The 57671-nt window shown below is 56.1% G+C and carries 46 protein-coding genes (2 of these 46 running past the window's edge); 43 read left to right on the forward strand and 3 right to left on the reverse strand.

The genetic code is table 11. The features are described from left to right. From NTX17_08270 to NTX17_08405, 28 genes are all read left to right on the forward strand, one after another. On the forward strand, positions 1-1050 hold the 3' portion of the coding sequence (locus NTX17_08270; GenBank protein MCX5801365.1) for a peptidylprolyl isomerase. The gene continues 660 nt to the left of window position 1, outside the view; the window shows 1050 of its 1710 coding nt (coding positions 661-1710); its start codon lies off the left edge, out of view; it ends in the stop codon at positions 1048-1050. A gap of 59 nt (positions 1051-1109) precedes the next feature. Continuing rightward, positions 1110-2426, forward strand: a complete 1317-nt coding sequence (locus tag NTX17_08275; protein MCX5801366.1) for a peptidylprolyl isomerase — start codon at positions 1110-1112, stop codon at positions 2424-2426. Between the two features lie 9 nt (positions 2427-2435). Further along, positions 2436-2708: a S4 domain-containing protein gene (locus NTX17_08280; protein MCX5801367.1), complete on the forward strand. Its 273-nt coding sequence runs from the start codon at positions 2436-2438 to the stop codon at positions 2706-2708. A 40-nt stretch (positions 2709-2748) separates the two neighbouring features. Beyond that, positions 2749-3813, forward strand: coding sequence for a 4-hydroxythreonine-4-phosphate dehydrogenase PdxA (gene pdxA / locus NTX17_08285; protein MCX5801368.1), 1065 nt, complete (start codon positions 2749-2751; stop codon positions 3811-3813). An 87-nt stretch (positions 3814-3900) separates the two neighbouring features. Further along, positions 3901-4635: an ATP-binding cassette domain-containing protein gene (locus tag NTX17_08290; GenBank protein ID MCX5801369.1), complete on the forward strand. Its 735-nt coding sequence runs from the start codon at positions 3901-3903 to the stop codon at positions 4633-4635. A 4-nt stretch (positions 4636-4639) separates the two neighbouring features. Further along, positions 4640-5521 carry a permease-like cell division protein FtsX gene (locus tag NTX17_08295; GenBank protein MCX5801370.1) on the forward strand — a complete coding sequence of 294 codons (882 nt, stop codon included), beginning with the start codon at positions 4640-4642 and terminating at the stop codon, positions 5519-5521. Next, positions 5505-6797, forward strand: coding sequence for a peptidoglycan DD-metalloendopeptidase family protein (locus tag NTX17_08300; protein ID MCX5801371.1), 1293 nt, complete (start codon positions 5505-5507; stop codon positions 6795-6797). The genes NTX17_08295 and NTX17_08300 overlap by 17 nt, the downstream gene beginning before the upstream one ends. Before the next feature lie 12 nt (positions 6798-6809). Next, entirely contained in the window at positions 6810-7925 is a 1116-nt protein-coding gene (locus NTX17_08305) for a hypothetical protein (protein ID MCX5801372.1), read from the forward strand. Continuing rightward, a complete protein-coding gene (gene ricT, locus NTX17_08310; GenBank protein MCX5801373.1) occupies positions 7918-8796 on the forward strand; it encodes a regulatory iron-sulfur-containing complex subunit RicT in 879 nt (292 codons plus the stop codon). Before NTX17_08305 ends, ricT begins: the two co-directional genes overlap by 8 nt. 15 nt (positions 8797-8811) lie before the next feature. Beyond that, the gene (gene metG / locus NTX17_08315) at positions 8812-10350 is read left to right on the forward strand and encodes a methionine--tRNA ligase (GenBank protein MCX5801374.1); all 1539 of its coding nucleotides are present in this window, start codon (positions 8812-8814) and stop codon (positions 10348-10350) included. A gap of 33 nt (positions 10351-10383) precedes the next feature. Further along, the gene (locus tag NTX17_08320) at positions 10384-11196 is read left to right on the forward strand and encodes a TatD family hydrolase (GenBank protein ID MCX5801375.1); all 813 of its coding nucleotides are present in this window, start codon (positions 10384-10386) and stop codon (positions 11194-11196) included. Further along, positions 11193-12140: a 16S rRNA (adenine(1518)-N(6)/adenine(1519)-N(6))-dimethyltransferase RsmA gene (rsmA, locus tag NTX17_08325; protein MCX5801376.1), complete on the forward strand. Its 948-nt coding sequence runs from the start codon at positions 11193-11195 to the stop codon at positions 12138-12140. The genes NTX17_08320 and rsmA overlap by 4 nt, the downstream gene beginning before the upstream one ends. A gap of 37 nt (positions 12141-12177) precedes the next feature. Next, a complete protein-coding gene (locus tag NTX17_08330) occupies positions 12178-14073 on the forward strand; it encodes a hypothetical protein (protein MCX5801377.1) in 1896 nt (631 codons plus the stop codon). 14 nt (positions 14074-14087) lie between these two features. Beyond that, positions 14088-14684, forward strand: coding sequence for a hypothetical protein (locus NTX17_08335; GenBank protein MCX5801378.1), 597 nt, complete (start codon positions 14088-14090; stop codon positions 14682-14684). A gap of 145 nt (positions 14685-14829) precedes the next feature. Continuing rightward, positions 14830-15450: a hypothetical protein gene (locus NTX17_08340; protein MCX5801379.1), complete on the forward strand. Its 621-nt coding sequence runs from the start codon at positions 14830-14832 to the stop codon at positions 15448-15450. Positions 15451-16066: 616 nt separating this feature from the next. After that, positions 16067-17242, forward strand: coding sequence for a divergent polysaccharide deacetylase family protein (locus NTX17_08345; protein ID MCX5801380.1), 1176 nt, complete (start codon positions 16067-16069; stop codon positions 17240-17242). A 27-nt stretch (positions 17243-17269) separates the two neighbouring features. Further along, on the forward strand, positions 17270-17989 hold the full coding sequence (locus tag NTX17_08350) for a pyridoxine 5'-phosphate synthase (GenBank protein ID MCX5801381.1): 720 nt from the start codon (positions 17270-17272) through the stop codon (positions 17987-17989). Positions 17990-18097: 108 nt separating this feature from the next. Then, on the forward strand, positions 18098-19696 hold the full coding sequence (gene secD / locus NTX17_08355) for a protein translocase subunit SecD (GenBank protein ID MCX5801382.1): 1599 nt from the start codon (positions 18098-18100) through the stop codon (positions 19694-19696). 15 nt (positions 19697-19711) lie between these two features. Beyond that, on the forward strand, positions 19712-20617 hold the full coding sequence (gene secF, locus NTX17_08360; protein MCX5801383.1) for a protein translocase subunit SecF: 906 nt from the start codon (positions 19712-19714) through the stop codon (positions 20615-20617). Between the two features lie 6 nt (positions 20618-20623). Then, positions 20624-21184, forward strand: coding sequence for a hypothetical protein (locus NTX17_08365; protein MCX5801384.1), 561 nt, complete (start codon positions 20624-20626; stop codon positions 21182-21184). Positions 21185-21287: 103 nt separating this feature from the next. Continuing rightward, positions 21288-22019, forward strand: a complete 732-nt coding sequence (locus NTX17_08370; GenBank protein ID MCX5801385.1) for a DUF4159 domain-containing protein — start codon at positions 21288-21290, stop codon at positions 22017-22019. Positions 22020-22134: 115 nt separating this feature from the next. Continuing rightward, entirely contained in the window at positions 22135-25452 is a 3318-nt protein-coding gene (locus NTX17_08375; protein ID MCX5801386.1) for a hypothetical protein, read from the forward strand. After that, positions 25449-26342, forward strand: coding sequence for a tetratricopeptide repeat protein (locus NTX17_08380; GenBank protein MCX5801387.1), 894 nt, complete (start codon positions 25449-25451; stop codon positions 26340-26342). The genes NTX17_08375 and NTX17_08380 overlap by 4 nt, the downstream gene beginning before the upstream one ends. Before the next feature lie 234 nt (positions 26343-26576). Continuing rightward, complete coding sequence (locus NTX17_08385) at positions 26577-27752, forward strand: asparagine synthetase B (GenBank protein ID MCX5801388.1); 1176 nt, start codon at positions 26577-26579, stop codon at positions 27750-27752. Further along, positions 27749-29575, forward strand: coding sequence for a hypothetical protein (locus NTX17_08390; GenBank protein MCX5801389.1), 1827 nt, complete (start codon positions 27749-27751; stop codon positions 29573-29575). Before NTX17_08385 ends, NTX17_08390 begins: the two co-directional genes overlap by 4 nt. Positions 29576-29685: 110 nt before the next feature. Then, a complete protein-coding gene (locus NTX17_08395; GenBank protein ID MCX5801390.1) occupies positions 29686-30006 on the forward strand; it encodes a TusE/DsrC/DsvC family sulfur relay protein in 321 nt (106 codons plus the stop codon). Positions 30007-30042: 36 nt separating this feature from the next. After that, complete coding sequence (locus NTX17_08400; protein MCX5801391.1) at positions 30043-30690, forward strand: hypothetical protein; 648 nt, start codon at positions 30043-30045, stop codon at positions 30688-30690. A gap of 3 nt (positions 30691-30693) precedes the next feature. Continuing rightward, on the forward strand, positions 30694-32025 hold the full coding sequence (locus NTX17_08405) for a (Fe-S)-binding protein (protein ID MCX5801392.1): 1332 nt from the start codon (positions 30694-30696) through the stop codon (positions 32023-32025). Here NTX17_08405 and NTX17_08410 read toward each other — a convergent pair. Further along, positions 31958-33178 carry an aminotransferase class V-fold PLP-dependent enzyme gene (locus NTX17_08410; protein MCX5801393.1) on the reverse strand — a complete coding sequence of 407 codons (1221 nt, stop codon included), beginning with the start codon at positions 33176-33178 and terminating at the stop codon, positions 31958-31960. The two genes, NTX17_08405 and NTX17_08410, sit on opposite strands and share 68 nt — an antisense overlap. A gap of 357 nt (positions 33179-33535) precedes the next feature. On the opposite strand from NTX17_08410, the gene NTX17_08415 reads away from it, so the two are divergent. The 4 genes from NTX17_08415 to NTX17_08430 all read left to right on the forward strand — a co-directional run bounded on the left by NTX17_08415 (position 33536) and on the right by NTX17_08430 (position 39398). Further along, a complete protein-coding gene (locus NTX17_08415; protein ID MCX5801394.1) occupies positions 33536-33967 on the forward strand; it encodes a hypothetical protein in 432 nt (143 codons plus the stop codon). A 25-nt stretch (positions 33968-33992) separates the two neighbouring features. Beyond that, on the forward strand, positions 33993-35321 hold the full coding sequence (locus NTX17_08420; GenBank protein ID MCX5801395.1) for an MFS transporter: 1329 nt from the start codon (positions 33993-33995) through the stop codon (positions 35319-35321). A gap of 457 nt (positions 35322-35778) precedes the next feature. After that, positions 35779-37098, forward strand: a complete 1320-nt coding sequence (locus tag NTX17_08425) for an NADP-dependent malic enzyme (protein ID MCX5801396.1) — start codon at positions 35779-35781, stop codon at positions 37096-37098. 158 nt (positions 37099-37256) lie between these two features. Next, positions 37257-39398: an acetate--CoA ligase family protein gene (locus tag NTX17_08430; protein MCX5801397.1), complete on the forward strand. Its 2142-nt coding sequence runs from the start codon at positions 37257-37259 to the stop codon at positions 39396-39398. Between the two features lie 9 nt (positions 39399-39407). Here the strand turns inward: NTX17_08430 and NTX17_08435 are convergent, their stop codons facing one another. Next, a complete protein-coding gene (locus NTX17_08435; protein MCX5801398.1) occupies positions 39408-41279 on the reverse strand; it encodes a M6 family metalloprotease domain-containing protein in 1872 nt (623 codons plus the stop codon). 183 nt (positions 41280-41462) lie between these two features. Between NTX17_08435 and NTX17_08440 the strand changes: the two genes are divergently transcribed. The 4 genes from NTX17_08440 to NTX17_08455 all read left to right on the forward strand — a co-directional run bounded on the left by NTX17_08440 (position 41463) and on the right by NTX17_08455 (position 46849). After that, on the forward strand, positions 41463-42092 hold the full coding sequence (locus NTX17_08440; GenBank protein MCX5801399.1) for a hypothetical protein: 630 nt from the start codon (positions 41463-41465) through the stop codon (positions 42090-42092). Between the two features lie 9 nt (positions 42093-42101). Then, on the forward strand, positions 42102-42695 hold the full coding sequence (locus NTX17_08445; GenBank protein MCX5801400.1) for a hypothetical protein: 594 nt from the start codon (positions 42102-42104) through the stop codon (positions 42693-42695). Positions 42696-43190: 495 nt separating this feature from the next. Further along, on the forward strand, positions 43191-44999 hold the full coding sequence (locus tag NTX17_08450; GenBank protein ID MCX5801401.1) for an ABC transporter ATP-binding protein: 1809 nt from the start codon (positions 43191-43193) through the stop codon (positions 44997-44999). 2 nt (positions 45000-45001) lie between these two features. After that, on the forward strand, positions 45002-46849 hold the full coding sequence (locus NTX17_08455; GenBank protein ID MCX5801402.1) for an ABC transporter ATP-binding protein: 1848 nt from the start codon (positions 45002-45004) through the stop codon (positions 46847-46849). Positions 46850-46882: 33 nt separating this feature from the next. Here the strand turns inward: NTX17_08455 and NTX17_08460 are convergent, their stop codons facing one another. Then, positions 46883-47644: a ubiquinone/menaquinone biosynthesis methyltransferase gene (locus NTX17_08460; GenBank protein MCX5801403.1), complete on the reverse strand. Its 762-nt coding sequence runs from the start codon at positions 47642-47644 to the stop codon at positions 46883-46885. Positions 47645-48115: 471 nt separating this feature from the next. On the opposite strand from NTX17_08460, the gene NTX17_08465 reads away from it, so the two are divergent. The 7 genes from NTX17_08465 to NTX17_08495 all read left to right on the forward strand — a co-directional run. Beyond that, positions 48116-48457 (forward strand): hypothetical protein, encoded by a 342-nt coding sequence (locus tag NTX17_08465; protein ID MCX5801404.1) that lies wholly within the window; start codon positions 48116-48118, stop codon positions 48455-48457. Between the two features lie 278 nt (positions 48458-48735). Continuing rightward, complete coding sequence (locus NTX17_08470; GenBank protein MCX5801405.1) at positions 48736-52263, forward strand: T9SS type A sorting domain-containing protein; 3528 nt, start codon at positions 48736-48738, stop codon at positions 52261-52263. A 25-nt stretch (positions 52264-52288) separates the two neighbouring features. Then, positions 52289-52816: a DNRLRE domain-containing protein gene (locus tag NTX17_08475; GenBank protein ID MCX5801406.1), complete on the forward strand. Its 528-nt coding sequence runs from the start codon at positions 52289-52291 to the stop codon at positions 52814-52816. A gap of 503 nt (positions 52817-53319) precedes the next feature. Continuing rightward, positions 53320-53799, forward strand: coding sequence for an NAD(P)H-dependent oxidoreductase subunit E (locus NTX17_08480; GenBank protein MCX5801407.1), 480 nt, complete (start codon positions 53320-53322; stop codon positions 53797-53799). A 591-nt stretch (positions 53800-54390) separates the two neighbouring features. After that, positions 54391-55827, forward strand: a complete 1437-nt coding sequence (gene nuoF, locus NTX17_08485) for an NADH-quinone oxidoreductase subunit NuoF (GenBank protein ID MCX5801408.1) — start codon at positions 54391-54393, stop codon at positions 55825-55827. Further along, positions 55805-56527 (forward strand): 2Fe-2S iron-sulfur cluster-binding protein, encoded by a 723-nt coding sequence (locus NTX17_08490; protein ID MCX5801409.1) that lies wholly within the window; start codon positions 55805-55807, stop codon positions 56525-56527. The genes nuoF and NTX17_08490 overlap by 23 nt, the downstream gene beginning before the upstream one ends. Positions 56528-56589: 62 nt before the next feature. Continuing rightward, a protein-coding gene (locus tag NTX17_08495; GenBank protein MCX5801410.1) for a 4Fe-4S binding protein crosses the window boundary here: on the forward strand, positions 56590-57671 show its 5' portion. 586 nt of this gene lie beyond the right edge of the window; the window shows 1082 of its 1668 coding nt (coding positions 1-1082); its start codon is at positions 56590-56592; the stop codon falls past the right edge of the window.

Below are 57671 nucleotides of genomic sequence, written 5' to 3' on the forward strand. Positions count from 1 at the left end.
GACGAGAAAAGGAAGAGAAAACTCGAACCTTTCGAACAGATGAAGGGCACAATCGAGTCGAACGTGGTCCAGGACAAGACGATGGAACTTGCCAAGAACTACGTGGAGAAGGTTAGAAAAGACTACCAATTCAAGATAAACGAGGTGAACATCAAGGCGTTGGTCGACGAGATAGCAGCGGCCGCCGCGCCCAACGGGATCAGCTTGACTGAGTTTTCCGGGCGTCTCGCCCCAGACCAGAAAGCCCGTCCCTTGGCCACAACAACCGTGGGCAACTACACAATCCGAGATTTCCTCACCAGCCTGCAGAACTCCGGTGCGAGCGCGCTTCCTCCGCAAGTCAACGTTGACCAGATCAAGAGGATAGTGGAAGCCGAAGCCATCACGAAGCCCTTGGTGGCAGACGCCAGGAAGATGGGTATAGAAAAGCAGAAGAGCGTTCGGAGCGACCTCGAACTTCTCAAGGAAAAGAAGATGCTTGAGATCCTCTACCAGAAGCAGATTCGGGATAAAGTCACCATTTCTGACGAGGAAATCGCTTCCTATTACGCCGCACACGCCCAAGAATACGGACAGCCCGCAACCGTGACTGTCGTAAAGCTAGTCGCCTATGACAAGAAGGCCGCTGATTCACTCGCCACTCTTGCCCGGCGAGGAGCGGACTTCGGCAAGCTAGTTGCGGAGAACTCCGTCGATCGTGAAAGCGCGACCCGCGGAGGGCGGGTGGAAGTTGGGGTGGGAACCGATCCCGTCATTGACTCGCTTACGCAAAAGATGAAGATCAACGACATCGCCGGTCCGGCTGTCACGGGCGAAGGCTTGGTGGTTATGAAGCTGCTTGAGAGGAAAAAGGAAGTAGTGACTCCTTTTGAGATTGCTCGACCCTACGCCAAGAGCGACCTCCAACGAAAGAAGGAGGAGGAAGGGTTCCAGGTCTTTCTCAAGAAGGCGCGCGACAAGTACAAGCCGTCTATCAACGAGAAGCTCTTAGCGGGGCTCAAGCTCGAAACTGCAACAACAAACGCGCCTAACTCACGGGCGCCTAAGTGAGCCCCACCATGAATGCGTGGGTGTCACTTGGAGTAGGAAACAAGGGGGTAAAGACCAAAATGAAGAAACTCACGTGTATCGTCCCCGCGACACTGATTTTGCTTCCGTTCGCACTTTTCCTGTTGGGTCTTCTCGCTCCTCCCGTGCACGCCGCCGATGTAGTGGAGGGCGTGGCGGTGGTTGTTGGAGATGAGATAATTCTTAAGAGCGAACTGGACGAACAGGTCGCGTTCTACTTGATTCAGGCGCAAGTCGATCCCGCGGATACGGCGAAAGTCAGCCAGGCGAAGAAAGAGATACTTGACAGAATGATCGACGCCAAGGTTATCGTAAATGAAGCCCGAAAGCGTCAACTGACCATCTCCAAGCAGGAGCTCGATCAGGCCGTCGAGGATGCGGTGAAGGAAGTCAAGACAAGGATGGGCTCCGAGGAAAAGTTCAAACTGGAGCTGGAGAAGGAAGGTCTCAACGAGGAGAAACTCAGGGACAAGTACCGGCAAGAGCTGGAATCCCAACTTCTGGCCATGAGGCTGGTGGAGAGAGAAGTCCGCGCTAAGGTCAAGGTGACGGACCAAGATGTTGACAACTTCTACAAGGAAAGAAAACAGGATCTTCCGAAGAAACCGGCCGAGGTCACACTGGCACAGATAGTGATACTCGCAGAGACGGACTCGGTCGTGGATAGAAAGGCGAGGGACAGGGCCGAGCAAGTACTCAGGGCCATCAGGGAAGGTCAGAACTTCGAGAAGCTGGCCGCTCAATACTCCGACGACCCAAGCGCCGAGAATGGTGGAGACGTGGGGGTCGTGCAAAAAGGGGATTTCGAAGAGAGTTTCGAGAAGGCCGCCTTTGTTCTCGAGCCTGACCAGGTTAGCGATCTGGTCCGGAGTCGTTTTGGCTATCACATAATTAAGATGGTCGAGAAGAGCGACCAGGGCTATCACGTGAAACACATTCTCATAAAAGTGGTGCCGACCGACGAAGCCGAGCAGAAGGCGAGAAGTCTCGCCACGGAGCTGAGGAAGAGAATCGAGGCCGGAGAGAGCTTTGAAGGCATTGCGACGAAATACTCCCAGGATAAGGAATCCGCGGCCAAGGGTGGAGTGGTAGGGAGCTACCCGGCGGATGGACTGGCCCCCGCCGTGAAGGCCGCGATAAAGGGTATTCCGGAGGGAGGCGTGAGCGAAGTAATTCCACTGGACGTCGGCTACCACATGCTCAAGGTGGTCGCAAAGACACCGGAGCGAGAATACACGTACGATGAGATAAAAGATCAACTGCGCCAGATGGTCATTCAGGAAAGGATGCAGAACAAGTACGAACAGTGGTTGGCCGAGATAAAGAAAAAGACCTTTATCGACGTGAAAGGCAGCTAGAGAGGCTCCTTGCGGATTGACCTGTTCCTAAAGAGGATTTGCATTGTGAAGAGCAGATCCGCCGCGGCAAGACTATGCGAGGAGGAAAAGGTGGCGGTCAACGGCAAGGCCGCCAAGAGCAGCAAGGCCGTCAAGCCAGAGGACGAAGTCTCCGTTGTCCTGGGCCCCAAGGAGCTTACCTTCTCGATTGTAGCCTTGCCTGAGGGCAATGTGAGCAAGGCCCAGGCGCCTTCCTTTTACAGAATAACAGGTTTGAAGCTAACTCCCGGGGTTTTCGAGTAGCACGGGATTTCTTGTTCCTTCTACTCTCACGCTCATCCCGATGAGAAATCCTTCTTCACCCATACCAATTGCGATCTCAATGGGCGACCCCCTCGGTGTGGGGCCTGAGGTGATACTGAAGGCCCTCCTCTCGAAGGAAGTCGCCGGCAAAGTGATACCTATTGTCGTTGGTGTCCCTTCCATCATGCGCAAAGCCGCACGGTTGGTGGGGGGGCGGGCTTCGATCAGACTTCTGTCGGGGGGCAAGGTTCACGAGGCTTCCGACGCAGGTGTGGTTTATGTGCTTGTCCCAAGAAATTTGTTGGGCACCGGAGAGTTAATGCGGCCAATCGGGCCTTCGCGCGCCGGAGAGTTCGCGTCTCGACTTGCTCAGAGAGGAGCCGTAGCCTCCGCCTGTGTGAAAGAGGCCGCCGGCCTCTGTATCCGGGGCCGCGCATCCGCGCTAGTTACGGCGCCGCTCTCAAAAGCGTCTCTCGGCGCAGCGGGAATCGGTCATTCCGGGCACACGGAGATGCTCAGAGATCTTTGCCGATGCAAAGACACCCTCATGATGTTCGCGCGAGGCAAGCACAGGGTTTCGCTCGTCACTACTCATATTCCCATCGGGAAGGTCAGGGGGGGTCTCACGCGACGACGTGTCGAGCGGGCAATCATGCTTACGAGCCGAGGCCTGGAGCTCCTTTTCAGTATCCCTGCCCCGAGGCTTGCCGTTCTTTCGCTGAATCCGCACAAAGGGGAGGACGGGCTCCTTGGTCGTGAGGAGGAAACCGTGATCGCACCGGCGATGGAGGTCGCCTCGAGGAAAGGTGTAAGTGTGTCCGGCCCGTTTGCCGCAGACAGTTTTTTCTCGCGCGGCGAGTGGAAGAGATTCGATGCCGTCGTCGCAATGTATCACGACCAGGGTCTCATAGCGGCAAAACTGATCGGCGGAGAAAGAGTCACGAACATCACTCTGGGGCTCCCGTTTGTGCGCACTTCCCCCGGTCATGGAGTGGCCGAGAACATCGCATGGAAGGGAATCGCCGAACCTCAGGGCATGATATCTGCAATCCTTCTTGCGGCGGAGCTCGCCCGAACTGTAAGATTGCCGCTGAAGTGGGACTGACGCGCACAACGGGCGCTCGGCCGAAGAGGTCCGGGCCAAGGCGTTGAATCCGGAACCTTGCATGCTACAGACAAGCAGGAGACAGAATTGATACGCTTTTTTCACGTGACGAAGACCTACCCCAACAACCGGATCGCACTCGATGACGTGAGTTTTGAAATGGATCCGGGCGAGCTTCTTTTCGTTGTCGGGCCGAGCGGCGCAGGCAAGAGCACGGTGCTCAAGATGATCTACATGGACCAAACGCCCACTTCGGGCCAGGTAATCGTCGGCCGCTTCCTCAGTACCACGATCTCCCGGCACAAGATTCCGGCGTTGAGAAGACAGGTGGGTACGGTTTTTCAGGATTTCAGGCTTATGCAGGACAGGACAGCCTTTGAAAACGTGGCTCTGTCTTTGAGAATTGCCGGCAGATTTTCCGGAACGGAGCTGAAACAAAAGATCATGAGTGTTCTGGGCAAAGTCGGTCTTTGCCACAGGCGGAATTCTTTTCCCGGGGAGCTGTCCGGCGGAGAGCAGCAGAGGGTTGCAATAGCAAGGGCGATCGTCAACAATCCCATGGTGTTGCTCGCCGATGAACCTACCGGCAATCTGGACGCGAGGGTGGGGGCAGACATCATTCAGCTCATCTGTGATATCAATACGGGTGGAACGGCCGTCATTGTTGCAACGCATGACGAGAACATTCCGAAAAAACTCGGCTGCAGGATTGCGAGAATTAGAGAAGGAAGACTGTCCGAATTGGGCGTAGGGGCGGTGGGAGGCTTCTCCGCCGCCGGGGAAGGGTCTGGGGGCACTGGCATGTTGGGCGGAGGGCGTTGATTTGATGCCGGCATTCACAAGCGAAATTTTCTATTTCCTTCGAGAAACCCTGCAGGGTCTTGGAAGGCACAAGTCTCTTTCCGCGGCCACGCTTGTGTCAAACGTGGCGACTTTTCTGGTGTTGGGCGTGATTCTCCTGGTGACGGCCAACGTCAGATCTGTCGCGAAGCAGCTCGAGGAGAGAAAGGGCATCGTCGCTTTCATTGAAGAAGGGGTTTCACAACAGAGGGCCGACTATCTGAAGTCGGAGATCGAAAAGCTCCCCCAGGTTGAAACGGTGACTTTCGTCAGCAAGGAGGAAGCGCTCGAGGAGTTCCGCAAGTCCCTCGGCAGGGAAGAACTCCTTGACGCTCTTGGTTCTAACCCGCTGCCTGCTTCCTTTGATGTCAGGCTGAGACAAAAGCAAAGAAGCGTCGAGAAGATCGAGGAAGTTGCCGCCTTCATCGGGAATCTTCAGGGGATCGAAGAGGTGAGCTTCGGCGGAGAGTGGACCCTGAGCCTTGACAGGATTTTGAGGACTCTCACTATTCTCAACATAATCATCGGTTCCATCGTCGGGCTTGCGGTCACCTTCATAGTTGCCAACACTGTTCGGCTGACCGTGCTGGCGCGGAAAGACAGCATCGAAATTATGAAAGTGGTAGGCGCGACCCGCAATTTCATAAGGACTCCCTTTCTTCTGGAAGGGATTCTTCACACGTCCTTCTCCGCCCTCCTGGCGCTGGCCATACTGTACTTCGCTCACAACGCCATGAGCCACAGACTCCCCGACGTGGCCTTCCTTTCTCCGTTGCTGATTGTTCTATTCATAGTCGTAGGTCTTGGAGCTGGAATAGTAGGGACTCATTTCTCAATCAACGAAGTTCTCCGTGAGAAGAAAGATTAGGTCCATCATATTTCTTGTCCTTTCGCTGGCGCTTGCCGTTTCCTCGCCTTCTCTCGGCCAGCAGGCTGCCCAGCCCGGTTCTCGACCCGCGAGTCAATCCGCCGCTCAGCCAAGCGCCCGGCCCGCCGGCCTGCCTGCTGCGCAACCAGGCACGCAACCCACCGAGCTCGAAAAACAGATTCGGGGACAGGAGAAAGAGCTTGAGCAGACGAAGAAAGAGCTCGAACAGAAACGCAAGAAAGCGCGACTGCTCATGGGGAAAGAGAAGACGGCCTTCCAGGCGTTGAAACGCACGGAGGAAGAGCTTCGGCTTACCGAGAAGTACGTGCAGAAGTTGACGAAAAGAGAAGAGACGTTTGAGAGAGAGCTGACGGCTACAAGAGACGAGGTGACCGGGGCGCGTGAGGCACTCAGGCTCCAGACGGAGCTTCTGGCGTGGAGGCTCAGAGAGATCTACAAGTATGGCCGGACGAACTCACTCGAGTTCTTGCTTTCATCTGAGTCTTTCGCGCAGTTGCTCAGCCGATTTCGCTATCTTGCACTTGTGGCGGAGAGCGACAGAAATCTCATGCAGGGATTCGACCATGAAAGGCTTCAGTTTGAAGCGAGCGAAGCCAAGTTGAGCCACCAGTTGGCCGGGGTTTCCTCTCTCAGGAACGAGAAAGAAAAGGAGAAGGGAAATCTACTCACGCTGAAGACGAGAAAACGCCAGACGGCCAGTCAGATTCAGAATGAACGAAGGAGCTACGAGGAAGCAGCGAAGGAGCTCGAAGGAGCGGCGGCCAGGATACAGGCCGTCCTTGAGCAACTGGAGAGAAGACGCAGGGAGGAACTCGCCAAGAAGATCCCCGCTCCGGAGTGGATGGCCCAGGCGGAGTTCGAGAAGAATCGTGGCACACTCAATTGGCCGGTTTCCGGGTCGATCACGGGCAAGTTTGGCAACAACACGCATCCGCGCTTTGGAACCACCACGTTCAATCCGGGCGTAGACATCTCCGCACCTTTAGGAACCGAGATAAGGGCCGTGGCGAAAGCACGCGTGGATTACTCAAGCTGGCTTGCCGGTCTTGGCAATTGCATCATACTTGACCACGGAGGAGGCTACTATACGATTTATGCACACGCCTCCGAGGTTTTCGTGAGAGTAGGGCAAGAAGTCGCTATCGGGCAGGCCATAGGAAAAGTAGGCGACAGCGGGTCTCTGAAGGGTAGCTGCCTCCATTTCGAGATAAGAAAAGGAAAGCAGGCGCTCGACCCGACGGCGTGGCTCAGGTAGGGAGGAAGTTGAATGGGTTTCAGGGACGTCATAAATCAGGAGCGGGCGAAGAAGTTCTTGAGCAACTGCATCGCCTCGGGTCGAATCGCGAACGGATACCTTTTCCATGGTCCCCGCGGCGTTGGAAAGTCCACCTTGGCCCTGGCGTTCGCCCAGGCTCTCAATTGCGACAACTGCGACCCCGAAGGATGTGGCGTCTGCCGTACCTGCGGCAGGATTGCCAGGTTCCATCATCCTGACGTCACGTTCATTTTTCCCACGTCCTCAAAGAACGAACAGGAAGAAATTGCGGGCACGTTCAAGAGCCGAAGCGAGAATCCTCTGTTTATTCACACATTTTCGGAAGCAGCCTACATAAAGATTAAGACGATTCAAAGCCTTCGAACGGATCTTGCGATGGGCGTGCGGGAAGGCAGGAGGCGGGTCGTCATCCTCGCGTACACCGAACGCATGATGCCGGAGGCTTCCAACTGTCTCCTCAAGATACTCGAGGAACCGATTGGCGGTGTCACCTTTGTGTTGACGGTGACAAGCCAGCACGTCCTTCTTCCAACGATTGTCTCGAGATGCCAGGCCGTCAAGTGCGACCCCCTCCCGGCAAGGGAAATCGAACGAGTTCTTGTTGAAAGAAAAGTGGCATCTCCCCAGGCGAGCGCGACTCTCGCCCGTCTTGCGGGAGGGAGCCTGTCAGTCGCTGTGGAATTAGCCGAGCAAGATATAGTAGAATATAGGAAACAGAGCTTGCACTACCTCAAGGAGATACAAAACGGGGAACCCGGGAAAATTCTCAAGATCGCCGAAGCGCTCGCGGCTCGAGGCGACAGGAACCAGGTCAGGATGTTCGCACACCTGGCACTCCTCTGGATGAGGGATCTGCTCTTGGTCAAATGCGGAGCAAGGGCGGCAGACATAGCGAATCCGGACATGACGGATTCCCTGAGGGGGGAGGCTTCCGGAGTAGAGTTCGCCGAGCTGAGAAGGCGAATAGAGATCCTCGAAGAAATAGTCTCTTCCATGGAGCGGCACGTAGAGCTTTCTTTACTTCTTTCTTCTTCCTTTCTTAGACTGGCTGGCGTTGTGAAGGAGCCTTCACGACCGCTGGACATATGGAGGCAGGTTGGTGGCTGAGAATGCGGCAAACGAGGTAGTAGAGATTCTCTTCAAGGGTGAGAGAAAGGACGTTTTCCTCAACCCTTCATCCGTACCCCTCACTATCGGAGAGCACGTGATTGTTCAGGTAGAAAGAGGGGAAGACATGGGAAAAGTGATTCAGAAGGGTGGGCTGGCGGAAGGAAAGGGTCGTTCCCGTCATCTCAGGCAGATAGTTCGCAAGGCGACCCAAGAGGACATGACGAAGCTGCAGGATAATGACAAGCTCGAAGAGGATGCTTTCCGGATATGTCAGGAAAGAATAGCCGCCCGCGAGCTCAGGATGAGACTCGTGGACGTGGAATGTCAATTCGACCGCAACAGGATAACTTTCTACTTCACGGCCGAGAAACGAGTGGATTTCCGAGAACTTGTCAAAGACCTGGCGGCCACTTTCAAGACAAGAATCGAGCTCCGTCAGATAGGCGTGCGCGACGAAGCGAGGAGGATGGGGGGGTACGGCGTCTGCGGAAAGAAGTACTGCTGTTCGACATTCCTGAGGGAATTCGAACCGGTGACTCTGAGGATGGCCAAGGAGCAGCAGCTTTCGTTGAGCCCCACGAAAATCTCCGGCGCGTGCGGACGCTTGATGTGCTGTCTCATGTATGAGGTTGATTTCTACAGGAACGAAGTCAAGAAATTTCCGAAGGTGGGAACGAAATTTCAGTTGGGCGAGACGGAGCTAACCGTAACAAGGCTGGATTTCTTTGACGAGGCAGTTTTTGCGCAGGATGCCGCCGGAGTCGAGAAGAGGCTTTCTCTCGATCAGGTACCCGTCCAGAGGCAGGAGAGGCCGCCGATGAGAAGGCGGAAAGGCCCGAGACGGGACGGCGACGGTCCAAGAAGGTAGGCGTAGAGAAGAAAGATGGGGCAAGACAAGTTTTTTCTTACAACGGCGATTGACTACGTGAACAACGTTCCACATCTAGGGACGGCCTACGAGAAGATTGCCGCCGATGCGATTGCAAGATTCAGGAGGCTTCTCGGCGAGGACACGTACTTCCTGATGGGAAACGATGAACACAGTGCCAACGTTGAGAAAGAGGCGGTGGCGAGGGGAATGGCACCGCAAGCCTACTGCGACAAGATGGCAGAGACCTTCGAGGGCATATGGAAAAAGCTCAACATCTCTTACGACGGATTCATAAGGACGACCGATCCAAGACACGCTAAGGCCGTCCAGAAGCTATTCACGAAAATTCACGAACAGGGAGACATATACACCGGAGCGTACGAAGGCTGGTATTGCTTGTCCTGTGAGGCTTTCTACACCGAGAAGGACCTGGTGGAAGGAAGGTGTCCCGTCCACAAGGCGGAACCCAAGTGGATTTCGGAGAAGAACCATTTCTTCAGACTCTCAAGATACCAGGACAGGCTGCTAGGGCACATCGAGGCGCATCCCGACTTCATTGTGCCGGAGATAAGGCGCAACGAGATCCTGAACGTCATCAAGTCGGGGCTCGAGGACGTCAGCGTTTCGCGGTCCAGCTTTCGATGGGGGATACCGCTGCCCATCGATGCATCGCAGACTATTTACGTCTGGTTCGACGCTCTCATCAACTACATTTCTGCAATCGGCTACGGCGACGACACGCCATTCTTCTCCAAACACTGGCCCGCCGACCTTCACATAATCGGCAAGGACATTACGCGCTTCCATTGCATTCTGTGGCCGGCGATGCTGATGAGCGCCGGCCTGGCCCTTCCCAGGACCATTCTCGGCCACGGATTCGTTTCGTTCAAGGGCGAACGAATGAGCAAGTCACTCGGGAACATCGTCAATCCTCTGGACGTGGTCGACAAGTTTGGGGCAGATCCATTGAGATACTACCTGCTCCGCGAAGTTCCTCTCGACAGAGACGGGGATTTTTCGTGGGAGCTCTTCGTAGAGAGATACAACGCCGATCTGGCCAACGACCTCGGTAATCTCTTGAGCAGAACGCTTGCCATGCTGGTGCGCTACAACGGAGGTCGCGTCGAGGACGCGCCGATCGATGGCGGGAAGCCAGGCGAACTCAAGGCGGTTGCAGAAAGTTGCATAGGCGAGTACGTCGGGTTCATGAAAAGTTACGAGGTGGACATGGCCGTTCAATCCACCTGGAGACTCATAAGGCGGGCCAACCAGTTTATCGAGGAAACCGCTCCCTGGCAGTTGGCAAAGGATCCCTCAAAGAGGGGGCTCCTTCTTTCCGTGCTGAACGGGCTGCTTGAGTCCATAAGGATCATTTCGGTTCTGCTTGTTCCGATAATGCCGGCAAAGGCGAGTGAGATGTGGAGGAGCGCACACTTTAGTGGTGCTCCAGACGACGGACAAATGCAGTCGTTGCGCTGGAGCGAGAAAGTCATCGAACCCGGTCGCGTGGTGACTCAGCCGGCGCCTCTCTTCCCCAGGATTACTACATAGTTGATCTTGCCCTTCAACGATTCGGGTGGGGAATTGGTAGACACTCACGTTCATCTCTTGAGCAGACAGTTCGGTCGCGACAGGGAAAGCGTGATCGAACGCGCCTTCCAAGCCGGGAACGAATTTCTCGTCGAGGTGGCCACAGATTTACTCACGAGCGAGCGCGCGGTCAACCTGGCTCTAAAGTTTGATGGAATCTACGCCGCTGTCGGCATACACCCTCACGACGCACAGACATTCGACGATAAGGCACTGGGACTTCTTGAAAAACTCGCCGGCAAACCCGGCGTCGTCGCCATTGGTGAGACGGGCCTGGATTTCTACAGGGACCTTTCCCCCAGGGACGTTCAGGCAAGAGTGTTCGCGGAACAAATATCTCTGGCGAGACGGCGTAATCTTCCGCTGGTCATCCACATCCGGAACGCGTACCACGAGGCCCTGGAAATCCTTGAAAGGGAACAAGCCTTTGAGGTCGGCGGTGTGCTTCACTGTTTTTCCGGTGACGCCGCGTCTGCCGAAAGGGCCCTCGGACTGGGTTTCGCGCTCGGCTTCGGAGGAACAATCACCTACGAAGGGAGTGGGAGCAGTCGGCTCGCGACAACCCTTCCGCTGAAGAACATTGTTCTGGAAACCGACTGTCCTTATCTCTCACCGGTACAACACAGGCAGGAGAGGAACGAGCCCGCCTACGTGGGCCTTGTGCTGGATTGCCTCGCCAAGCTCAGGGGCATTCCCAGAGAGAAGGTAGACGAGCTGACGACTCTAAACGCCCACGAGTTGTTTCGCGTCAAAAGGAGCCTCGTCTCAAGGAAGTCGAACCCGACGGACAAGAAGGACACAAGATGAGTCTTCCCGAGGCAAGTCCTCGCGCAACTCCTCTACTCGATCCCCATTCTGCTCGCCAGATTTTGCGCTCCAATGGGTTGAGGCCCCGCAAGAAGCTGGGCCAGAATTTTCTCGTGGATTCCAACGTATCAAAGAAGCTGGTCGGCATGCTCGCCCCACGCAGCGGAGAGGCATTTCTGGAGATCGGGGCCGGCCTCGGGGCGCTGACCCTGCCGCTGGCAGAGAGCGGGGCGAAAGTGTTCGCCGTGGAAATCGACCCGAGACTTACGCCATTACTGAGAGCGATTGTCGGCAGATTCGAGAACGTTCGGTTGATAGAGAAAGGCATTCTTGAGGTGGAGATCCCGGCCCTACTCGCACAGGCGGGCGTTCGTCGCATACACGTCCTGGGAAATCTGCCTTACAACATAACCACGCAGATACTGCTCTATCTCGTGGAGAATCGAAAACACATCGGGAAGGTTCTCGTCACAGTGCAGAAAGAGTACGCCGAGCGCCTGGTCGCGAAGCCAGGAACGCGCCTCCGTGGCTCTATCAGTGTGCTCGCGCAGTTCCATTCTACAATTGAGAAGATGATGGCGATCTCTCCGACCTGTTTTTTCCCCGAACCTGACGTAACCTCCACCGTTCTGAAGCTTGTGTTTCGCGAGGAACCGGCCATCAGGGTCAAAGACGAAGGCATCTTCAGGGACCTGGTGCGCGCGGCCTTTGCGCACAGAAGAAAGATGCTGCTCAATAGTATCGCCGAGTGGCTACGGCTCGGCAAGTCGAGGATCGCGGTGTTGCTCGAGGCCGCTCGCGTGGATGGCTCAAAGAGAGCGGAGCAGCTTACGTTGGAGGAATTGGCCAGAATTGCCGATGTTTTCTATGACGAGAGGCTTTCCTTTCCGGCGGAACGACGGTCGACAGAACGACACCGGGATGGCAGGTCGGGGATGGAATGAAAATAGAATCACCAGGTGAACGCGGAGCGAATACAGAGTGAGGACAGAGCGGGGACGAAGCGACTGTAGGACGAGGGCGCACAAGGCCGTGCGCCCGCGAGTGTTTTTCGCTGCTTTATGCGTGCTGGTGTCGGCGTTCGCCGCGTCGAGTCTCACTCCGGTCCAAGCTCAAACAAGTGGCGAAGCCGACGGTTCGGGGGAGCCGGAAGCGTCGATTGGGCCGATTACATACAACACCGGCTACACGCTCAACCGGACAACCGCCAACTGGGATCAAGACTTGAGTCTCGACTTCTCCGCGAGAGGCATTTCCGTGTTCACTCGGACAAACGGAACCGTATATTCCGACACGGAATCGAAGAGCAAAAGGCGAAACAGTGCAAGCAACCTGTCCATCAGTTACGCTGCGAGTGAACGGCTTTCCGTGGGACTCGATTTGGACATATCTCGTTACAACGACAATTTTCTCCGCAAGCAATACAACTCTGACCAAGTGTCAGCCAGAGCGGTGTATTCGCTTCCCAAGTCACGTGGGTTCTCAGCCGATCTGACCGCAACGGCGGGCTCTGTCAATGACGTGAAGCCCACATATAAGGGCTCGGGCACTACTTCCAGCCTGAAGCTCAACAGTAAATATTCTTTCGCTCTGCCCTGTACGTTACAGGTCAATGCGTCCGGCGATCTCGCCAACAGACGTTCGCAGGACTTGAGGACCGAATTCTTGACTCGCGATAAGGACGTCAAGGAATCGATTGACGCAACGCTGGGCGTGAAACCTCACAAAAGCACGGACATCCGCCTTGGGTTCAGCAATTCCAATAGCAGGCTTCAATACCCGCTCTCCGGACAGCAAGAAACCTGGACGTCCGCGTCGACGATCGTGAACGGCAACCTGGACTTCAAGGCAAGAGGAGACATTACGTTGACTGCCACAGGGAAATACAGTGACAGCGATGTGACCTACGATCTGGACAGGACGAAGTCCAGCACCTTTCTCTCAAAATCTATGTCCACACGGCTCAGCGTGCCCGCGATATTGGGGACGAGCGTCTCCTCCAACTTCGACATGGAAAATGCGCACAGTGTGATGGGGAGCGGACGAAACGGCGACATCAAGACAAGGACTCTCTCCGGAAGAATCGGGCGCCGCCTTACGTCCGGCATCTCTTCTGAAATAGTGGGAAGCATCAGTCTCGCCCAGTATTTCTTCTACGACGTGGGCAGCATCGGAGATGACAGAGACATTTACAAGGACGGCATCTCCGTCGGCGTGACGATTGGGAAGCCCGGCTCACCCTACAGCGGCTCTGCTACGATAAAGAGAGATCTCGAAGAGATGGTCTACGTTCGTTCGATGAATTCCGGCAACAACAGGAACGCGGAGATCTACTCCGCCACGGGTTCCTTCAGTTACAAGCGGGGTACGCTCACCTTCACGCAGATTGCGTCATCGACACTGAACTACACTCTGTTTCACTTTAGCGAGGACCAGAACGCGCTATCCAGAACGACGAGCATCTCCTCGATGGTGGATTTTCCCTGGACCAAGAAGGCGTCGTTCAAGCTGGCTCACACCTACAGATTACAGGACAGTGGACGCTACACGACTGTGGTGGGGGGAGGCAGTGACGTTTACCAAAGGTCAGGGGGCAGCGTTACGGAGGAGCTGAACCTGACGAGCGACTACAGCCTCACGAGCGATCTTAAGGTTTCAATTGGGCAAAAATTTCACCAATCGAGGAATTTTCGCTTCGTGAGCGGGGGAAAGAAGTATTCTTCTCCCGTGAGGCTTCTCGAGCTTCTGCAGAATCTGAGTTTGAGCTACAGTATGGGAGACAACGGCAGCGTCCAGATAACGGTGTCCAAAACACTTTCGGCTTTCGGTACGAGCTACTGGAATGCCGCGGCGGCACTTTCGCGGACTTTCTTCTAAGGTGGTTGCGTGATATGGTTTGCAGGATGAGATTCTGGGGCGCCTTTTCAATATTCGTTCTGGTTTCGGTTCTCGTTTGCGGCTGCGGGCTTTTCGAGCCTCGCACGCCGGAAGCTCCCGGGACCGGGGGTACGCCGTGGATACCGCCCACTGCACCGGAGACGGTGCTTGTCAACATTGAGAACTCCATGTACGGCAAGGTAATCGGCAACTACGTGCAGAACTTCACGGACGATCTGGCGTTTCATCCCGATCCTTCCGATTCTGTCGAACTGTCGGCAACGCAACCCACCGTCTATGACAACTGGACACTCGACGTGGAACGCACAGTCACGCAGGCGATATTCGATCAGGCGGCTCTCCTCGACCTGGCGTTTACACAGCGCGACGCGCCCGTCTACGTCGATTCAGACCACTGCGTTTTGTACTACACGTACCTGCTCCAAGTTACGCTCAAGACGGGCGGCACCGAGTACTTCCGCGGCCTCGTCGAATTCCACATGCGCAGAGAGGGCGGGTCGAACTGGTACGTCTACGTGTGGATAGACAAGAGAGACCCCGACTTTCTCAGCTCCAGGACGTGGGGTAACCTCAAGGGAACAAAGAGATAACGGGATTCGGCTCCGAGGCGCCCCTCTCCACTGCAATCAGTCGCTTCGAATTGAGTTTGACCGCGGCGCCAGGTGTGTGGTATAATACATGAGGACAGGACTGGAGTTCGGGCATGGACGTGGGGATATTTCTGGAGGACATCAAATGAGACGCAACTGCTTGGTTCCTTTCCTGTCGGCTCTCGTGTTCGTGCTGCTCCTCGCAGGGTGTTGGAATCCCTTCAAGCCGCCCGAAGAGCCAGATCCTGGCAACCCGCCCCCAGTAGAGCTTCTTCCTCGCACTACTCCACAGAACGTTCTATACAATCTCAGAGTGATTTACGGGACGAAGGACAACAGTGTGAACACTCCCGACGACGCTCATTCCCTTGCCCTCACGTACAGAGAGATCCTTTATCCCGGTTTCAAGTTCCACTTCCTGGCGGCCGACAAGCCACCCGAACTTCCTGAAGACTGGTGGGGTAGGAATGATGAAGTGGCCTCTTTCGACAGTCTCGTCACGAAGAGAGCACTCGGCATCGTCAACGAGATCCAACTCAGTTGGAGCCCCGGAGTAGCCCAAGAGGACAATAGGCTGGACGAGTATGGCGCGCTTCTTCACCCCGGTTGGATGCGTATTGATGTGACATCCATTCTTCTTGATGTCGTCCAGGGTGAAACCACGTATAGAGTCTCGAACGGCACGGCCAACCTCTGGTTCGCACCCGACCCGGCGGATACTACCTTGTGGGTCATTTCCGAATGGCAGGACTGGCAGCCCCTATGAGGAGTTGGGACTGACGCTCGGCAGGGGTAGAATAGAACTAGACGGCAGAGCGACTCTTTTCGCCGGCGCACACGCACTGCTTCTCGCGCCGCTTCTGATTCTTGTTCTTGCGGTGGGACGTCTGCCTTTCTGAAGACTTCTTTGTTCGCTCACCACCACTTTTCGTGCTTTTCCACGCTGCGACTCCAGAATGTCCCTCACACGGTTGTCATGAGATTCCAGGGCCCGTCTCACTCGATTGTCCCGGCGCGCCCGGCGCCCCTTCCCCTTTCGCTAAAGCCAAGCCTTTACTTTGTCGAAGAATAAGATGGGCTTGATGCATTGTAGGCCGGGGCGCCGACCTGGAAGAGTTGTGGTCACCGCCTCTCTCTTTCTTGTTTGGTGCCCCTGGCCGGCCTGTTTTGTTTGCCGCCCCTTCCGCCGCCTCGTCGTCCGCCGTGCCCGTTGGGGCGAGCCCCCGTTCCTGAGAGTCGCCTGCGCGCGCCCCACTCCATCGGTAGCCCACTCCTTGACACTCGGGCTTCCCGCGTTTAGTATGACTGGCCTAACGTTTACGCAGCATCGTCACGCGTCTGTGACGTAGCTTTGAAGGGTGTGCTCCGGAGGGAAGACCACGTTGGCGGCAAGAAACGCAAAGAGGGGCAGGTTGGCCAAGAAGACGCTCCTCCCAGTCGTTCTTCTGGTTGCGCTCATTCTTTCTCTCATGACGTTTTCGTTCCTCCGCACCGAGCGGGGAGAACGGATAGCACACAGAGCTGCACAGTCGGTACGCTGGGGAGCCAAGCGGACCGGCCCCGCCGAGTTTGGAGAGAGGCTACGGCAGATCGCGAAAGCGTATGCAGCCCGGCCTCAAGACATAAAGGTGCGCGCCGCAGGAAAGTTGTCACCGGAGAAATGGACGATTCACATTCCTGCAAACCAGTCTCTGCTCAAGTGTAATCTCGCAGTCACCGATGAAGTCGCTGCATCGAGGGGCAAAGTCGAAGATGCCGTCGAGCGCGTGTCAAGGGAGGGCAGCCAGTATCTGGAAATGAAGCTCTCCTTCGGCGGCAAGGTAACTCACATTGTCGTCTTTGACAGGTCGAAAGAGATCGCTCCGGTTCAACGCGCTTCTATCGCAATTGTGATAGACGATCTCGGTTACGGCGAGGAGCGTCTCGCGGATGAATTCCTCGCGCTGGACTATCCACTGACGTTCTCGGTCCTACCGGGATATCGGAAATCAAAGAGTGCGGCGGAGGCCGTTCTGGCCAAAGGGAAGGAATTGATTCTGCATCTTCCGATGGAACCCCACGGCTATCCTGGCATCAATCCCGGGAAAGCCCCCATTCTGGTCGACCTGTCCGGGGGTGAAATAAGGGCGAGAATCGCAAAGCATTTGAGCGGCCTTCCCAAAGTGTCTGGAATCTCAAGCCACATGGGTTCGCTCGCCACTCAAGACCCCGAGGTCATGAAGGCCGTCCTTGAAGACACAAAGGCGAGGGGCATGTTCTTCTTGGACAGCATGACCTCGCCGGGTTCCGTTGCCAAGAAAGTGGCGGCGCAGGTGGGAGCCCGATGTCTGCGCAGCGATCTTTTCCTGGACATGCAGTCAAGAGACGAAAAGAAGATAGCGAAAGTGTTCGAGAGAGCCGAGGGAATAGCTCTGTCAAAGGGCAAGGCGATTGTCATAGGTCATCTCTACGGCGGCACCCTGAAAGTGCTGAAGAACAAGCTCCCGGAACTGGAGAAGAAGGGAATAAAGTTGGTTCCCCTCTCCTCCTTTGCGAACGAGCCGGATCCTGTGCTATGATTCCGCCGAACCATCAAGGGGGAAGCAATGGTCGAGCTTAGCGTAAATGTTGACCACGTTGCCACCATCAGGGAGGCTCGCAAGGAACAGGAGCCGGATCCCGTTGCGGCAGCCATAGAAGCCGAGGTCGCGGGCGCCAGCGGGATCACCGTCCACTTGAGGGAAGATCGACGCCACATACAGGATCGGGATCTCAGGGTTTTGAGAGAGGTCGTCAAGACCACGCTCAATCTTGAAATGGCTGCTACCGAAGAAATGCTCTCAATTGCCATGGCTATTCGCCCCGACCAGGTGACATTCGTTCCCGAGAAACGGCAGGAACTCACCACCGAGGGTGGTTTGGATGTGGCCGGTCTTGAGGGGGGTGTTCAGAGGGCAATCTCGATGATACAAGAAGTCGGCATCAAGGTCAGCCTTTTCATCGATCCCGAACTCTCTCAGGTTCAGGCCGCGGCCAAGGTCAGGGCAAACTGCGTGGAAATTCACACCGGTCGTTACGCTGAAGCTTTCAAGACGTTGCAGGAAGACCTCGAGCTTGATAGGGTCATCAATGCAGCCTCGCTCGCTGCACGACTCGGGATGCGTGTACATGCCGGCCACGGCCTTGATTATCGCAACACCCGCAAGCTCGTCGAGACAGGCAAGGAAATCCGGGAAGTCAGCATCGGGCACGCGATTGTTGCGCGTGCGGTCTTCGTCGGGATGGCTCAAGCGGTGACGGAAATGCTTCGCCTTCTTTCGCATTGACATTGGGGGTCGAGCTCAGTATCGTAATAAGGTTATCGTTCGTTCTCTCGGTGTTTTCTGATTTTTCCTGACCTTGTAACAACTTGTTGTGTAACTAGGGGATGGGAGATGTATAAGAACCTAAAATGGAAAGCCCTTCTCGTAGCTTTAGTTGCCGTAGCCTCTATCTACTTCCTCATTCCATCCATAAGGTTGTACAGAATGAGCCCGCAGCAGAAGGCTGCCTTGACCCCCGAAGAAAGTGAATCTCTGAGAGATAAGTCCCTCAAACTGGGGCTGGACCTTCAGGGGGGTATGGATGTTGTCCTCGAGGTTGACAAGACTGGACTCAAGGAAGAAGAGGCCGCTGACGCAGTCGATCGTGCGATGGAAATCCTGAGGAACAGGATTGACCAGTTGGGCGTGACCGAGCCCCTCATTCAAAAGCAGGGCCAGAACAGAATACGCGTGCAGCTCCCCGGGCTTCTCGACCCCGAAAGGGCCAAGACCCTCATAGGACAGACCGCCATGCTTGAGTTTGTCCTCGTTGCAACGGCCGACGAAACCAAGGAACTCATTGACAGGCTGGACACCATTGTCGCTAAGAGAGTCCCGGCGGTCAGGGACACGGCGAAGTACCCTTATTTCGATCCTGCAAAGCCGATCTCCTCAAGAATGCTCACTATTGAATTCGGCGGCGTTTTCTTCAGCGAGGAGGACGCCCCGGATGTTCAGAAGTTCTTGGAAGAAGCAGGGACCGATTCGTCCTTGTCTCTCGATGCCAGGCTGGCCTGGAGTGCGGAACCCGAGAATTTCCAGGGAAGACCGGGAAGAGTGCTTTACTTCCTTAAGAAGAAACCGGAGCTGACCGGCTCCGAAGTTGCCGAGGCGAGGGTGGGGATTGGCCTTGATGCGGAAAGACCCAATGCTCCTGGCGTGACGTTGACCCTCACCCGAGCAGGTTCCGCGGTCTTCTCAAGGGTCACGGGTGCCAACATCGGCAGGCAACTGGCGATTGTCCTCGACGGAAAAGTCCGTTCCGCTCCAGTCATTAAGACCAAGATACCTCGTGGCGAGGCCTCGATCACCGGCAGCTTTACGGACGAAGAGGCCAAGGATCTCAGAATCGTCCTGCGGTCAGGAGCCCTGCCCGCCGCTCTTACGATGATAGAGGAAAGAACGGTGGGGCCGTCGCTAGGCCAGGATTCGATCGCAAAGGGAATAACCGCGGGCCTCGTAGGCACGCTGCTCGTTGTTGTTTTCATGTGCACTTACTACAGGCTGTCAGGCATCCTGGCGATTTTCGCCATGCTACTCAACGTCTGGTTTCTTCTTGCCGGGCTGGTCGCTATTCCCATGGCATTCAGGAGCGGCCCCGGCACTCTCACGTTGCCTGGTATCGCGGGCATTATTCTCACAATAGGAATGTCCGTGGATGCCAACGTTCTCATATTTGAGCGCATCCGCGAGGAGCTTCGTACTGGGAAAACCATCGCAAGGTCCATAGAATTCGGGTACGAACGGGCCTTTCGCACCATTCTTGATTCAAACGTGACCACACTAATCAGTTCCGCGGTTCTGTGGAAGTTCGGTACGGGGCCGATAAAAGGATTTGCCGTGACGTTGAGCATCGGCCTCATTGCCAACATGTTCACCGCGGTTTTTGTTACCAAGTTGATCTACGACGTGATTGTTTCCAGGCGGCGACTAGAGAGCCTCAGCATATAGAAGAGGGGTATCAGAATGTTCCAATTGTTCAAAGAAACGCACATCGGATTCATGGGGGCGAGGAAATACGCGTACGCGTTCTCCGCAATCCTCTTTGTTGCTACGATTGTTACTCTCGTCGCCCGGGGTGGGCCCAGAATGGGAGTGGACTTCACGGGCGGCACGGTGATCGAGGCCGTCCTGACGCCGAACGAGCCTGCGGATCGGGTTAGAAGCGCGCTCGACAAGGCCGGCATTCGCCAGGCCGAAATCCAGAGGGTGGGGACTGCGGGCGATTATCTGTTCAGATTCCAGCAGACAGGTGCGACGAAAGACCCGTTCGTTTCGATAAAGACGGCCATTCAAAACGAGATGCCGGGCACGGAGGTTGTGCTCAAGCGGGCGGATACCGTCGGGCCGAAGATCGGCAAAGAGCTGAGAAGCAAGGCCATCTGGGCCGTTCTGTTCGCCCTGGGCGGAATACTGATTTACGTTGGTCTGCGATACGAGTTCATCTTCGCCGTCGGTGCCGTCATATCACTTTTCCACGACGTCATAATAACACTCGGTGTCATGACTTTCTTGGGCAGAGAATTCACTCTCACCGTCCTCGCGGCCCTGTTGACGATAGCCGGATACTCCATCAACGATACCATCGTTGTCTTTGATCGCATTCGCGAGCAATCTCGTCTCATGAGGCGCGAGTCGCTGAAGGACGTGATCGACCTGAGCGTCAATCAGACCCTGAGCCGCACAATCCTCACCTCATTCACCGTGATCTTGACCGTGATTGCGCTGCTGGTTCTGGGTGGAGAGGTAATACGTGATTTCGCCCTCTGCATGTTGATAGGCGTTGGTTTTGGCACTTATTCCTCTACCTACGTGGCGAGCGCACTCGCGCTTGACATTCACGGCCCCGCAGCCAAGGGGATGCGGAGGTAACGGCTCGTGGGACGCTACCCCTTGACCTTGCCCTCGATCTTGCGGTGTCTTCGTGCGGTTCTCTCCGTCACGCTCGCGACCTGTTGTCTCACCTTGATCGCAGGCGGCGTGCCCGAAGCAGCGAGCTCCCCAGCCGACCCCGACACGAGTGGAGCGAGTCCTCGGGTAGAGGCAGAGGGGCGACAACTGCAGCGAGAGAGCAGTCCCCTCGTCACCCTAGCCGCGATAGAGCAAGCGTGGAACATGGGATGGGTGGACTCCATCGTTACCTTCTTCCCCGAGGGAAAGATCGCCCTGCGTCTTGACAAGAATGTGCCGGAGTCTGCGTCCTTTACTCAGAAGCAAGCGAGCTACATGCTCAGAGATTCCTTTCGGTACAGAATCACCGAGTCCTTCGAATTCCTTGAATTCAAATACAAGGCGAGCGGAAAGAAACCTCCCTTTGGCAAGGCTCAATGGTCATTTCGAAGAGAGCCGGCAGGCAAGACAATCGTTGCGAAAGTCCACGTTACACTCAGAAAAGAGGGAGAACGCTGGCTCATTTCGGGTATAAGAATCCAGGACTAGTCTTTGGAGTGGGCCGTGGTTACCCGCCGGAAGGCACGTTCTAGCGTTTGAGCGTCCTGCTTCCAGCTACCCCCTTTCTTACGAGAGAGAGCATCCGAGTCCTATGCGTGGTAGAAAGGTTCTTTCGGTTGGTCGATGCATTCCTGTGCTCGCCCTGCTCTCGGCCGCCATCATCGTCTCCTTGCTCGTAACGAGCAAGGCTAGTCAGGCGAGAACAGTAATCAAGAGGCCCGTTTACGATGGGTTCATTATCGCGAGAGTCAAGTACGGCGGAGGCGGTGACTGGTACGGTAACAAGACGTCGCTGAGAAACTTGCTCCGCGCCCTGAAGGAAAGGACGAGCGTCAAGGTGGCCTCCGACGACGAGGCGACCACCGGCATAATGGACGAGGATTTCTTCAATTACCCCTTTCTGTGGATATCGGGTCACGGGAACGTGCGGTTCACCAAGAAGGAAGTTGAGAGGCTGAGGAAACATCTCACGACGGGCGGGTTCTTGTTTGCCGACGATGACTACGGAATGGACAAGTCTTTCAGGGAACAGATGAAACTCGTGTTTCCGGACAAGGAACTTGTGGAGTTACCGTTTTCTCACCAGATCTATCACTGTTTCTACGATCTCCGCAATGGTCTGCCCAAGATTCACGAGCACGACGGCCTCCCTCCCCAGGGTGACGCGATTGTTCACGATGGAAGGGTTGTGGTATTCTATACGCATGAGGCGGATATTGGTGACGGGCTGGAAGACCCAGAAGTCCATAACGACCCTCCCGAGAAGAGGGAGGAAGCCTTGAAAATGGCGATAAATGTAGTCGTCTACTCGCTCACTCAGTAGCCGAGATTGGCGCAAACGATTCCGTGGCCGGCTCAAGAGTCGCGGTCGGTGCAAGGTCGCTGGCTCCGCGCCATTACACTCCTGCCGGGTTCTTGTGATCGCCGAGGATTCCCAGATGCCCCCTGATGCATACGATGGTTTGTGGAGAAATCTCGTCAGTGCCCGGCGAATGCTGGCCAGGGGCTCTCTCGGCCTCTCGCTGCTCAGGGTCATCACCCTCGTTGCAGCGCTCCTCTTTGCATCAACGGGTCTTGTCCTTCTAGCCGGGACTGAATCTCCGGCCACAACAGTCCTCGGAGTGCTCGTGGTTTTCGGCGTGCCAGCTCTCATTCTCTCTGCCGTTATCGTCCCCCTGCTCAGAGTTCCAGCTGTGGAAAGAATAGCGGTGATGGCCGACAGACTGGAAGGAAAGAGAAATATCCTCATCTCGTCCCTCCAGCTCGGCCGGAGTATGGATGAGCTCTCATTCTCCTACTCCAAGGCGATCATCGAAGCCATCGTTAGCGAGGGCGAAACCTTGAGCGGGGCAGTGGATTTCAGGAGACTTCTTCCCTCACGAAAGCTTCGTTCGTGGAGCATCGCCTGTCTGTTGACGACGTTGTCTCTGGTTGCCTTTCTCGCACTCGTGCCGGGCGCGTACGAGCCCTCTTTTTCGTCCATCGTGTCCGGTCCGTTTGAAGAACGCGTGTCTGTATCGATCGAGCCCGGCGACGTCGAGATCGAACCGGGAGAAATCGTGCACGTCAGCGTGATTGTGAAGGGGAGCCTCTCGGAGCCGAAATTGCGCGTGAAGTCGGGCCCGGGCCCATGGGGCTACGTCGCCCTCGGTCGCGCCTCCAGAACGCCGGGAGCCGGTGAGAACGCGTCGGTTTTCGAAACGACCCTCACAAATATTGACACGAGCACTCAATATGCCGCGGAGCTCGGGAAGACGCAGACGCCGATCTACACGATATCCGTGACGACGCCTCCCGAGGTTTCCGAGTTCCTCATTTCGTACGAATTTCCCGAATACGCCGGCGTTGAACGGCGAATCGTGCGCTCCGTGGTGGGAGACATCTCTGCGCTTCGCGGGACGACCGTGTGGATCGAGACGGCCTTGTCCAGGGGGGTCACGTCTGCCGGCCTCGTTTTCGGCGACGGGAAGAGTATTCCGATGGAAGCGCGGTCGGAAAAGAGTTACGTCGGCAGCTTCTCGCTCATGCAGAGCGGGACCTACCAGGTTTGCACGACGGACGCGCGCGGCAGGAGGTATTTCTCTCCCTCGTACGAGATTCACTGCCAGGAGGACATGAGTCCGTTCATCAAACTTGTGTCTCCCTCGTCGGAAGTTGACGTCGACGAAAGCATGGGATTCCCCCTGGAGCTCGTGTGCGCCGACGACTACGGCCTCTCCACGCTTCGACTTCATTACTACAAGGATCCTCGGGACGTCCGCTCGGAAGAGATAAAGAGCTTCAGGGCGAGAACGAAGGAGGCCGCGGTAAGCCATTTCTGGAATCTCGGCCCCGCACAACTGCTGCCGGGAGAGACCGTCAGTTATTTTCTCGAGGTTTACGACAACGACGTCGTATCGGGGCCGAAGTCTGCAAGGACACCGTTGATGACCGTGCGCTTTCCCACGCTGGCTGAGCTGTACAGCGGAACGGAGGAGCAACAAGGCGCGAACATCGCCGACCTCCGGCAGATTCTTGACGAGGCCCAGACCATGAGAGAGGAGCTCGAAAAGGCCGGCAGAGAGATCAAACAGGAAAGCGGTCTCTCCTGGGAACGCAAGAAAGAAATCGAGAATCTTGAGAAAACGTACGCACGTATGGCTGAAAACATAGATCGCGTCAGCCAAGAACTTGAGGCGAGTGCGGAGAAACTGCAAAGCTACGACCCTACGAGCCTGGAACTTGCGCAGAAGATTCTCGAGGTTAAGAAGTTATTGGATGCAATAAGCAGTCCGGAACTGAAGAGCGCGATCGAGAGACTTCAGGAAGCCATGTCAAAGTTCGATCTCAATCAAATCGAAAGGGCGCTCGCAGATTATGCCATTCCTCAGGAAGAGCTCCTGAAGGGCTTGGACAGAGCGATTGAGCTCCTCAAACAGATACAACTTGAAGAGAAACTGCAGGCGGCCGTAGAGCGGGCCAACGAGCTGGCTCAGAAACAGAGTGAGGTTGGACAGAAGCTGGACGAAAAAGCGCCGGACTTCTCTGCGGCCTCGGAGCAGCAATCCGATGTCGGCGAGTCGCTCGAGAAACTCAAGGGAGAGATCGAGGAGATCGCCAGGGAGGCTCAGGACGAGGAACTTTCGCGCACGCTCGAGGATATTGCCAGTTCGATCAGCAGCGGCGGGCTTCTCGACAAGATTTCCCAGTCCGGAGAAATGATCCGTTCGAAACAGGCGGCCGGACTGAAAAAACTGGTTCACACAATAGAAGACGGCCTGCGTGCCGTCGTTGATCAACTTACGAGCGCACAGCAGAGCCATTCGTCCAACAAACTGTCGGACGTGACCGAAAGAGTGAGGCGGGCGATGCACGAGCTGGTTCGCCTTTCGAGGGCGGAAGAAGAACTCTCGACGTCCAGTGGCGGAGAGTCGGCCCAAGATCTTGCGTTGCGACAGCAGAGCATTCTTGAAGGTACCACGATTGTCGCGGACCGACTGTTCGAGCTCAGCAAGGAGACGCTCTTCATGCAGCACGTCACCACTGTCACCCTCGGGACCGCGTTGAGACAGATGGAAAGGGCTATGAGGAGTTTTGATTTGCACGTAAAGGGTGACGGGTTCAGGGCAAGTCTGCAAGCCTACCAGGCGCTCAATAGCGTGCTCACCACGCTTCTCGTGGCCGAGCAGTCCATGTGCTCGGGTAAGGGCGAAGGTATGGGGATCGGTCAGGGCTTTCAGAAAATGAGGGCTCTATCGGGGCTCCAGCAGGGAATCAACAGATCCACCGATGAGCTTTACTCCGCGATGGGCAAACAGGGAAGGTTGAGCCATTCCGAGGAAGAGACGCTGGGCCGCCTTGCGGCTCAACAAGAAATGGTGAGAAAAGGCATGGAAGAGGTCTCAAGGGCCTTCGGCCAGAGAAGGGACATTCTCGGAAGGCTGGAAGAGATTGTCGACGACATGAAGAACGTAGAGGAACAAATGGGCACAAGGCAGTTGGATCAGGACGTGATCCACAGACAGAACAAGATCCTGAGCAGGCTTCTTGACGCCCAGAAATCAGTCCAGCAGCAAGACTACACGGGGAAACGATATTCGAGGCCGGGAAAGGATTTCTCGGACAGGCAGTCTCCGCCCGAACTTCCGCGAGAACTCCTGGACCAGCGTGAGAAGATACGCCTCGATATGCTGAGGGGGAGAACTGACCGTTACCCGGATAGCTACCGAGAATTGGTCGAACAGTACATGAGGGCGCTTTCGAGGACCACCAAATGAACAAGTTAGGGCTTTCAGCGAGCGCTCTCGGACGGTCCGGGGTGGGCGTGATCTGTTCGATCTTCCTGTGTTTGACAAGCGTCGCCACTGCTTTTGCGATTTCTCCTGCGACACTCCTACAAAGCGCAGCGAGCGATTTTCGAGCGGGGGAGTTTGCTTCGGCGTCCATCAAGTATCATGACCTGTTGGAGCGTAATCTCACCTATCCTCAGCTCAGGGACGTCCTTCTCTCCTACTGTGAGAGCGCACTGCGCGAAGGCAAGCTCGCCACGGCAGAATCCCTAACCGTCGTGGCCAGAGAGAAGCTCTCTGATCCTCCGGCGATTGGGCGCGTCACGTTTCTTAGGGCAGAGATTCTCTATTTCAAGGGTGACATGAAGCAGGCACTCGATGAGTACATGGACTTTTTGAGCGGGAATACGGGAAGTCCGCTCGTCAACGACGTGATAGATCGCCTGCTTCTCATCGACGAGAACGGTGGCGACAACGGGGAGCCGCTCGTTGCCTATTCTCGCGCCGAGTTCCTCGAGTTCGCAGGAATGCCGGACAGTGCCGTCGCGGCCCTGCGCGAGCTGCTGAAGAGTTTCCCGAGCTCACAGATCGCGGACGACGTCCGGATGAAGATCGGCGACATTCTAAGCTCCCAGGCAAAGTTCTCCGAGGCCGTGGAGGAATACCGCGTTCTTGAATCGAGCCTTCCTAAGAGTCAGCTAGTGCCGCTCGCAAAGCTAAAGATAGCGCAGCTCTACCTGGATAGACTCCGCGAACCGGACAAGGCCACGGCTGAATATGAGAGCATTGTGACGAGTTTTCCGGAAACGTCGTTCGCCGCCGAGGCAAGGAGCGAGCTACACAAACTGAAAGCGGGGCCGAGAGGTCGAAGCCGCTGATGATATACGGGCGCCGGAGACACGATCTGCGGGTCGCGGTCGGCCCTGGCCGCGCGTAACGGGTGTCGGCGCCGCGGGTAGCACGTGCTGGCGCCATGCGCCCCGGGTGCGAACCGGCAACCAACGGAGATAAACGGTATGTACATCAATCGGTCGCGGTTCTTCTTAGCGCTCGCCGTTCTCCTGGTCGTAACCGTGACCACGTGCTTTTCTTCTGCTGATATTCTTGTGAACATGGATCTTAAGCAACGAGATCATCTCCGGGCCTACGGTCTTGCATACAAGTGTCTCGAGAAAAGGACGAGCATAGAGTGGCTTCTCAACTACAGGGGTGGTTCCTTTCTCATCAGGGGAGGCGAAGAGAGCGCGAACCTGGCCAACTTGATGGGAGTGTCCTTCGAGCGCGTGTCCGGCACCGACATTGCCCGAATTGAGAGCGAAATCGAAGAAAACAACATGGAGGTCCTGGTGCTCGAGAAGGCTCCCAAGATAGCGGTCTATATTCCGCCTACCGCTTTGCCCTGGGACGACGCCGTGACCCTGGCGCTCGAGTACGCGCAGATACCTTACACCAGAGTGTGGGACGACGAGATACTACTCGGAAAACTCAGTCAATTCGATTGGCTGCATCTCCATCACGAGGATTTCACCGGCCAGTACGGAAAATTCTACGCCGCCTATCGAAACGCCGACTGGTACAAAGCGCAGCAGCAGGACTACGAGGAGGCGGCCGGAAGGGCAGGTTTTGCCAAGGTTTCCCAGCACAAGGCCGCTGTCGCTCAGAAAATCAAAGACTACGTGGCACAGGGTGGGTTCTTGTTTGCAATGTGTTCAGCTACGGACACGTATGATATCGCTCTGGCTGCGCAGGGCGTCGACTTCATCTGGGATCAATACGACGGCGATCCTCCCGCGCCCGACGCCGAGCACCGCCTGGATTTCTCGAAGACGTTTGCCTTCGAGGGTTTCAAGCTCCAGATGAACCCATTAGTGTACGAATTCTCCGACATAGACGTGAACGACGAGGCATTGAGACGAGGCCCGAACATTTATTTCACGCTTTTCGAGTTTTCCGCAAAGCAGGACCCCGTTCCCACGATGCTGACGCAGGACCATCTTGCTGCGATTCCGGAATTCCTTGGTCAGACAACGGGTTTCAACAGGAAGACCCTAAAGAGTTCGGTCACCGTCCTCGCCGAGGTACAGGGTACCGAAGAAGTCAAATACATTCACGGGAACTACGGACGAGGGACTTTCACTTTCTACGGCGGCCACGACCCGGAGGATTTCAGACACAACGTCGGCGATCCACCCACGGATCTTTCCTTGCACAAGAACTCGCCCGGCTACAGACTGATTCTCAACAACGTTCTCTTTCCCGCAGCAGAGAGGAAGAAGCAAAAAACATGAGAAGACTCGGACTCGTCGTTTCCTTGGGGCTTGTCGCGGCACTGGTCTTGCCGGTTGCGTTTGAAGGTGCGGCCCTCGGAGCACCCGGCGTCATCTTGGACGACTACAAGATCAAAATAAGTCCGTCACGAGAAAACGAAGAAATCACCGCTATTGCGGAGTTCGACGTGATCACGAACTCAGAATCAGGGACCGATTCGCTCTGCCTGTTCTTGCACAGCGAGCTCGAGGTCGACAGCGTCTCCGACGCAAGACGCGAAAGACTTGAGTTTACGCAAACCAAAGTATCTTGCCCGCTCAGCTACTCTCTTGCAGCAAACAGAATCTGCCTGAGACTCGCCGAACGGTTGTCCAAGGGCGACACTCTCGGGCTGGTCGTGTCCTATCACGGAAAGTTCACGGCGTCGCCCCTGAGGAGAGCTTCGGACTTCATGAGACTCGATAGCGACGGGCTTTTCCTGAGGGGCCCCGGGTGGTCTCTCTGGTTCCCCACGGCAACTGCAACGGCCGAAGCGATCAGCGCGCATGCGAGTATGACCGTGGAAGTAGTGGCGCCGCCGGGTTGGAAGGCCCTCTGTGAGGGGGAGCCTTCTGTAAATCGTGATGCCGGCTTGTGGTCGTTCAAGTGGGAAGCGAGGGACAAAATTCCCGCCGCTTCCGCCGTATTGATTGCCTCAAACTACGACACGCTTTCCGCTCGCGTTGGAGGGCAGAAACTCTCGTGTTGGTATTTCTCTTCCGCAGAAGACAGCAGTGCGTCCGTCAAGCTCTTTGAGGCATCGAAAGAGCTCCTGGGCTTCTTTGTTCAGAACTATGGAGATCCGCTGGGGCCCGCGTCTCCACCGCGTTTCACGATGGTCGAGATGCCCATATACGGCGACTTCTTCTCGGGAACCATAATGGGCATAAGCAAGGGTCGCATGCGAGAGACAATCTCATCTCAGAAACGTGCAGAGCTGACCTCTCTCATTGCCAGCGAGATGGTTCGCAAGTTCACGGTGCCGGCGGTGGATTCTTCTGCGCCCGGCGCTCCGTTCCTGCTCGAAAGCGTGCCGTCCTATGCATACGTGCCGGCGATCGAACGGATTTTCGGCAGACCGTTCGTTTGGGAAAGCTCCGAGTTGGTCATGCGGCGTTACGTTGCCGGAAGGAAGAAGGCGGAGTCGCGCGAGGCAGGCTTTCTCGCAGAGAAGCCGCTCGCAGAGCTATCCATGTCTGACGTAGGGCGATACAAGGACGCTTTCCTTCTGGAGGGAAGGGGAGCTTACGTCCTCCACATGTTGAGGAAGCTCATCGGGGACGAGAGCTTCTACTTGGCAATAAGAAGCTACATGGCGGCCTTCGCAGAGCGGCCCGCGGGTGCGAGAGCGGTGAGCGGCACGGTGGTTGGTGACAATGCGCCCCCCGGTAAAGTCGGCAGGCCCGCCCCCAAGCGTGCGCGCCTGGAAGACTTCGTTCAAATCGCGGAAGCAGCAAGCGGGAAACGGCTCGACTGGTTTTTCAGTCAGTGGCTCTACGGGGACGCTCTGCCCGACTACAGGATTGCGGACGTGAGGGTGAGCGTCTCGCGCGACACGACTTTCGTGGACTTGAAAGTGGAGAACATTGGGACGGGACTCATGCCAGTTCCTGTCGCGCTGTTCACAGACAAGGGGCAACGAACCAGCGAGGTCTGGCTCGCGGCCCACGAATCGGCCCAGATGAGATTTGTCAGCAGGTCCAGGCCCAAGAGGGTTGAGATAGATCCCGAAAAGTGGATACTCCAGGCGGACATTAGTAATGATGGAGTGGACATAAGCCCTCCTAAGCCGTCTGGGAGCTGAGCGTACTTGCTGGCAGGTTCCCGCAAGTTCAGAACATTTCCCAGGATATGGTATACTTTGACTTTTGAGTCGAGAATGACTAGACCACGCAGAATACCGAGGAGTGCGCGATGCCTTCTATCCAAGTTGGAGACAGGAAGATAGAGCTTAACGAAGAAGGGTTTCTGGCGCGCCCACAAGAATGGGGCAAGGACGTTGCCGAGGTCCTTGCAAAGCAGGAAGAAGGAATAGAAGTCTTGACCGAAAATCATTGGTCAGTCATCAACTACATTCGGGGGTATTACCTCGAAAAGAACCTGGCCCCCATGGTTCGTAAGATTTGTCAGAACACCGGCGTTCAGCTCAAGCTGATCTACGAGCTGTTCCCCTCGGGTCCCGCCAAGGGGGCCTGCAAGGTTGCGGGGCTTCCCAAGCCGGATGGTTGCGTGTAGGGAAGAGGCCCTCGCGCGCGAGGAGAGAAATCCCGCATGCCACTGCTCTTGAGATACGGAGTAGCCCTCTCGTTCCTTATCTGCGTTGTCCTCCTTTCGTTCGAGATTGTGAGTACTTTCGCGTTCGACCAAAGGTCACATTGTGCAAAGCCCAAGGCCGGCGGCTTACGAGGAGTGCTCTACGCCTTCGGTCGAGGCATGATGCCGTGGGAAAAAGAAAGCGCGGCGAAGCATCCGATCACTTACTTCGCCGGGGTTGCCTACCACGCCGGTATATTCGCGGCCCTGTTCTACATTTTCTGCCTCGCCCTTTCTGTAGAACTGGGTGTCCTGACGCTCTCTCTTCTTCGCTTACTCCTCATCCCGGGGTTCCTGTGCGGGTTGGGTCTTTTTCTGAGAAGGGCCTTCAGTTCAAACATGAGAACACTCAGCAGCCCCGATGATTACGCCTCAAATCTTATCGTGGACGCGGTCCTTCTTCTGGCCGCCATCGACACCCGTCTTGGCGGTGTCACCCATCCGGCAAACACGACCTGGTTGCTCTTGTCGGTCTCAATCATCATGTTTCTGTACGTTCCGCTCGGGAAAATCCGGCACTGCTTTTTCTTTTTCTACGTCAGAGTTCTTCTCGGTCGGTTCTACGGTCGGCGAGGCGTTTTGCCTCCGAGACCGCACGAGGCATGAAGGATGAACGAAGAGAGGATAGCCCGGCTGACGCCGGAAGACTTGAAGAAAGCCCTTCGAGTCTTCCGAGAGAAGATACATTCTGAATACGCCGCCTACCTCAATTCCTGCGTCCACTGCGGTCTTTGTGCGGAATCCTGCCACTACTACGTGGCCGACGGCGAGATCGAGTCGATTCCGGCTCACAAATTGAATCTCATCACGGGAGTTTTCAAGAGATATTTCACGTCCGCCGGCAAGAGCATTCCCTGGTGGGTGGGTGCGAAGGAATTGGACGGCGAAACAATGAGGGAATGGGTGGACTCACTCTTTGGAAGATGCAGTTTGTGCGGCAGGTGTTCGCTGAACTGCTCCGTCGGCTTGAACATTCCCTACCTCATCCGCGCGGCAAGAAGCGCGATGGCTTCTATTGACTTGGTTCCGCTCGGCCTGCAATCCACCGTGAACACCGCCATCGAAAAAGGCAATAACATGGGCATACCCGAAGAAGAATGGATTGAGACGGTGCGGTGGATTGAGGGAGAGCTCCAGAGCGAAGTCGGCGACAAGAACGCCAGGCTCCCCATGGATGAAAGGGGAGCGCGACTTCTCTACACGGTGAATCCCCGCGAGCCCATGTTCTTCCCTCTATCCATTGCGGCCGCCGGCAAAATCTTCTACGCCGCGAGAGAGAGTTGGACTTTTTCCAGCAAGCACTACGACGTGACCAATTACGGCCTCTACAACGGTGACGACGAAGCGGCCGCGGTCATGTCGGGTAGACTTGTCACGTCCATGGAAGAACTCGATTGCGAGACCCTTGTTCTAGCAGAATGCGGGCACGGCTTCAATTCGAACAGGTGGGAAGCTCCAGAATGGCTGGGCAGAAAATACGACTTTGAGGTGAAGAGCGTTCTGGAGATCGTGGCCGACTACATCCGCCAGGGTCGCATCACACTCGATCCTTCGCGCAACCCGGCTTCCGTCACGCTTCACGATCCCTGTAATCTAGTTCGTCTCGGTGGAATAGTGGAAGAGCAGCGATACATTCTCAGACGCTCGGCTGCCAATTTCGTTGAGATGACTCCCAACAGGGAGAAAAATTTCTGCTGCGGAGGCGGAGGTGGGCAGCTCTCGATGACTCAATTTGCCGAGAGGCGGCTGAAGGCCGGGAAGGTGAAGGCCGATCAGATCAGGAGAACCGGCGCGAAGGTGGTTGTGGCTCCTTGTCACAATTGCATTGATCAGCTCACGGAGCTCAACAAGCATTACAAGCTTGGCGTCGAGGTCAAGACTGTTTGCGAGATTGCGGCGAATGCGCTCGTATTAGGGAGGGGCGAGGAGGACGCTTCCTGACCGATTCTGCTATTTCTCCGACCGCTTGAATCGCAGCTCTTATGTGCTCCTCCGTGTTGAACGGGCCCACGCCGAACCTCACGCCTCCGTGAATCTTGTCTATCCCCAGTTGCTCGTGAACAAGCGGGGCGCAGTGGAGGCCGGTTCTACAGGCGATGTTGTGGTCCACGTCGAGCATCGTTCCGGTGTCGAGGGCCTCGAGACCGTCGATATTGAATAGCAGCACACTAATGTGATCTGTCAGATCGTCCTGACAATACAGAGTTACACCGTCGATTCTCTTCAGTCCGTCCCGCAGCAGCGCGGCGAGCTTCATTTCGTGCTCGTGGATGTTTTGCAGACCTTTCTGTTTGAGCCAGCTCATGCCCGCATGAAGCCCCGCGACGCCGAGCGTGTTCAGAGTTCCATATTCAAGCCTGTACGGGTATTCGAAAAGGTGAGTGCGAACTGCGGAGCGAACACCGGTGCCCCCCGCTCGAGAGTGCCGTATCTCTATGCCCTTCCCGACGTAGAGGCCGCCGATTCCGGTAGGGCCGAGGAGAGACTTGTGACCGGTGAAGGCGACCACGTCCACGTTCATGTCCTCGACGTCGATGGGCACTTTTCCGGCCGATTGAGAAGCATCGATCGCGAAAGGTATTCCCTTCTCTCTACAGCGCTTTCCTATTTCCTTCACGGGTTGAACCGTGCCTATCACGTTGGAGGCGTGGTTGACGATCACAAGCCTGGTGTTCTTCTTGAATTTCCTGGAGAAGTCGTCGGGATCAACGAAGCCCCTTTCGTCGAAGGGGACGTGATCGACTTCGACGCCCGCGCTCATCTGCTGGTGGTATAGGGGCCTGAGCACGGAATTGTGCTCGATGGTCGTCGTTATCGCGTGATCGCCCTTCTGCAGCATGCCGCTGACAATAAGATTCAAGGCGTCTGTGGAGTTGTAGGAAAAACAGAGTCTGTCGGGGTCGTCTCCGTTGAAGAATTCCGTCAGCATTTTCCTCGTCGTCTCTACTATTTCGCCGGCTTCCATGCAGAGGTCATATCCGGAACGGCCTGGGTTAACACCGTATTTCCGGTAGAAGCCGTCCATGAACGTGTAGACTTCCTCGGGCTTGGGAAAGGACGTTGCTGCGTTGTCGAGATAGATGAGCTGTTCCATGCACGGCCTCCGTGGCCCCTTGAGCCTCCAGGAATTCCACTTCGTCTCGCGCTGCGCCCTCTCCGTTCGGGTCTTGCCGGTACGAGGTCGTTCGGGCGCCCCCGGTGACGGAATGGGACAACCGACCACTTTACCTCATTTGGGCGGTCGGACGCAATTGGTTCGTGTTGCAGACAAAGAGGCCTCCGTGCCGCGCGCTCGTAACCAGAGAAAGGGTCCCCTTGGTTGCCGATACTCCGCCACGTGCGGCCGCCGCCCGCTTCAGCTTGAAATCGCCGGAGTATCGCTCTATACTGCTCGGAAGCCCGAATACTTCTCAGAAACCCGAGTAACCTTGCTCGACATATCGAGCAGTTCATGGACAAAATGGTTTGGATTGAGTCTCGCCCCTTGCTCAAGAAGTTCCTCGTCATCCTCGGTCTCGTCGTCTTCTTCGCCGCCGACGAGGTCCTCCTGGTCATTCTTTTCTTCAAGATCGGTTTCCCGCACTTGCCGGTCGCAATTTGGGCGGCGATTATGGTCTTCGTGATTCTTCTCAACGTTTCCCTGGCCGCCGTCGTCTACAGGGTCATGTTGAGACGTCCCACCACCGGCGCCGAGGGGCTCGTCGGCGCCACCGGTGTTGTTCTTGTGTCTCAAGGTAGAAGAGGAAAGGTGGAGGTGAGAGGAGAGCACTGGAACGCGGAGTTCGAGGAAGATCTTAATCCTGGAGACGAGGTGCGCGTGCGCACCCTCAAGGGCTTGACTCTCGTGGTGGAGAGTAGTGATAACCAGGCTCGCCGCGATTAGGGCAAGCCTGACGGTGTTTTCATAAATGTCTACCGTCTCACCTTTGCGTTCTTTCCTACAGAGTTTCTTCTTGGGACGCACGATACGGACCCAGGACAGGCGCGTCCTCGTCCTCGTCTTCTGTAGAGGCATCACCGCGCTGGGTTTCTCCGTCGTTTTTCCCTTCCTGAGCATTTACCTGCACAACGTGATGCACATCTCCATGACTGCAATCGGGACGGTCTTTCTCGCTTCCAGTCTCGCAGGCGCTCTTTCCGCCGTGGTAGGGGGTGAGCTTTCCGACAAGTTTGGAAGAAAGAGAATAATGGTCTTCGCTCTGATATTCAGAGCGATTACGTTTTTCGTGATAAGCCTCGCGGTTCTGAAAAGTGCCGGGTTCCTTGCGATTGCGGTCCTCGTGGTGTTGAGTTCTTTTGCGGGTCGGCTCTTCGAGCCTGCGGCGGGCGCGATGATCTCGGACGTGACCACGCCGGCCAAGAGGCAGGAGGCCTTCGCCCTCCTGCGAATCGGCATAAACCTGGGATGGGCCATTGGGCCGGCCATCGGAGGCTTTCTCGCTTCTTTCTCGTACGCCTTCCTCTTTCTTGTGGCCGGCATCGTGATAGCCGTGGGACTGGTGATTCTGCTCGTGGCGCTCAAAGGCTACAAGACGGCCGCTCATGGAGAACGGATCGATTTTCGTGACCTCGCCTCAGTCGGCCGCGACAAAATGTTCGTCTCTTACAACATGGTTTCTCTTCTGCTCTTTCTGGTGACCGCGCAATTGATGATGACGCTTTCTGTCTACGCGGTCGACTGGGTCGGCATTTCCCAGATCCAATTGGGCTACCTGTACACCGTGAACGGCCTCATGGTCGTGCTTCTCCAGTTTCCGTGCGTGAATCTTGTGCGCGGGCTTCGGATGACGCGCGTGATGGCGCTTGGGAGCTTTCTGTATGCCGCAGGATACTTCTCGGCCGCCTTTGCGGGAGGATTCGTCGCTCTTCTCTTGAGCGTCATTGTTGTGACTTTTGGCGAGATGTTTACCAGTCCCTCCTCTTTTGCTCTTGTGGCGAACATGGCTCCCCGAGAGCGATACGGTCGTTACATGGGGGTGTTCGAGCTTTTTGGGTCCGTGGGGCATTCCTTGGGTCCCTTTGTGGGTGGCATCATCATGGACGCAAGCGCCGGCAACCGATTTGTCGTGTGGGGATTCGTGGGTATCGTTGGGCTTGTCGCTACTCAGGGGTTTTTCATGATAGGAAATAGACTCGCTCCCGGCGTGGACCGCCCGGTTCGAGAAGTCCCTCCGTCCGTGGTCACCGTTTCTGTGGCAGGTAGCAGCGACGCTATCTCCATGCCGCGCAAACAGTAAGAGTGCCCCGGGGGGCGTCGGGCTTCTTGTGTCAAATCGTCTTTCCTCGGGCTTTACCCCTTGCATCCAACCGCCACCTGTGGGAACATTGTTTTCCCGCAGAAAAGACGCCTTTTTTGCGGGTTAAGTTCACGTTGGGTACCGGTAGGCGACCGGCGGTTCGGTGCGCCTTTCTAGTTCGGCAGCATCTGCCGCACTGTTCGCTCTCAATAACTCGGTATAGTTGGTCTGAACGCTGTCACATTTCCACGGACACCACACCTTGGGTTTTTCCAGAACCGTTGCGCCGCACACGCGCAGCACAAGGGTCCTTCGTGCCGGCGGCCGTGGGCGTCCCACGCGACCATTCAAGACTGACGACCCGCCGAGCTACTGAGATGCGAGAGCCATCCGCGGCTGAACTGCCCAGGACAGGAGGAGGTTTATGATAAACGAGAAGGAACTCTTGAAGAAGGCTATGAAGCCGGCGAAGGACGCCATGAGACTTCACCCCTTCTACCGGGGAAAGATCGAGATCTTCCCCAAGTGTACTGTTCGAGACTTCAGCGATTTTGCCATCTGGTACACTCCGGGCGTCGCCGAGCCGTGCAAGGACATCGTGAAGAATCCGGAGAGAGTCTACGAATATACAAACAAGTGGAATCTTGTCGGTGTAGTCACGGACGGGAGCAGGGTGCTTGGTCTTGGCGACATCGGCCCCGAGGCGGGATACCCCGTCATGGAAGGCAAGGCGCTCCTGTTCAAGTACCTTGGTGGAGTTGACGTTTACCCGATCTGTCTCGGCACAAAAGACCCGGACGAATTCATTCTCGCGGTGAAGTGGCTTCAACCCTCCTTCGGCGGAATCAATCTTGAAGACATCGCGATGCCCAAGTGCTTCCGCATCCTCGAAACGCTCAGGCGCGAGTGTCACATTCCCGTTTGGCATGACGACCAGCAGGGAACCGCTGCCGTCACCGTGGCGGGTTTCATCAATGCGCTAAAGATTGTGAACAAGAAGATTGACCAGGTAAGGGTGGGGATGGTTGGTGCAGGGGCCTCCAATATATGCATAGCCAGGCTCCTGATGGAAGCGGGCGTAGATCCACAGAAAATCTACATGACGGACAGCAAGGGCATCTTGCACAAAGGGCGCACCGAGCTAAAAGAGAAGTACGCTGAGAAGTGGCACATGTGCGAGATCTCAAACGCCGAGCAGCGCAAGGGCGGAATCGCAGAGGCCCTGGCAGGCAGCGACGCCTGTGTCGCCCTCTCGACGCCTGGGCCTGGCGTGATAAAGAAGGAATGGGTGAAGAAAATGGCAAAAGACTCGATTGTCTTTGCCTGCGCAAACCCGATTCCCGAAATCTGGCCGTGGGAGGCCACGGAAGCCGGCGCCAAAGTCGTGGCCACCGGTCGTTCGGATTTCCCGAACCAGGTCAACAACTCTCTTGGATTCCCCGGCATATTCAGGGGGGCTCTCGACGTGAGAGCGAGCACCATTACTGACAAGATGTGTCTTGCCGCCTCGTACGAGCTTGCTCGCCTTGCCCAGGACAAGGGCTTGAAACCCGATTACCTGATTCCGACAATGGATGAGTGGGAGGTTTACCCGAGGGAGGCGGTGGCGGTGGGCATGCAGGCCATAAGAGAGGGCGTGGCACGCATCAAGATGGACAAGGACAAACTCTACGAGACTGCTTCAAGCATCATCAGACGCGCGAGGGACACCACGAAGCTTCTCATGAGGGAGAACGTGATAGCTCCTCCTCCGCCGGAAAGCACAGAGAACGAATAGCACTGCGATAAGCCAGGGGAGGAGGACTTCTCCTTCCCTGGCAGCATATGGGGAAGCCGCGTACGGGAGCCTGCGGCCACTGCTCTCCAGTCGTGGGAGCCACAAGTTCCTCAGCGAAAATCGCTGTGGAACCGCTCGGCAAGGAGGGGAATGGGCAGATGAAAGAACTGGACTGCATTTTCAAACCTCGCTCTGTCGCCGTGATAGGTGCATCGACCAAGAAGGGCACGATCGGCAGAGAGCTCCTCAGGAACATGATTGACTACGAGTTCAACGGGATGATCTTTCCCGTCAATCCGAAGGCGGAGTTCATCCAAGGCATGAAGGCATTTCCTTCGGTGCTGGCCATTCCCGACCAGGTGGACATGGCCGTCGTGGTAGTTCCAAAGGAGCAAGTCCCCAAGGTTGTGGACGAATGCGGCCAGAAGGGCGTGAAGGGGCTTGTTGTCATCAGTGCGGGATTCAGAGAGGTGGGTGGTGAGGGTGTTGAGAGGGAGAAGAAACTCGTGGATCTCATCCAGAAGTACCACATGCGCCTCGTGGGTCCCAACTGCATGGGAACGCTCACGGGCATACCCGAAGTGCGTTTGAACGCCACTTTTGCACCCGGCCAGCCATTTTCTGGAACCACGGCTTTTATGACCCAGAGCGGAGCGCTCGGGATAGCGATCTTCAATCTGACCAGGCAGTTGAACATTGGATTCTCATATTTCGCCAGCGTGGGCAATAAGGCCGACGTTTCCGGAAACGACCTGCTCGAGTACTGGGAAAACGATGCCCACACCCAGGTGATCGCGCTCTATCTTGAATCTTTTGGCGCGCCGCGTGTGTTCACTCATCTTGCAAAGAGGATTTCCAAGAAAAAAGCGTTGATAGTCGTCAAGTCTGGAAAGACCGAGGCGGGATCGAGAGCGGCCTCGTCACACACAGGTGCTCTGGCGGCCCCCGACGTCGCCATCGCGGCGCTGCTGAGACAGACGGGCGTCATCAGGGCGGCCACGATTGAGGAGATGCTGGACATTATCCTGGCCTTCACCAAATGTCCTGTGCCGAAGGGAAATCGCGTGGCGATTCTGACGAACGGGGGCGGGCCTGCGATCATGGCGACGGACGCCTGCGTCAATTACGGGCTCAAGGTGGTGCCGCTTTCCGAAGTGACTCGGAAACAACTCGCCAGTTTCCTACCTGCAGAAGCGTCCCTCGGCAATCCCATAGACATGATCGCAAGCGCGACTGCGGACACATACAGCAAGGCCATGACGGTCTTGCTTGCCGACGACGATATCGACATGGTGATCGTCGGGTTTACTCCTCCGGTAATGGTCAAGCCGATGGACATTGCGTATGCAATCACGGAAGTAAAGCGCCGCTTCACCAAGCCGGTAGTGAGCTTTTTCATGGCCGAAGAGTCGTTCTTTGGCGAATTCCCCCAATCGGTTCCCGACTGTCCTCCTTTCTATCGTTTCCCCGAGGCGGCGGCAGGCGTTTGCGCGCAGCTTTACAGGTATCACCTGTGGCTAGAGAGACCGGAAGGGGAAGTCCGCACGTTTGAAGTCGACAAAGAGAAGGTCGGTCGAATCATAGACGCCCGCATCAAGCAGGGCGGCGGATACCTCGATCAGCTCGACTCGTTCGAGGTGCTGCGAGCCTACGGATTCCCCGTGTGCAAGCTGCGCGAGGCGAGAAAACTGGAAGATCTACGCGATGCGGGCCAGCAGGTCGGGTATCCGGTTGTTCTCAAGGTGGCGGGAAGGGACCTGATTCACAAATCAGATATCGGGGGCGTCATCCTGGACATAAAGGACGAGAAAGAGCTCGTCTGGGCATTCCTCGAGATGAAGAGGAATCTCGCTAAGCACGGCCTGGAAGAGAAGGCCGACAAGTTTCTCATCCAGGAGATGTCGCGTCCGGGAAAAGAAATCATCCTCGGCATGACACTCGATGCAAAGTTCGGCCCTCTCCTGGTCGCAGGAACCGGCGGCAAGTATGTGGAGATTCTCAGGGATGTCGAATTCGGTGTAACGCCCCTCACGGATCTCGACGCGAAAGAGATGATCGAATCAATCAGGGGTTACCCTTTGCTCACGGGAGTCAGGGGGGAGCCGCCCGTCTGTATCGACACGGCAATTGAATGTCTCCAGCGACTGGCTCAGCTCGTTACGGACTTCCAAACAATTCAAGAAATAGACATCAATCCGATTATACTTGTGCCGGAGAAGGAGCGCTGTCGCGTTGTTGACGTAAGAATCAGGGTTGAGCCCGAGCCCGCGACCAAGAGCGAATACGCCAGCGAGAGATAGCGGGCGACCTTAGCTTTTCTTTGTCGGTCGTCTTCTCAACAGCGCAATCGCGACCACGGCAACGAGCACGAGCAGGGCCACGATACCTAATGGCGAAAGCGCCGGCACGCGTACGCCTCCTTGGGGGGCGCCGGGAGTCAGGTCCATGGTGATGTTCTGACCGACCTCACTTATGTTCGTGGCGGCGGCAAACCCAGTGCATGCGTAGTTGTCGTAGTAAGAGCTGGAGTTGGGTGTCGAAGCCCCGTCGAAAGTCGTGACTCCGGTTGCACTCGAGTAGAAATCCTGCCAGCCCCCTCCGCTCGTACCGAGTTCAAGTTGGTAAAGACCGTCCGCCTGTTCCAACGAAATGCCGTACCACTTTTCGCCATTGTTGGAGTTGGCAGGAAGAGTGGCACAGTCGCAGTTTGTCTGGCCCTGGTAGACGCCTCCACTCACGCATTCAGCCTCGTTTGGACGCCAGAAGGTTCTGTCGAGAACGTTTTCGTCAATATGATAGATGCACAAACCGTGAGCGTTGGACGCCATCTGTATGAGCCCTTGATCGAATCCAATCTGCTGGCGGTTCTCGAAGAGCCAGTACTCCTTCCCACTCGAGCCCGGATATACCACCTTGTACATGGCTCCAGTGGGTGTGTTCTCGATCGGAGGGATGGTGATGCCCGTCGTAGGCGTGGTCACGGTCGTCGGGGTCACAAAGCCCAGGTAGGCCGTTCCCCACGCGCTCGGGTGTGCGGGAGAGTTGCCGGCACAGTATGGATACACGTTGGGCACCCTATTCCAGCTTCCGCCGGCCATGAGACTCACTCTTCCGGTTCCCCGGGACTCGTACCCGTAGTCGTATTCGTCGGGAAGACCAAGAATATGTCCAAATTCGTGTGCGTACACGCCCACCGTCGGGAGCATAGGAGTCATGGGATCCCCGGCTTCTCCGACCGTGTCGCCTCCCGCCTCAGGTTCCATTGAATAGTCCACGATTTGAACGCCGTCCACGTACATGGTCACAGTATCGGGGAGGCTCCAGGCGTGCGACCAGATCAGCGTGGGGCCACCGCTCCACTCCGCGCCGGAACCGGCATGCACTATGAATAGATTTCGAACCACGCCGCCAACGGCATACTGGGAGAAATCGACATAAGGGTCGGCGGCCGTGACCGCATCCATGGCAAGGCGCTGGGCGTTTCTGGGATAAGGGCCGAAGCCGTTGTCGTGAACTCCGTCAGGCGCGCAGTAGTAAGTGTAGTTGTTCGGAGCCGTAACCCAGCCCACAGTGCTCGGCAAGTCGACTGTCACGATGTCAACGGTTCCATAAGAGACCGTGCTGTAAAACCTCTTGAGCGTACGGACGGTGGTCGTATCGGTCCCACCCCGAAGGTAGGCATCGCCGAAGAGCATGCTGTCCCAGACCGTCGGCCTGAATCTTGTTGCGGGTCCGCCTGGAGGGGTGTCTGGGAATTGGACCAGGATAACTATCGCCTTTACAGTCTGGGTAGTTGGAGAAAGCGGCTCGCGCGAGATCCTGTTAATCCTCACACCAGGCTTTTCTGTGAATCGTGCCTCCGTCATGGAGAACGGCACTTTCTTGCCGGCGTTCTTGTACTGCTGAACCACCTCTGGGTTGAGGGGCATCAGCGTAGGAACGAGCTGTATGTTTACAGCTGCGAGAGAGGCGCGCGTGGCCTGCGCAGGCTCTGTCGCCGCGAGTTGGGGCTGCGTGGTCTGCGGGCGCTCCGCCCGGGCGACGTCTGATAGGGCCGCTTGCCACACCTCGGTGCCTCGGGACGATAGCCCGTCGCCGGAGAAGCCAGTGAGCGGCGCACACAACATCGCAAGGCCTAGTATCAGTAAACAAGATAGGCCTACCGAAAGGCGGGATAACATCACCGACCTCCTTCGTTTCAGGTTGAGGGGACGAAACCATGTCCGGTTGCACGGATGGTCCGAGATGTGCAACAAGAGCAGTAAGGTACGACAATATCATATAGATTATCTCACAAAAAACTGCGTAACTCAAGGGAAATCGGCCCAGGCATGTAGTTCTGTGCGTATCCAGGTCGTTCTGTGATGTTGACATCCATTCTGCAGAGAGTTATCCTGGTTCTAGTGGAAGCTGGCTTCGGCTCACGAGGTACGGATCAACTGCTGATAGCTGACAACGCCCAAGTTAGCCTATTCATCGCGGAGTGCGCGGTACGCGGCACGTTGCCTCGAGATTGCCGAGATCGCTCGAATGCGTTCGCTTTTCTTGGTGAGTGGGCGTGCAGATTGCTGGGAGATATCACGGCCGTGGCAAGAATCGTGGTGTTCGTAAGTCTGATTATCGCGGTCGTACTCTGCCTGGGACCTTGCTCTTGCGTGTTCGTTGTGGCAGAGCCGAGGCAGGTTGACGGCCCCGCCAAGCGTATCTGGACGGCCAATACAGTCAAAGCGCATCTGTACGACGGTTCCGTGGTTGTGTTTCCGCACGGTGCGCAAACCAGAGGAAACACCCTCAGGGGGGACGGTATCCGGTACGACCTGTTGAGACAGAACTCGTGGCAGGTGAGGGGGGTAGAGCGAGACAGCGTTGCCCTCGTGGAGTCTTACGTGGGGAGAACGCTTCCGATTCCAACCATCTTGAGTCTGATGGGTCTGGCTGGCTCTTGTTTGATTGCGTTTGCGCTCATGATGGCCTCCGTGGATACCAAGAGGTGAAAGCAACATATGAACGCGTTCCCTACCCGCAACCCCAACAATGACAGGCGAGTTGGAACTGTTTTCATGGCGGCGTTTATCTGCCTCCTGTCCTGTTCGTGCGCCAGCGAAGTCGACGTCCTGAAGCCGACCGGCGAGCAAACGACGATCACGCTTTCTGACTCAACCCAGCATGACGTCGAGCTCTTGGCAGTTTCAGACTCGGCGCTCTACGTTGTTGAGGGAGAAACAATCGGCCTCGCGCGCCTCTCCGACATCCGTAGAGTCTACGTGCAGGGCTACCTTATTCCCAGGAGCGATAGGGCGCTGGGGGCGATTCCCATAGTGTTGTTCCAGGGGGTGGTGGCGTGCCTTGCCTTTGCTGAGGAGATCGAAGGGTTGGGGATCGGTATAATGGCGACAGTACCCATTATCCTCACCTTGACCGCCTTTGCCACGGGAGCAGGCGAGCCGGACGTGAGTTTCTCATCTCCGTTCGATGAAAGCCGATTGCGGAAACTGAGGCTCTACTCGAGATATCCACAGGGACTGACTGACGGCCAGTGGGCCGGCTTACTGGCATTCCATCACCAGACGACGTTCGCCCCGTTGGTGCCGAGATAGAGATTTCACGCTTGGCCGCCGGGCTTCCCGCCTGTTTCTTTGGGTGGACGCCAGACGGGCTCGCTCCGCTTCGGTCCGCCGGCCTTCCACCATGAGTCTTTCGCTGCGAAAGCTCACAATAGAAGTGCTTGACAGAAATTTCCGCTTCGGTTATCGTTGTCATGTTCTAATCTAAAAGGAGTACACGATGGCCATTGTCAACATAGGGAGTTGCCTGTAGGCCAGACCTAAGGAAGTCTGGCTTGCGGCCGACTTAGGCGCGGTATTCAGCGTCCGAATGGCTCGTGGTGTACTTCTTCAAGAATGTTCTTTCTTCTTAAGAAAACCGATCGAAAGTCCACCAGAGCCATTCGGGTGGGCTTTTTTGTTGCCGTCGGGCCGATTCCGGGATTGATTGCGGAATCAAGCGGCCGGGCAACAAAAGCCTCGCGAGCGCGTAATGATTGGCAGCCGGTAGTCTAGCTTCTGCGCCTAGCGCGTCTGGTTTGGGTTGATATGGATCCGGTTTACTACGAAGAAGAAACAACTGTACGCACGCCGACGAGGATTCTCGCACGGCGAATGCTCGGGCTCCTCAAGGGGCACGGGGTCGAGCTCGCAGTGTGCCTCGTTCTTCTTTTCGCGGCGTCGAGCGTCTCGCTTGTCGGGCCGATTCTGGTGAAGCGAGCCATCGACGTTGACATAGCCGAGAGGAACTTCAGGGGACTTGTGCTCACCGTCTTACTCTTTGTTGCCGCGCAGCTTGCGTTTCTCTTGCTGAGCTATGTGCAGCGCGTGAGACTGGAAACGGTCGGGCAGGCCATCATTTCCTCCCTGAGAGAGCGACTCTTTGCGCGCGTCACGGGTATGTCACTGTCGTTCTTCGACAAGAATCCGGTGGGAAGGCTCATTTCGCGGGTCGAGAGCGACACCGAAGCCATGAGAATGCTCTTCACGTCTGCGGTTGTGACATTTCTCGGCGACATAATCATGTTCCTCGGAATGCTTGCGGTCATGGCCTATGTGAATCTCAAGCTCACGCTTGTAACTTCGCTGGTTCTTCCGCCGATACTGACGGCGGCCTGGATTTTCTCGAAGAAGACCACGCCGCTTTTTCTCACCGTAAGAAAGAGAATGGCCGACATTACCGCTTTTCTCACCGAGCATCTTCAGGGTTCGGCGATAGTGCAGATCTTCGGTCGGGAAAAGCAGACGACCGAGGCGATGAGAGACGCGAACCAGCGCAAATACGAGACCGCGCTGAAGGTTGAGCTGATCGTCGTGGCCTTCTTCAACACACTCTTCCTTACCGAGACCATCGGGGTCACGCTCATTCTCTGGCAGGGAGGGAAGTGGGCTCTCAGTGGTGCCGTGACGATCGGTACGCTCATGATGTTCATGGGATACGTGCGAAGATTCTTTGAGCCGCTACACAGGCTTTCCGAAGAGCTCAGCACGTTTCAGCGAGCATTCTCAGGAGCGCAACGCGTGTTCGAGCTTCTCGACACGCAGCCGGAGATCACCGATAAGCCGGTCACTCGGGAATGGAAGCGGTTCGAGAAAGGCATAGATTTCGAGAACGTATGGTTCAGCTACGACAACCACGACTGGGTCTTGCGTGACATTACCTTCAGTCTGTCGAAGGGGCAGAGATGGGCCCTCGTCGGTGCGACGGGCGGCGGGAAAACGTCAATCATAAGCCTGCTACTGAGGTTCTATCAGCCGCAGCGAGGAAGGATCCTCGTTGACGGAATTGATATCAAGGAGCTCTCGCAGGAAGAGCTTCGTGCCAAGATCGGGCTTGTGCTTCAGGACATTTTCCTCTTCCCGGGCAACGTGTTGGAGAATCTCCGAATGGGCGAGAAAACGTTGAGTCCGGACCGGGTCATGGAGGCAGCGAGGCGCATCCGCGTCGATGACGTAGTGAACAGACTCCCGCGGGGACTCGAGACCGAGCTTGCCGAGCGAGGGGACAATCTCTCTACCGGGGAGCGACAGTTGCTTTCTTTCCTGAGAGCGCTTCTCGTGGACCCGGACATTCTCGTGCTCGATGAAGCCACGTCGAGCGTCGATCCCCACACCGAGCGACTGTTGCGGCGCGCGATGAAGGAGTTGATGGCCGGTCGGACGTCTTTAGTAATCGCCCACAGGCTCTCGACGGTGATGGACTCGGACCACATCCTGGTGATCCATGACGGGGAAGTCGTTGAGAGAGGGAATCACAGTGCGTTGATGGCTCAGAAGGGTTACTACAGAAAGCTCTTCAGGCTTCAATGCCTCGCGACGCGGGAGAGGGAAACTCCGGCCGCGGGGGGAGACGAGTAATCATGAGAAGTGTGAGATGGCTCTTTGAAGTCTGGCGGACAAGAAAGCGCCTTGCCACGTTTCTCGTGGTGTTTTCGATTCTCAATGCACTTTTGGCTGTGGCCTACCCTCTGTTCGTGCGCGCAGTGATCGACGCGATAAAGAACAAGGCCGGCGTTGAGGTCATCTCCAGAAACGTGCTCATTCTTCTCGCGCTGGGGATTGGGCAATTCCTTGTCTACGCCTCCATGCAGGGCACGCGGGCGTGGACCAACCTTGTGCTTGAAAGAGACTTCAGGCAGAGGATGTTCGGGCATCTCATTCGTCTAGGCCGAAGTTTCTTCCAGAGATTCAGAATGGGTGACATCGTGACGCGCCTCACGGACGACTTGAGCACGGAGATGAAACTGTCCTGGTTCGCCTGCTCAGGCATTTTCAGGACGATCGAGGCGCTCTGTATGATCGTGTTCGGCCTCGCGGCGATGATCCGACTGAACCCGACGCTCACGCTCTTTGCGGTGGGGCCGCTGCCGATACTCATAATCATCTTCATGTTGACTTCTGCCGCGGTCGAGGCTCGGTACGAACGGCTCCAGAAGAGAATCTCGGACGTGAATGCTCACATGGAGTCCTGTTTTTCCGGCATAAGAGTCGTCAAGGCTTACAGGCGCGAGCGGGCCCAGGAAGAGGGGTTCGGCGAAGTGATAGGTCGTCGAAGGCGGGCGGAAATAGACGCCGTCAGGGTGGGTACGATTGTCCAGGCCATGTACGGTCACATCTGGCAGTTTGGAGTGGTCATCGTGTTGCTGGTCGGCGGAAAGATGGTAATGGAAGGCAAGCTCACGATCGGAACGCTCGCGGCTTTCGACGCCTACGTGATGCTCTTGGTGTTCCCGATGTATGACATCGGCACGTTCTTCGTGCGTGGGAAGAGCGCCGCCGTGTCCATCCGCAGGCTCGCAGACATGGAAGACGTACAGCCGGAGATCACGGAGATCGATCATCCGAAGGTGTTGCCGTGGGCCGAGACGACTCACGGTTGGCAGGAGAGTGGGGGCGGCGCGCACAGAACGCAAGGTCGGGCCGGAGGCGGAAGCCCCCGCGCTACTCTGCCGGGCACACTCAGATTCGACAACGTCTCCCTTTCCTTCACGCCGGGAGGAGCGAAGGTCCTCGACGGAGTCAGCTTCGAAGTCAAACCCGGCGAAATTGTTGCTCTTGTCGGGCGAGTTGCCTCCGGGAAGTCGAGCGTGGTGAATCTGATCCCGCGACTTGTTGACCCGACGGAGGGACGGATCCTTCTGGACGGTGTGCCGATAAGAGATCTGGGCCTTGAAGATCTCAGAGGGATAATCGGCTACGTCCCGCAGGAGCCGTTACTGTTCTCGGACACCGTCGAAAACAACATTAGATTTCACAGAGACTGGATTGGTCGGGAAGACGTCGCGCGGGCCGCAGAGGTGTCCAGGCTCGTGGAGGAGGTCGGGGCGTTTTCCGACGGCTTCCAAACAAAGATAGGCCAGCGCGGGGTCACCATCTCCGGCGGGCAAAAACAGAGGGTCGCACTCGCGCGAGCACTCGCGGGAAGACCCAAGATATTGATACTCGACGACTGCACGGCAAGCCTTGACGCCCAGACCGAGACGGCGCTCTGGGAAGGACTTCAGAAGGTGTTCCCGCAGTGCGCCACAATAGTGATCTCACACAGGGCGGCGACGCTGGAGCGAGCCGATCTCATACTGGTCTTTGAGAGAGGTAAGATAGTAGAGAGAGGGGCGCACCACGAGCTCGTGTCGAAAAAGGGCGTCTATCACACGCTCTACGAACTCGGAAAACTTCGGGACGAAGTGGGAACAGGTTGGGAGGAGTGAGAGGAGCAGTGGGCGAAGAATATGCGTTCTTCGTTACTCGCGAAGCGCCTTGCTCGACGTCGCCTTTTCAGCCTTGTGGATCGCTGCCGTCCCCGCGAAGAGCCTCACGACGGAAACGGTCCCGAATCCCGCCTGCCTCATGATCTCTGCGAGCTCATCTGCGTCGTAGAAGCTGCGTATCGTACTTGAAAGGTAGGAGTAGGCGCTTTTCGACCCGGAGATAGCGGCGGCTACCGGTTTCAGGAAACCATCGACGTACCCGTGGAAAAGGCGCCTCACGATTGGCGAATCCGGCTGACTCGTCTCGAGGTTGACGAGCCAGCCGCCCGGCTTGAGCACGCGATGAAACTCCGCGAGGCAGGAAATGAGATTCTCTTTCGACGTTGTTATGTTCCGCGTAGCGAAGGAAATGGTCACAAGGTCAAATGACCCGGGTCTGAATGGAAGGCACCCCGTGTCTGCCGCCGCGAAGAGAATGCCCGGGTTCTTTCTGGCTTTGGGCGCTGCCTCCGTTGCGGACGCTGCTTCCTTCTTGCGCCGCGCTTGTAGCAACATCGGCAGGGAAAAGTCCGTGGCCACGACGGTCGTGCCGGTTCCTGCGAGTCGTCTCAACTGAGCCGCCATCTCTCCGGTCCCAGTGGAGACGTCGAGCCACATTGCCCCGCCCTTGGCTGAGGCCAGAGACGCCGCCTTTCTTCTCCAGAGGACATCTAGCCCGAGGCTTATGATGTGGTTGATGCGTTCGTAGACTCCGGGAAGCCGGTTGAATATTTCCTGAATGGCGTTGCCGTGCATTGCGCTCCGCTTAATTGTGCTGCCCTGAGTTGCTTCACCTCGAATCGTCTTACTCATACGCGAGCCGGATAGCATTTGGTCTTGTGCCACAGGCGTTAAGGGGCGTGGGCCATGCTAGCCCAATGCCAGCGCATGGCCTGGCCGGGGGGATGAGCCTTCCATCGATGCGCATAGTTGGCCTTGCGGCCACGTTCGGTCTCTCTCGTCCAACGTGCTTTCCCGGCGATCAACGTACGTCAGCACGACAATGACGTCAAGAATTCATTCCGGGTGATGCAATCGGGCCAGACAGTCATTGTCCGTGCGGAGGAGGGGTCGCCACGACTTGACGAAGGGACTTTCGATTCTTGACACTCGATCCATGCGACGAAGAAATGCTCTTTCAGAAATGTGTTGACAGAAAAGCGTGAGAGTACTAGCTTTGTGCTGCTACAGAATCTTGATGTGTTATGTGGTGCACATACGTGTAACATGAGGTCGACCAGATGTGATTCGATCGCGACGGGGGCAGGTGTTTACGGAGAAAACGTCTTTGTCCAGAACAAGACTGACCTTGTCCTGAAAGCAGAAGGAGGTATAGGTGGAACGATAACTCGGTGGGTCGGGATACCCTTGACCGGTTCGCCGAACATGCTCATTGACCACAATATAATTGCAGGTTGCGTTGGAGAAGGAATCTACGGCGATGATTATGCCTCTGTGAGTTCCTGCAGCGATGTGTGGGGTAATTCTCCCGCGAAGTGCGGTGGCACGATTCCCGACCGGACGGGAGGGAGAGCAAGATATGCACAAAGCTGCTTTTCTGTGATCTAGGTGCCGAGAACTTTCTACTAAAGTGCAAGTCACGTTGTGCCAGTCCGCCTGGCTGTGGGAGCATGGGAGCTTTTCCAGTGGGTTGCGGACCCACATCCAGCGAACACACCACGTGGGGTAGAATCAGAGCTGTTTTCCTTTGACGTGACCGAATGGGCGGTGCAACACTAGCCTGTGTCGATCTTTCTCCTGCGCACCGCCGAGAGACCGCCGCCATAACCACAATTACAGACCAGAGCAGCCAGACGTCCAAACGGATCTGTAACAGGAGGTTCACAATGCAGAAGCCCAGGCTCTTACGGACCACACCCCTCATCCTTATTATCTTGATTTGTTGCACATTACACCCCGGGCTCTCGTCCGCCAGTGATCCCGACACTTTGTGGTGCGGAGAGCAGGATGCTGTCGCTCCGCGAATAGTCTTGAGAGGAATGAGTTTAGAGGAAGGCGAAACCGGTATCAGCCCGGTTGATAGCGTGAGGGTCTTGGTCATATACGTCACCTTTCCGGGCCAAGACAGTACCAAAGTCCCATATTATTTCCAAACCTTCCAGAACAGGTTTGCAGATTTTTATGATAGCTTATCTCTCGGTAAGCACATCCTGATCGTTTCTACCTACATTGCACCTGGCGATACAACAGCCGTCATGGCGGACAGCTCATCCTTGTGGTATCAAAGCAATGGTGGTTCCGGAAGGCTCAACTATGAGATTCTGGAGAAGGTTCACGCCCAGAGTCCGCAGGCTATTGATACAACCGATTGCATCATGGTTGTATGCTGGGAATGTGTCTTTGGTTCCGAAATACATCCGTATCATTGCCCGAATATACTAGGAAAGGCTAGCCTCGGGCAATTTCCCGACACCTTATCATTTGAATGGTCAGGCCCGGGGATCACTATGTGGCTTGTTCCTCCGTTCGACTCACAAAAACTCCAGAGTTGGAGTGCGGCACACGAATACGGACACCTTCTAGGATTGAACCACTCACCAAACTGCCCCTTGGGGCCCATCTCTGGATACTACAAAACAGAAGGTTACTCTGATTACTACTATGACAACTATTCCTTAATGCAACCCGTCATGTTCTGGCATATCTTCGAGACGCCCGAGGGTTTCGTTCCTCTTCACATCATGGATCTGCTGAAACTGGGCTGGGCCACCGAAACCGAAATTACGCGCGACACCACGGATCTCAAGATCCGCGACTTGCGCGTCCCCGGAGGCCAAGTATATCGACTCTCTATAGCTGCGAATGAATACTTTCTTATCTCGAACCATCAGCAGACCGGAGTCGATAGGGCCTACCCGGGAAGGGGGCTACTTATCTGGCACATTAAAGGCTTTGACCAAGTGGCGTTCTGGGACCTGGAATCGGCATACGGGATGTTCACGGATGGTGTACCAGACCCGGTGAGTGGAAAAGATAGTCTCGACATTCGCTGGCAGGGACCGCACGCCAGTGACTTCTTTGATGGTTCTGCCTTCACATGTTTCGCCGACTCAACTAACCCAAGCACGCGGGCCTACGACGCGGCTGGTCATTACGAGCCTCAGAATATTGAGACAGCCATCGCCGTCAGGAACATGGCCACACAAAACGACACTTTGGGGATAGCCGCAATCGTTGCCGATCTTTACCCTTCGCCGTATGGCGGTTCTACTGTCACTGCAAGCGGAAGCAATATCCTAGGCTGCCCAGGGTGGGACGGAGATAGCCTGATCTTCAACGTTACCCTAGCTCGTGTAGACGGCACACCTATAGGTGGCATAGATGCCGACAGTATTTGGACGGTCATTCCTTATTACTGTTATGGGGACACGGTGTGGGCCGATTCTGCTACTAGCTCTGCTGGAAAAACAACCATCTCGATGCTCCAGTTAGGTCACGGCTGCAGTGAGGGTCCCGAGAGTTTCAGTGTGTGGGTTAAAGGAGTCCTCTTGACGTCTCACCCGACCGTTACGATTCGGACCACGGACTTGGCCGATGACGACTGCAGGGTTACTGCCTCTGATGAGTCTGCCTTCGACAGCCTCTCGAGCAGCCTATGTGTGGATTACAATCTCAATGGTAAGACGCCCGAGGAGGAACTGTTTGAGGGACTAATCTGCAAGTATATACCTGGAGGGAAATGCGATTTTCAGTTATTCGATGCCCACTACTGGCACCCAATTAAGGTCACCTCGCCAAATGGTGGCGAGTCGTGGGCCGCGGGGACGCAGCACGAAATTTCCTGGGTTGACAGTGACGGAGGTCGGAACAACTCTTACGTCACGCTCGTCCTCTCGAAGGATGCTGGAAGTACCTTTCCGGACACAATCGCCGCAGCCGAAACAAATGACGGTTCATACATGTGGACTATACCGGCCGACGCTGAGAGCTTGGGCACCTGTCGGATCAAGGCCATCGTTTACGACAATGCCGGTGGTTACATGGCCCATTCCGCCGCCGACACAAGTGACGCGAACTTCACCATCACCTGGGGCACTCCTTCCTGTGGCACAATCTCGAGCAACACCACTTGGTCCGGATCTATCTATGTCCCCTGTGACGTTGTGGTGAGTTCTGGGGTCCAGCTTACCGTCTCGCCCGGCTGCGTCGTTCGATTTGCCACGAGCGACAGTAGCCATAGTGGCATTGACACAACGAAGTGCGAGCTTATAATCCAGGGCACGCTGACTGCGGATGGCAATTCCCAGGCCAAGTCGGTTTTCAGCTCGGCGACGAGTACCCCCACAGCCGGCGACTGGCGAGGAATGAGGCTGAGGCCAGGAAGTACAAACAATTTGGTCGACAACTGCATCATCAAGTACGCCTACACAGGAGTCGAGGCAGAGTCAACGACGGTGACTGTGGACTCATGCATTGTCTCCAACTTCACCAATGACGGCATTAAGGCGATTGCTTCTGCGGTTATGGTGACGAGCGACAGCATAGCAGTTGGGACCACCGGCGTGAGAGGTGTTGAGCTCACAAGCTCTACGACCGGAAGTGTGACGGGTTCTAGTGGCAATCACAATAGTATCACCGGCGCAGGCAGCGGCATAACCTACGGGATTGTCTCAAGCGGCAGCGCCTCTGCCGACATCAGATACACGTGGATAGACGGCGTCTACCATGGCATCAGGTGTTGCGGTGAGTCGTCGCCTAGCATCGAGCACAACCGAATCAAGAACACCACGGGTAATGGCATACAGACGGCAGACGAGGCAGCTCCTACGGTGTACTACACGACAATAGAGGATTTTCGGGGTACGGCGGTCTGTGCCGTTGGCTATTCCACTCCAGTTCTCGAATCGGCTTCTTGCTTATCTGGGGGCAACCGCATCTTCTCGAGTCAGTCATTCAACTACTATGTCGCGAATCTGACCGAGTACTCTATGCCGGCGCGAAACAACTGGTGGGGGACGAGCAACCCCAGCTCAAAAAGGTTCTTTGGTGATGTAGTCCATAGCCCCTGCTGTTCTTCGGATCCAGGGACTTCATATGGCTTGCCCTTCCTTTCACCCCCCTCGGTTGCTCCGGGAAGGCCCTATGTAACTCAGAACTACCCCAATCCATTCAATCCTCAGACAACTATCGAGTACGGAGTCGTGGTACCGAATTCACACGTAAAGATCGTTATCTACGACATCGCGGGGAAGACACTGAGGGTGCTCGTGGACGAGCCCCGGCCTGCAGGGCAGTTCAGGGCTTTGTGGGATGGAACTAATGTACGGGGTGAGTCTGTAGCATCTGGAGTGTACTTTTGTGAGGTAACGATCGGTGACTTCAGGCAGGCGAGGAAGCTTGTTGTGCTACGCTGACTTGTTCGACAAGGAGATTGGAATCATGAAAAGGATATGCGTTGCTCTTCTGACTCTTGTGTGTCTTGGTCTGATTGTTGCAGATTCATCAGCCAGAACCCTGGAACTTGAACCGGCCAAGGTCGCTGTCATCAGCCCTTCGGATAACTCCAACACCTCAGAGCTTCTTATGAAGTTCGCCATGCCGGAGGTTTTGTCCGGGCATTCAGTTGATTTCGCGAACCTTACGTTTCAGGCTAATTGCGGTGGCCAGGAGGACGCGGTCGTTCTTCAGGCGTTTGCTTTGACCAGGGATTGGGATGAAGAAACCGTGAGTTGGACTATGCCGTGGCAGACAAGAGGGGGCGACTGTAACAAGCGTTCTTCCGCTCATTGCATCAGTGAGAAGGGCTGTCGTGAGCCATTACAGTTTGATCTCACCGACGTTGTAAACGGTTGGCTCGAGGAGCCTTCCAAGAACTTCGGGGTTCTTGTGAAGGTGTCGGGGCCGTTCTCGGGGGGGCTCTCGACTGACAAGTCGCAGGGTTCGCCGAAGCTGAGCATTCTGTACTGAGTTGTCAGCATCGGTGTTGCTTTCCCGTCGATCAGGTAACGCAACCACGGTTGCGTTACCTGATCGGGATGAGCCTTTCTTGTTATGCGTTGCCTCTCAAGCTCACACGTGACATGTGCTGGGGCAGAACTAAAGCGCTATTTCGCTGAGTTGTGGGAATCACAGGCATCGTTTCAATTTTCTGGTCATGCCCACCCCAAGCAAGTCGCGCTGGATACTTCGGGCCGCGCCACAGATCCTTCGAATACTCCTTGTGTTCCGAGTCCACTAATCTCTTCCAAGCGCATTTGGCGCGAGGCGGCTTTGCCCCACCCAATGACATTGGTACTTTGGCACGGAAGACTGATACTCTCGCCTTGGCTCAACAGAGTCGATTTGGCGTACTTGACGTACTCGCGTCAACTCTGGTAAAATCCGAAACCTGTATGCCTTGACGATGACGCGTGCTCGATCGGTCGATTTCGTTGAAATGAAAGAGGTTAAGGCCTATAATAGGGTCGGCCATGCATTTCGACATTAGCAAGATAGAACGTATCCTACAGCAACACAAGCCCACTCCCGGCTCGCTCATCGCTATTCTGGAAGACGTCCAGGACGAGTTCCGCTTCCTCCCGGAGGAGGCCCTGGTTCTCATTAGCGGCAGAATCGGGGTTCCTCCAAGCCAAGTTTTCAGCGTCGCGACTTTCTACAACGCGTTCAGTTTGATACCGAAGGGGCGACACGTTGTGAGCGTTTGCCTGGGTACGGCATGCCACGTGAGGGGGGCGGGAGAAATCCTTACCCACGTGCGCAAGCAGATGAGCGTTGACTCTTCGGGTACAACCGCCGACCTGGAGTTTACGATTGAGGACGTGAGATGCCTCGGGTGTTGTAGCATTGCCCCGGTTCTCAAGGTGGACGATGAAGTCTACGGGCACACGAGTCCGGACAAGGCGCTTGAAACCCTGGCGGGATACAAGAAGCAGGAAACCGGCGAGGCATGACGTAGGCAAGTGACGCCTTCTTGACGTCGCCGCTCGCGTTTTTGGGCTGAATCGCGCTTTTGGAATGAGTTTCCCATGAAGATTCGTTCGCTCGAAGATCTCCTGGCGGCCAAGAACAGGGGGCTGGCCACTCTCTATCCACGGAAGACGAAGATCATGGTCGGCATGGCCTCCTGTGGAATCGCAAGCGGTTCCAGAACAGTCATGAAGGCCCTTCGCGACGAAACACAGAAGCTTAGTCTCGACGTCCACATTTCTCCCATCGGCTGCATCGGCTCCTGCTACAAGGAGCCCCTCGTGGACATAATTCAGCCGGGCAAGCCCAGATTGACCTACGCAAATGTGACTCCTCCCGCCGCGAACGATATCGTGGGATCTCTCGCTTCCGGAAAGATCCTCACGGAGGGACTCCTAGCACGCATCGAGGAAGACGAGAATCTCGTGGAGGGGACCACAGTCCAGATTTCGAGTGGAGTAACGGGCGGTTTGACCGGCTTGAGTGGGGAGTTGTCCGCGAGCGGCGCCACGGGCACGAGGCCGAGGAGCGACGCTGGCGCGAGCGAGCTCGCCGGCGTTCCCGCGTTTGGTGACGTGCCATTCTTCAAACAACAAAAGAGAATCGTGCTGCGCAACTGCGGCGTCATAAATCCCGACAGCATTGATGAGTACGTTGCGCGAGGCGGCTATCTCGCCCTTCACAAAGTGCTCAAGGAGCTTTCGCCCGAACGGGTGATCGAAGAAGTGAAGACCTCGGGCCTGCGCGGTCGGGGCGGGGCGGGTTTCCCGACCGGCGTCAAGTGGCAGTTTACTCGCAACGCGCCGGGAGACGTGAAATACATTATCTGCAACGCGGACGAGGGAGACCCCGGCGCATACATGGACAGGAGCGTTCTTGAGGGAGATCCGCACAGCGTGCTCGAAGGCATGGCGATCGGGGCCTTTGCCGTCGGGGCGCACGAAGGCTACATTTATGTGAGAGCAGAGTATCCCCTGGCGATAGACAAACTGCAAAGAGCGATCAAACAGTCGGAAGAATACGGCCTGCTCGGCGACGATATTCTGGGAAGTGGTTTCAGCTTCAGAGTGAAACTGAGCAAGGGGGCCGGCGCTTTCGTTTGCGGTGAAGAGACCGCACTTATGGCCTCGATCGAGGGCAGGGTAGGCGAGCCTCGCCCCAGGCCGCCGTTTCCCGCGCAATCCGGTTTGTGGGGAAGACCCACCAACATAAACAACGTAGAGACGTGGGCGAACGTTCCCGTGATCGTGGCGAGAGGCGGAAACTGGTATTCTCAAATCGGTACGGAGAAGAGCAAGGGCACGAAGGTGTTTTCGCTCGTCGGGAAAGTCAACAACAGCGGTCTCATTGAAGTACCGATGGGCATTACTCTGAGAGAGATAGTCTACAGCATAGGGGGTGGCATCACGGACGGAGGGAAGTTCAAGGCAATTCAGACCGGCGGCCCCTCCGGCGGATTCATTCCCGAGAGCCTGATAGATCTTCCCGTCGACTACGAACGATTGACCGAAGCCGGCGCCATAATGGGTTCCGGCGGCATGGTTGTGATGGACGAGAAAGTCTGCATGGTCGACATGGCCCGCTTCTTCCTGACGTTCACCGCCGCAGAGTCATGCGGGAAGTGCGCGCCGTGCCGAATAGGCACATACGTGATGAACGAAACGCTCGCGCGGATATGCGAGGGACAAGGTAAAGAGGGAGACATCGAGTTTTTGGAAACACTTGCCGAGACCGTGAAAGCTCTATCGCTCTGCGGACTCGGACAGACTGCACCGAATCCCGTGCTCACCACAATCCGGTATTTCAGACACGAATACGAGGCACACATAAGGGACAAGAAGTGTCCGGCGAAGGTCTGCAGACGCAAATTTACTCCTGAAGAAATCGCGCGGCTCAAAGAAAAAGCGGCCACGAAGCGTCAGGCATCGGAAAAGGTTGGGGCGCCCAAGAGCGCGCAGGTAACTCATAAGAAGAAGGCAGTCAAGAAAGATGCAGGGAAACGTAAGCATTAAGATAGACGGACGAGACCTCGCGGTCGAGAGAGGCTTCACAATTCTCGAGGCCGGCAGGCAGGCCGGCATTGAGATTCCGACGCTTTGCTTCGATGAAGCGCTCGAGCCCTACGCTGCTTGCCGGCTCTGCGTGGTCGAGCTCTCGGTGAAGGGAGTCAAGCGATTCGTGGCCTCCTGTGTGTATCCCGTCGAGGAAGGTGCGGAAGTAATGACCTCCACGGACGAGATTCTTCGTCACAGACGGCTTCTGGTGGAACTCTACCTGTCGCGTTCGCCGGAAGCGAGAAAGATAAGAGAGCTTGCAGAGCAACTCGGTGTGGGTGAGCCCAGGTACAAATTTCCGGAGACTCACAATTGCATTGCCTGCGGTCTGTGCGTGCGAGCGTGCAACGAGATAGTGGGCGCGGGGGCGATAGGGTTCTCGCAGAGAGGGATGAAGAGGAGAGTGGAACCGCCTTTTCGCAGAGGTTCGGCCACGTGTATAAGTTGCGGCACGTGCACAACGATCTGTCCGACCGAAGCGATTACGCTGAAGGAAATAGATCAAGTCAAATCAGTGCACGTTGCCGGCGAGGGTGCCTCCATAGAGCCGTGCAGCGTATGCGCCGCATTTGAAATAGTTCCGAAATTACCAGACGACTACGTCGGATGGCTCTCGGAAAAAATCTCGGGGAAGCCCGCGGCGAAGACCGTGAAGTGAGTGACCTTGCAAAGCGCGTGAAACGATCCGGCGAGCCGCGGCCTCCGGTATCAGGAGAACGGATGGAAAATTCTCCAAGAATCGGTGTCATCCTCTGCTATTGCGGGAACGAAATACGCGAGGCGTTGGATTTCCCGGAGATCGAGACATTCGTCCGCGCGTTGCCCGGTGTGGTTTATGTTGGGGCCGAGGCCTATCCTTGTTCGAGGCCCGGAGTGGCGACCTTGGCGAATGCAATCAAGGAACATCGACTCGAGAGAATCGTGATCGCCGGCTGCACGCCTCGACTGCACGGGAAACTTGTGGCTCAAGCCTGCGAGTCGGCCGGACTAAACAGATGGTACGTTGACGTGGCGAACGTCCGCGAGCATTGCAGCCGAGTTCACAAAGACAAAGCCGGCGCCACGAAAAAGGCAAAGGCTCTGATTGGTGCGAGCGTCAAGAAAGTGAGTCTCTCCGGGTCCTACGAACCCGTGAGGGCGACGCCGGAGAACTCTGTCCTTGTGATTGGCGGCGGCCTGAGTGGTCTCGGTGTCGCAGCGGAGCTTGCGAGCTTGAGTGGCAGCGGAACTCCTGACGTGACCCTCATCGAGAAGGAAGAGGTCCTGGGCGGGATGCTTCTTCGACTTCACAGGCCCTACCCTTACGGCAAGGCTGCGAGAGACATCGTAGAAGAAAGGCTCTCGAAGATCGAAGGCAAGGTGAGACTGCTCAAACGAACCGAACTTGTTTCTTTCGCAGGTGCCCCGGGCCGGTATCGCGCGAGACTATCAACGGACGGGAGGATTGAGGAGTGCCAATTCGGAGCGATAGTGGTTGCGACTGGCGCCGACTGTGTGAGCCTGACGGAATTACTGGAATCGCCGCCGCTGAGGGGAATCTCCACCTTTGGCGGTCGCATTCTCGGGCAGATTGATTTTGAAAGGGAGCTTCCGAACGAGACACTCAAGGGTGCCCGCTCCGTTCTCTTTCTCAACGTTTCTGCGTCGCGACTCAGCCACTCCACTTCGAGAGTCTATTCTCTCGTGGCATTGAAGAACGCGACCTCGCTCAAAGAAGCAAGCCCCGGACTCGAGACGCAGTTTGTTTTCGCGAACGTGCCCTCGGAGATGGAGAGAGAATTCCATAGAGCCAAGAACGCCGG

This window comes from Candidatus Eisenbacteria bacterium (genome assembly GCA_026388185.1).
Lineage (GTDB): Bacteria > Eisenbacteria > RBG-16-71-46 > JAFGJU01 > JAFGJU01 > JAPLKG01.

Excerpts from the sequence above, each read along its gene's own strand:
- NTX17_08435 (MCX5801398.1), bottom strand. The coding sequence starts at position 41,279 with ATGTTATCCCGCCTTTCGGTAGGCCTATCTTGTTTACTGATACTAGGC.
- NTX17_08475 (MCX5801406.1), top strand. The coding sequence starts at position 52,289 with ATGAAAAGGATATGCGTTGCTCTTCTGACTCTTGTGTGTCTTGGTCTG.
- NTX17_08460 (MCX5801403.1), bottom strand. The coding sequence starts at position 47,644 with ATGCACGGCAACGCCATTCAGGAAATATTCAACCGGCTTCCCGGAGTC.
- NTX17_08490 (MCX5801409.1), top strand. The coding sequence starts at position 55,805 with ATGCAGGGAAACGTAAGCATTAAGATAGACGGACGAGACCTCGCGGTC.
- NTX17_08450 (MCX5801401.1), top strand. The coding sequence starts at position 43,191 with ATGGATCCGGTTTACTACGAAGAAGAAACAACTGTACGCACGCCGACG.
- NTX17_08305 (MCX5801372.1), top strand. The coding sequence starts at position 6,810 with ATGGGTTTCAGGGACGTCATAAATCAGGAGCGGGCGAAGAAGTTCTTG.
- NTX17_08335 (MCX5801378.1), top strand. The coding sequence starts at position 14,088 with ATGGTTTGCAGGATGAGATTCTGGGGCGCCTTTTCAATATTCGTTCTG.
- NTX17_08390 (MCX5801389.1), top strand. The coding sequence starts at position 27,749 with ATGAGAAGACTCGGACTCGTCGTTTCCTTGGGGCTTGTCGCGGCACTG.
- NTX17_08275 (MCX5801366.1), top strand. The coding sequence starts at position 1,110 with ATGAAGAAACTCACGTGTATCGTCCCCGCGACACTGATTTTGCTTCCG.
- NTX17_08370 (MCX5801385.1), top strand. The coding sequence starts at position 21,288 with ATGCGTGGTAGAAAGGTTCTTTCGGTTGGTCGATGCATTCCTGTGCTC.
- NTX17_08470 (MCX5801405.1), top strand. The coding sequence starts at position 48,736 with ATGCAGAAGCCCAGGCTCTTACGGACCACACCCCTCATCCTTATTATC.
- NTX17_08410 (MCX5801393.1), bottom strand. The coding sequence starts at position 33,178 with ATGGAACAGCTCATCTATCTCGACAACGCAGCAACGTCCTTTCCCAAG.
- NTX17_08415 (MCX5801394.1), top strand. The coding sequence starts at position 33,536 with ATGGACAAAATGGTTTGGATTGAGTCTCGCCCCTTGCTCAAGAAGTTC.
- NTX17_08295 (MCX5801370.1), top strand. The coding sequence starts at position 4,640 with ATGCCGGCATTCACAAGCGAAATTTTCTATTTCCTTCGAGAAACCCTG.
- NTX17_08340 (MCX5801379.1), top strand. The coding sequence starts at position 14,830 with ATGAGACGCAACTGCTTGGTTCCTTTCCTGTCGGCTCTCGTGTTCGTG.
- NTX17_08480 (MCX5801407.1), top strand. The coding sequence starts at position 53,320 with ATGCATTTCGACATTAGCAAGATAGAACGTATCCTACAGCAACACAAG.
- NTX17_08375 (MCX5801386.1), top strand. The coding sequence starts at position 22,135 with ATGCCCCCTGATGCATACGATGGTTTGTGGAGAAATCTCGTCAGTGCC.
- NTX17_08395 (MCX5801390.1), top strand. The coding sequence starts at position 29,686 with ATGCCTTCTATCCAAGTTGGAGACAGGAAGATAGAGCTTAACGAAGAA.
- NTX17_08465 (MCX5801404.1), top strand. The coding sequence starts at position 48,116 with ATGAGGTCGACCAGATGTGATTCGATCGCGACGGGGGCAGGTGTTTAC.
- NTX17_08430 (MCX5801397.1), top strand. The coding sequence starts at position 37,257 with ATGAAAGAACTGGACTGCATTTTCAAACCTCGCTCTGTCGCCGTGATA.
- pdxA (MCX5801368.1), top strand. The coding sequence starts at position 2,749 with ATGAGAAATCCTTCTTCACCCATACCAATTGCGATCTCAATGGGCGAC.
- NTX17_08385 (MCX5801388.1), top strand. The coding sequence starts at position 26,577 with ATGGATCTTAAGCAACGAGATCATCTCCGGGCCTACGGTCTTGCATAC.
- NTX17_08425 (MCX5801396.1), top strand. The coding sequence starts at position 35,779 with ATGAAGCCGGCGAAGGACGCCATGAGACTTCACCCCTTCTACCGGGGA.
- NTX17_08455 (MCX5801402.1), top strand. The coding sequence starts at position 45,002 with ATGAGAAGTGTGAGATGGCTCTTTGAAGTCTGGCGGACAAGAAAGCGC.
- NTX17_08405 (MCX5801392.1), top strand. The coding sequence starts at position 30,694 with ATGAACGAAGAGAGGATAGCCCGGCTGACGCCGGAAGACTTGAAGAAA.
- NTX17_08440 (MCX5801399.1), top strand. The coding sequence starts at position 41,463 with ATGTTGACATCCATTCTGCAGAGAGTTATCCTGGTTCTAGTGGAAGCT.
- NTX17_08445 (MCX5801400.1), top strand. The coding sequence starts at position 42,102 with ATGAACGCGTTCCCTACCCGCAACCCCAACAATGACAGGCGAGTTGGA.
- NTX17_08400 (MCX5801391.1), top strand. The coding sequence starts at position 30,043 with ATGCCACTGCTCTTGAGATACGGAGTAGCCCTCTCGTTCCTTATCTGC.
- NTX17_08420 (MCX5801395.1), top strand. The coding sequence starts at position 33,993 with ATGTCTACCGTCTCACCTTTGCGTTCTTTCCTACAGAGTTTCTTCTTG.
- rsmA (MCX5801376.1), top strand. The coding sequence starts at position 11,193 with ATGAGTCTTCCCGAGGCAAGTCCTCGCGCAACTCCTCTACTCGATCCC.
- NTX17_08350 (MCX5801381.1), top strand. The coding sequence starts at position 17,270 with ATGGTCGAGCTTAGCGTAAATGTTGACCACGTTGCCACCATCAGGGAG.
- secD (MCX5801382.1), top strand. The coding sequence starts at position 18,098 with ATGTATAAGAACCTAAAATGGAAAGCCCTTCTCGTAGCTTTAGTTGCC.
- secF (MCX5801383.1), top strand. The coding sequence starts at position 19,712 with ATGTTCCAATTGTTCAAAGAAACGCACATCGGATTCATGGGGGCGAGG.
- metG (MCX5801374.1), top strand. The coding sequence starts at position 8,812 with ATGGGGCAAGACAAGTTTTTTCTTACAACGGCGATTGACTACGTGAAC.
- NTX17_08380 (MCX5801387.1), top strand. The coding sequence starts at position 25,449 with ATGAACAAGTTAGGGCTTTCAGCGAGCGCTCTCGGACGGTCCGGGGTG.